53 protein-coding genes and 1 pseudogene (1 of these 54 running past the window's edge) are annotated in these 55,808 nt (G+C 63.0%); 30 read left to right on the forward strand and 24 right to left on the reverse strand.

Features of this window, described 5'->3' with window-relative positions; translation table 11 throughout:
• Positions 1-1,179, reverse strand: the 5' portion of a protein-coding gene (locus KVQ74_RS27395) for an aspartate aminotransferase family protein (protein ID WP_217834500.1). 171 nt of this gene lie to the left of the window's left edge; 1,179 of the gene's 1,350 nt are visible here — the first part of the coding sequence; the start codon lies at positions 1,177-1,179; its stop codon lies beyond the left edge, outside the window.
• A gap of 138 nt (positions 1,180-1,317) precedes the next feature.
• Between KVQ74_RS27395 and KVQ74_RS27400 the strand changes: the two genes are divergently transcribed.
• From KVQ74_RS27400 to KVQ74_RS27415, 4 genes are all read left to right on the forward strand, one after another.
• A complete protein-coding gene (locus tag KVQ74_RS27400; protein ID WP_217834501.1) occupies positions 1,318-2,238 on the forward strand; it encodes a LysR family transcriptional regulator in 921 nt (306 codons plus the stop codon).
• 108 nt (positions 2,239-2,346) lie between these two features.
• Positions 2,347-2,997, forward strand: a complete 651-nt coding sequence (locus KVQ74_RS27405; protein WP_217834502.1) for a TetR/AcrR family transcriptional regulator — start codon at positions 2,347-2,349, stop codon at positions 2,995-2,997.
• 7 nt (positions 2,998-3,004) lie between these two features.
• Entirely contained in the window at positions 3,005-3,586 is a 582-nt protein-coding gene (locus KVQ74_RS27410; RefSeq protein ID WP_217834503.1) for an IMPACT family protein, read from the forward strand.
• Between the two features lie 442 nt (positions 3,587-4,028).
• Positions 4,029-5,120 (forward strand): calcium:proton antiporter, encoded by a 1,092-nt coding sequence (locus KVQ74_RS27415; protein ID WP_217834504.1) that lies wholly within the window; start codon positions 4,029-4,031, stop codon positions 5,118-5,120.
• A gap of 63 nt (positions 5,121-5,183) precedes the next feature.
• Here KVQ74_RS27415 and KVQ74_RS27420 read toward each other — a convergent pair whose 3' ends face one another.
• From KVQ74_RS27420 to KVQ74_RS27430, 3 genes are all read right to left on the reverse strand, one after another.
• Complete coding sequence (locus tag KVQ74_RS27420) at positions 5,184-6,542, reverse strand: 8-oxoguanine deaminase (protein WP_217834505.1); 1,359 nt, start codon at positions 6,540-6,542, stop codon at positions 5,184-5,186.
• A 198-nt stretch (positions 6,543-6,740) separates the two neighbouring features.
• Entirely contained in the window at positions 6,741-7,427 is a 687-nt protein-coding gene (locus KVQ74_RS27425) for an SDR family oxidoreductase (protein WP_217834506.1), read from the reverse strand.
• 24 nt (positions 7,428-7,451) lie between these two features.
• A complete protein-coding gene (locus tag KVQ74_RS27430) occupies positions 7,452-7,802 on the reverse strand; it encodes a MerR family transcriptional regulator (RefSeq protein ID WP_217834507.1) in 351 nt (116 codons plus the stop codon).
• Between the two features lie 85 nt (positions 7,803-7,887).
• Between KVQ74_RS27430 and KVQ74_RS27435 the strand changes: the two genes are divergently transcribed.
• Both KVQ74_RS27435 and KVQ74_RS27440 read left to right on the forward strand, forming a co-directional pair.
• On the forward strand, positions 7,888-8,331 hold the full coding sequence (locus KVQ74_RS27435) for a hypothetical protein (protein ID WP_217834508.1): 444 nt from the start codon (positions 7,888-7,890) through the stop codon (positions 8,329-8,331).
• A 120-nt stretch (positions 8,332-8,451) separates the two neighbouring features.
• Positions 8,452-9,405, forward strand: a complete 954-nt coding sequence (locus tag KVQ74_RS27440; RefSeq protein ID WP_217834509.1) for an adenosine deaminase — start codon at positions 8,452-8,454, stop codon at positions 9,403-9,405.
• A 42-nt stretch (positions 9,406-9,447) separates the two neighbouring features.
• Here the strand turns inward: KVQ74_RS27440 and KVQ74_RS27445 are convergent, their stop codons facing one another.
• From KVQ74_RS27445 to KVQ74_RS27455, 3 genes are all read right to left on the reverse strand, one after another.
• The gene (locus KVQ74_RS27445) at positions 9,448-10,824 is read right to left on the reverse strand and encodes an MFS transporter (protein ID WP_217834510.1); all 1,377 of its coding nucleotides are present in this window, start codon (positions 10,822-10,824) and stop codon (positions 9,448-9,450) included.
• A gap of 128 nt (positions 10,825-10,952) precedes the next feature.
• The gene (locus tag KVQ74_RS27450; RefSeq protein ID WP_217834511.1) at positions 10,953-11,687 is read right to left on the reverse strand and encodes an ArsR/SmtB family transcription factor; all 735 of its coding nucleotides are present in this window, start codon (positions 11,685-11,687) and stop codon (positions 10,953-10,955) included.
• A 316-nt stretch (positions 11,688-12,003) separates the two neighbouring features.
• The gene (locus tag KVQ74_RS27455) at positions 12,004-12,933 is read right to left on the reverse strand and encodes a LysR family transcriptional regulator (RefSeq protein WP_217834512.1); all 930 of its coding nucleotides are present in this window, start codon (positions 12,931-12,933) and stop codon (positions 12,004-12,006) included.
• A gap of 118 nt (positions 12,934-13,051) precedes the next feature.
• Between KVQ74_RS27455 and KVQ74_RS27460 the strand changes: the two genes are divergently transcribed.
• The 3 genes from KVQ74_RS27460 (at position 13,052) to KVQ74_RS27470 (ending at position 14,718) form a co-directional block, all read left to right on the forward strand.
• Complete coding sequence (locus KVQ74_RS27460; RefSeq protein ID WP_217834513.1) at positions 13,052-13,345, forward strand: putative quinol monooxygenase; 294 nt, start codon at positions 13,052-13,054, stop codon at positions 13,343-13,345.
• 32 nt (positions 13,346-13,377) lie between these two features.
• Positions 13,378-14,391: a zinc-binding alcohol dehydrogenase family protein gene (locus KVQ74_RS27465; protein ID WP_217834514.1), complete on the forward strand. Its 1,014-nt coding sequence runs from the start codon at positions 13,378-13,380 to the stop codon at positions 14,389-14,391.
• Positions 14,392-14,544: 153 nt separating this feature from the next.
• Positions 14,545-14,718 (forward strand): hypothetical protein, encoded by a 174-nt coding sequence (locus KVQ74_RS27470; protein ID WP_217834515.1) that lies wholly within the window; start codon positions 14,545-14,547, stop codon positions 14,716-14,718.
• A 10-nt stretch (positions 14,719-14,728) separates the two neighbouring features.
• Here KVQ74_RS27470 and KVQ74_RS27475 read toward each other — a convergent pair whose 3' ends face one another.
• Positions 14,729-15,931 carry a multidrug effflux MFS transporter gene (locus KVQ74_RS27475; protein WP_217834516.1) on the reverse strand — a complete coding sequence of 401 codons (1,203 nt, stop codon included), beginning with the start codon at positions 15,929-15,931 and terminating at the stop codon, positions 14,729-14,731.
• Positions 15,932-16,032: 101 nt separating this feature from the next.
• Positions 16,033-16,230, reverse strand: coding sequence for a heavy-metal-associated domain-containing protein (locus tag KVQ74_RS27480; protein WP_217834517.1), 198 nt, complete (start codon positions 16,228-16,230; stop codon positions 16,033-16,035).
• A 148-nt stretch (positions 16,231-16,378) separates the two neighbouring features.
• On the opposite strand from KVQ74_RS27480, the gene KVQ74_RS27485 reads away from it, so the two are divergent.
• The 3 genes from KVQ74_RS27485 to cueR all read left to right on the forward strand — a co-directional run bounded on the left by KVQ74_RS27485 (position 16,379) and on the right by cueR (position 19,662).
• Positions 16,379-16,762 carry a hypothetical protein gene (locus tag KVQ74_RS27485; RefSeq protein ID WP_217834518.1) on the forward strand — a complete coding sequence of 128 codons (384 nt, stop codon included), beginning with the start codon at positions 16,379-16,381 and terminating at the stop codon, positions 16,760-16,762.
• 96 nt (positions 16,763-16,858) lie between these two features.
• On the forward strand, positions 16,859-19,252 hold the full coding sequence (locus KVQ74_RS27490) for a heavy metal translocating P-type ATPase (RefSeq protein ID WP_217834519.1): 2,394 nt from the start codon (positions 16,859-16,861) through the stop codon (positions 19,250-19,252).
• Positions 19,249-19,662 (forward strand): Cu(I)-responsive transcriptional regulator, encoded by a 414-nt coding sequence (gene cueR, locus KVQ74_RS27495; protein WP_025111722.1) that lies wholly within the window; start codon positions 19,249-19,251, stop codon positions 19,660-19,662. Before KVQ74_RS27490 ends, cueR begins: the two co-directional genes overlap by 4 nt.
• On the opposite strand, the gene KVQ74_RS27500 is transcribed toward cueR, so the two are convergent.
• Positions 19,616-20,830, reverse strand: coding sequence for an MFS transporter (locus tag KVQ74_RS27500; RefSeq protein WP_217834520.1), 1,215 nt, complete (start codon positions 20,828-20,830; stop codon positions 19,616-19,618). The two genes, cueR and KVQ74_RS27500, sit on opposite strands and share 47 nt — an antisense overlap.
• 280 nt (positions 20,831-21,110) lie before the next feature.
• Complete coding sequence (locus tag KVQ74_RS27505) at positions 21,111-22,007, reverse strand: PA4780 family RIO1-like protein kinase (RefSeq protein ID WP_217834521.1); 897 nt, start codon at positions 22,005-22,007, stop codon at positions 21,111-21,113.
• Between the two features lie 590 nt (positions 22,008-22,597).
• On the opposite strand from KVQ74_RS27505, the pseudogene KVQ74_RS29710 reads away from it, so the two are divergent.
• Both KVQ74_RS29710 and KVQ74_RS29715 read left to right on the forward strand, forming a co-directional pair.
• Positions 22,598-23,530, forward strand: a pseudogene (locus tag KVQ74_RS29710) (cache domain-containing protein); the annotation flags it as partial.
• Positions 23,531-23,659: 129 nt separating this feature from the next.
• A complete protein-coding gene (locus KVQ74_RS29715; RefSeq protein ID WP_404822774.1) occupies positions 23,660-24,388 on the forward strand; it encodes a methyl-accepting chemotaxis protein in 729 nt (242 codons plus the stop codon).
• A gap of 80 nt (positions 24,389-24,468) precedes the next feature.
• Here KVQ74_RS29715 and KVQ74_RS27515 read toward each other — a convergent pair whose 3' ends face one another.
• A complete protein-coding gene (locus KVQ74_RS27515; RefSeq protein WP_217834523.1) occupies positions 24,469-25,746 on the reverse strand; it encodes an acetyl-CoA C-acetyltransferase in 1,278 nt (425 codons plus the stop codon).
• Positions 25,747-25,947: 201 nt separating this feature from the next.
• Between KVQ74_RS27515 and KVQ74_RS27520 the strand changes: the two genes are divergently transcribed.
• The 4 genes from KVQ74_RS27520 to KVQ74_RS27535 all read left to right on the forward strand — a co-directional run bounded on the left by KVQ74_RS27520 (position 25,948) and on the right by KVQ74_RS27535 (position 32,041).
• Positions 25,948-27,300, forward strand: a complete 1,353-nt coding sequence (locus KVQ74_RS27520) for a 3-oxoacyl-ACP reductase (protein WP_217834524.1) — start codon at positions 25,948-25,950, stop codon at positions 27,298-27,300.
• 2 nt (positions 27,301-27,302) lie between these two features.
• Positions 27,303-28,157 (forward strand): MaoC family dehydratase, encoded by an 855-nt coding sequence (locus KVQ74_RS27525; protein WP_217834525.1) that lies wholly within the window; start codon positions 27,303-27,305, stop codon positions 28,155-28,157.
• Between the two features lie 324 nt (positions 28,158-28,481).
• Positions 28,482-30,236, forward strand: a complete 1,755-nt coding sequence (locus tag KVQ74_RS27530; protein WP_217834526.1) for a collagen-like triple helix repeat-containing protein — start codon at positions 28,482-28,484, stop codon at positions 30,234-30,236.
• A gap of 134 nt (positions 30,237-30,370) precedes the next feature.
• Positions 30,371-32,041, forward strand: a complete 1,671-nt coding sequence (locus tag KVQ74_RS27535) for a ShlB/FhaC/HecB family hemolysin secretion/activation protein (RefSeq protein ID WP_217834527.1) — start codon at positions 30,371-30,373, stop codon at positions 32,039-32,041.
• A gap of 104 nt (positions 32,042-32,145) precedes the next feature.
• Here the strand turns inward: KVQ74_RS27535 and KVQ74_RS27540 are convergent, their stop codons facing one another.
• The 3 genes from KVQ74_RS27540 to KVQ74_RS27550 form a co-directional block, all read right to left on the reverse strand.
• Positions 32,146-32,508, reverse strand: coding sequence for a DUF6124 family protein (locus KVQ74_RS27540; protein ID WP_217834528.1), 363 nt, complete (start codon positions 32,506-32,508; stop codon positions 32,146-32,148).
• A gap of 864 nt (positions 32,509-33,372) precedes the next feature.
• Complete coding sequence (locus KVQ74_RS27545) at positions 33,373-33,768, reverse strand: response regulator (RefSeq protein ID WP_217834529.1); 396 nt, start codon at positions 33,766-33,768, stop codon at positions 33,373-33,375.
• Between the two features lie 80 nt (positions 33,769-33,848).
• Positions 33,849-34,052, reverse strand: a complete 204-nt coding sequence (locus KVQ74_RS27550; protein ID WP_217834530.1) for a Flp family type IVb pilin — start codon at positions 34,050-34,052, stop codon at positions 33,849-33,851.
• A gap of 340 nt (positions 34,053-34,392) precedes the next feature.
• On the opposite strand from KVQ74_RS27550, the gene cpaB reads away from it, so the two are divergent.
• From cpaB to KVQ74_RS27590, 8 genes are read left to right on the forward strand one after another with little or no spacing between them, the layout of a single operon-like run.
• A complete protein-coding gene (cpaB, locus tag KVQ74_RS27555; RefSeq protein WP_217834531.1) occupies positions 34,393-35,340 on the forward strand; it encodes a Flp pilus assembly protein CpaB in 948 nt (315 codons plus the stop codon).
• Positions 35,341-35,363: 23 nt separating this feature from the next.
• Positions 35,364-36,644, forward strand: coding sequence for a type II and III secretion system protein family protein (locus KVQ74_RS27560; RefSeq protein ID WP_217834532.1), 1,281 nt, complete (start codon positions 35,364-35,366; stop codon positions 36,642-36,644).
• Positions 36,641-37,831, forward strand: coding sequence for a pilus assembly protein (locus tag KVQ74_RS27565; protein WP_217834533.1), 1,191 nt, complete (start codon positions 36,641-36,643; stop codon positions 37,829-37,831). The genes KVQ74_RS27560 and KVQ74_RS27565 overlap by 4 nt, the downstream gene beginning before the upstream one ends.
• Positions 37,828-39,099 carry a CpaF family protein gene (locus KVQ74_RS27570; protein WP_217834534.1) on the forward strand — a complete coding sequence of 424 codons (1,272 nt, stop codon included), beginning with the start codon at positions 37,828-37,830 and terminating at the stop codon, positions 39,097-39,099. Before KVQ74_RS27565 ends, KVQ74_RS27570 begins: the two co-directional genes overlap by 4 nt.
• Before the next feature lie 12 nt (positions 39,100-39,111).
• Positions 39,112-39,996 (forward strand): type II secretion system F family protein, encoded by an 885-nt coding sequence (locus KVQ74_RS27575; RefSeq protein WP_217834535.1) that lies wholly within the window; start codon positions 39,112-39,114, stop codon positions 39,994-39,996.
• Entirely contained in the window at positions 39,993-40,883 is an 891-nt protein-coding gene (locus tag KVQ74_RS27580; protein ID WP_217834536.1) for a type II secretion system F family protein, read from the forward strand. Before KVQ74_RS27575 ends, KVQ74_RS27580 begins: the two co-directional genes overlap by 4 nt.
• A gap of 10 nt (positions 40,884-40,893) precedes the next feature.
• Positions 40,894-41,583, forward strand: coding sequence for a tetratricopeptide repeat protein (locus tag KVQ74_RS27585; RefSeq protein WP_217834537.1), 690 nt, complete (start codon positions 40,894-40,896; stop codon positions 41,581-41,583).
• A gap of 11 nt (positions 41,584-41,594) precedes the next feature.
• Positions 41,595-41,867, forward strand: coding sequence for a DUF3613 domain-containing protein (locus tag KVQ74_RS27590; protein ID WP_217834538.1), 273 nt, complete (start codon positions 41,595-41,597; stop codon positions 41,865-41,867).
• A gap of 629 nt (positions 41,868-42,496) precedes the next feature.
• On the opposite strand, the gene KVQ74_RS27595 is transcribed toward KVQ74_RS27590, so the two are convergent.
• Together KVQ74_RS27595 and KVQ74_RS27600 are read right to left on the reverse strand one after the other, a co-directional pair.
• The gene (locus KVQ74_RS27595; RefSeq protein WP_318837884.1) at positions 42,497-43,273 is read right to left on the reverse strand and encodes a response regulator transcription factor; all 777 of its coding nucleotides are present in this window, start codon (positions 43,271-43,273) and stop codon (positions 42,497-42,499) included.
• Between the two features lie 123 nt (positions 43,274-43,396).
• On the reverse strand, positions 43,397-43,867 hold the full coding sequence (locus KVQ74_RS27600; RefSeq protein ID WP_217834540.1) for an A24 family peptidase: 471 nt from the start codon (positions 43,865-43,867) through the stop codon (positions 43,397-43,399).
• Positions 43,868-43,942: 75 nt separating this feature from the next.
• Here KVQ74_RS27600 and KVQ74_RS27605 point away from each other — a divergent pair, with 75 nt between their 5' ends.
• Entirely contained in the window at positions 43,943-44,383 is a 441-nt protein-coding gene (locus KVQ74_RS27605) for a TadE/TadG family type IV pilus assembly protein (protein WP_217834541.1), read from the forward strand.
• Positions 44,380-47,148, forward strand: coding sequence for a PAS domain-containing sensor histidine kinase (locus KVQ74_RS27610; RefSeq protein ID WP_217834542.1), 2,769 nt, complete (start codon positions 44,380-44,382; stop codon positions 47,146-47,148). Before KVQ74_RS27605 ends, KVQ74_RS27610 begins: the two co-directional genes overlap by 4 nt.
• Here the strand turns inward: KVQ74_RS27610 and KVQ74_RS27615 are convergent.
• The 5 genes from KVQ74_RS27615 to KVQ74_RS27635 form a co-directional block, all read right to left on the reverse strand.
• The gene (locus KVQ74_RS27615) at positions 47,118-49,106 is read right to left on the reverse strand and encodes a pilus assembly protein TadG-related protein (protein ID WP_217834543.1); all 1,989 of its coding nucleotides are present in this window, start codon (positions 49,104-49,106) and stop codon (positions 47,118-47,120) included. The genes KVQ74_RS27610 and KVQ74_RS27615 overlap by 31 nt on opposite strands.
• Before the next feature lie 224 nt (positions 49,107-49,330).
• Positions 49,331-49,888, reverse strand: coding sequence for a DUF4136 domain-containing protein (locus KVQ74_RS27620; protein ID WP_217834544.1), 558 nt, complete (start codon positions 49,886-49,888; stop codon positions 49,331-49,333).
• Between the two features lie 54 nt (positions 49,889-49,942).
• On the reverse strand, positions 49,943-50,554 hold the full coding sequence (locus KVQ74_RS27625; RefSeq protein WP_217834545.1) for a DUF4136 domain-containing protein: 612 nt from the start codon (positions 50,552-50,554) through the stop codon (positions 49,943-49,945).
• Between the two features lie 12 nt (positions 50,555-50,566).
• Positions 50,567-51,316: a methyltransferase domain-containing protein gene (locus tag KVQ74_RS27630; protein ID WP_217834546.1), complete on the reverse strand. Its 750-nt coding sequence runs from the start codon at positions 51,314-51,316 to the stop codon at positions 50,567-50,569.
• Complete coding sequence (locus KVQ74_RS27635) at positions 51,316-51,618, reverse strand: MazG-like family protein (RefSeq protein ID WP_007951009.1); 303 nt, start codon at positions 51,616-51,618, stop codon at positions 51,316-51,318. Before KVQ74_RS27635 ends, KVQ74_RS27630 begins: the two co-directional genes overlap by 1 nt.
• A 176-nt stretch (positions 51,619-51,794) precedes the next feature.
• Between KVQ74_RS27635 and KVQ74_RS27640 the strand changes: the two genes are divergently transcribed.
• Positions 51,795-52,088: a hypothetical protein gene (locus tag KVQ74_RS27640; protein WP_217834547.1), complete on the forward strand. Its 294-nt coding sequence runs from the start codon at positions 51,795-51,797 to the stop codon at positions 52,086-52,088.
• A 172-nt stretch (positions 52,089-52,260) separates the two neighbouring features.
• Positions 52,261-53,610 carry an MATE family efflux transporter gene (locus KVQ74_RS27645; RefSeq protein WP_217834548.1) on the forward strand — a complete coding sequence of 450 codons (1,350 nt, stop codon included), beginning with the start codon at positions 52,261-52,263 and terminating at the stop codon, positions 53,608-53,610.
• A gap of 9 nt (positions 53,611-53,619) precedes the next feature.
• Here the strand turns inward: KVQ74_RS27645 and KVQ74_RS27650 are convergent, their stop codons facing one another.
• Together KVQ74_RS27650 and KVQ74_RS27655 are read right to left on the reverse strand one after the other, a co-directional pair.
• Entirely contained in the window at positions 53,620-54,414 is a 795-nt protein-coding gene (locus KVQ74_RS27650; protein WP_217834549.1) for a DUF4123 domain-containing protein, read from the reverse strand.
• Positions 54,411-55,751, reverse strand: coding sequence for a type VI secretion system Vgr family protein (locus tag KVQ74_RS27655; protein ID WP_217834550.1), 1,341 nt, complete (start codon positions 55,749-55,751; stop codon positions 54,411-54,413). The genes KVQ74_RS27650 and KVQ74_RS27655 overlap by 4 nt, the downstream gene beginning before the upstream one ends.
• Between the last annotated feature and the right edge of the window lie 57 nt (positions 55,752-55,808).

The following is a 55,808-nucleotide window of genomic DNA, read 5'->3' on the forward strand; positions in this document are numbered from 1 at the left end:
GTCACGGCCGGCGATCTGGATTGCACCGGCCAGGCCGTAGTTGCGAATGTCGATGACATTCTTCGAACCTTTCAGGCCGTGCAGCGCGTTTTCGAAATGCGGTGCGACTTCGGCGACGCTCTGTACCAGGTTTTCCTTTTGCAGCAGATCGAGTGCCGCCAGGCCAGCAGCGCAGGCCACCGGGTGCGCCGAGTAGGTGTAACCGTGCGGGAATTCCACGGCGTACTCCGGAGTCGGCTGGTTCATGAAGGTCTGATAGATCTCGGAACTGGCAATCACCGCGCCCATCGGGATCGCGCCGTTGGTGACTTGCTTGGCGATGCACATCAGGTCCGGGGTCACGTCGAACGTGGTGGCGCCGAACATGGTGCCGGTACGGCCGAAACCGGTGATCACTTCGTCGAACACCAGCAGGATGTTGTGCTGGTCGCAGATTTCGCGCAGACGCTTGAGGTAACCCTGCGGCGGAACCAGTACGCCAGCGGAACCGGCCAGCGGCTCAACGAAGACAGCAGCGATGTTCGAAGCGTCGTGCAGCTCGATCAGCTTCAGCAGCTCGTCGGCCAGGGCAATGCCGCCCTGCTCCGGCATGCCACGGGAGAATGCATTGCTCGCCAGCAGGGTGTGCGGCAGATGATCGACATCCATCATGGCCTGACCGAACACCTTGCGGTTGCCGTTGACGCCACCGAGGCTGGTGCCGGCAATGTTCACACCGTGATAGCCACGGGCGCGACCGATCATTTTGGTCTTGGTCGACTGGCCTTTCAGGCGCCAGTAGGCACGCACCATTTTCACCGCCGTGTCGGCACATTCGGAGCCGGAGTCGGTGAAGAACACGTGATTCAGGTTGCCCGGGGTCAGCTCGGTGATTTTCTCCGCCAGCTGGAAAGACAGCGGGTGGCCGTACTGGAAGCCTGGCGAGTAATCGAGGGTGCCCAGTTGTTTGGCGACCGCTTCCTGGATTTCCTTGCGGGTGTGACCGGCGCCGCAGGTCCACAGACCGGACAGCGAGTCGTACACCTTGCGGCCCTTATCGTCGATCAGCCAGCTGCCTTCGGCACCGACGATCAGACGCGGATCGCGCTGGAAGTTGCGGTTGGCGGTGTACGGCATCCAGTGCGCGTCCAGCTTCAGTTGGCTGGCCAGTGGCGACGACGCGTTTTCAGGCATGTTCATCGGGAAAAACCTCGCAGGGCATAAGCAGCAGGGAGATAGAAAGCGTTGTTGCAGCTAAATTGCCACGGCGATAAAGTCGGTGAAATTCAACTCTTCTAACCTTCAGTTAGCCCACTACTAAACTATTGGACATTCCCGATGAGTACTCGCCGCCCCGATCCGCTGGCCCAGGTCAGCGACTTCGATATTCGCCTGCTGAGGATTTTTCGCAGCGTGGTGGAATGCGGCGGCTTCTCGGCGGCGGAAACCGTGCTCGGCATCGGACGCTCGGCGATCAGCCAGCAAATGAGCGACCTGGAACAACGTCTCGGCCTGCGCCTGTGTCAGCGCGGACGCGCCGGTTTTTCCCTGACCGAAGAAGGTCGCGAGGTCTATCAATCGGCGTTGCAGCTGTTGAGTGCCCTGGAAAGTTTCCGCACCGAGGTCAACGGTCTGCACCAGCACTTGCGCGGCGAGCTGATCATTGGCCTGACCGATAATCTGGTCACCCTGCCCCACATGCGCATCACCCACGCTCTCGCCCAGTTGAAGGAGCGCGGGCCGGATGTGCAGATCCAGATCCGCATGATCGCGCCCAACGAAGTCGAACAAGGCGTACTCGACGGACGTCTGCATGTCGGCGTGGTGCCGCAGGCCAGTGCCTTGTCCGGGCTGGAGTACCAGCCGTTGTACAGCGAGCGTTCGTTGCTTTATTGCGCGGTCGGCCATCCGCTGTTTTATGTCGATGACAAGCAACTGGACGACGAACGCCTCAACAGTCAGGACGCCATCGCCCCGACCTTCCGCTTGCCGGCGGAAATCCAGGCGCACTATCAGGCGCTCAATTGCACCGCCAGTGCCTCCGACCGCGAGGGCATGGCCTTTCTGATCCTCACCGGGCGCTATATCGGTTATCTGCCGGATCACTACGCCAGCCTTTGGGTGCAGCAGGGACGCCTGCGTGCGCTGAAATCGACAACGCGGTTCTACGACCTGAGTCTCGCCTCGGTCACCCGCAAGGGCCGACGTCCGCATCTGGTGCTGGAGAGTTTTCTCGAAAGTCTGGCAGCCACTCGCTGAACAAGATCGAACAGGCACAACGATTTTGTCGTGTCAGGACTTGTCGGATGCTGGCAGGTGCGCTATCAACGCAAATGGTTGCACCCACCGACAAACCCGGAAACGCCCATGACCTTTGAAGTCCCTGCCCATGGCGGCAAACCCGCCGGCCGCATTCGTCAGAAAAACGAAGAGACCATCATCAAAGCCGCCGAAGACGAGTTCGCCCGTCACGGGTATCAAGGCACCAGCATGAACACCATCGCCGTGAAGGCCGGGTTGCCCAAGGCGAACCTGCATTACTACTTCACCAATAAGCTCGGTTTGTATGTGGCGGTGCTGAGCAACATCCTCGAATTGTGGGACAGCACCTTCAACACCCTCACCGCCGAAGACGATCCGGCCGAAGCGCTGACCCGTTATATCCGCGCGAAAATGGAGTTTTCCCGACGCCAGCCGCAGGCCTCGCGAATCTTTGCGATGGAAGTGATCAGCGGCGGTGAATGCCTCAGCGAATATTTCAATCAGGATTATCGCGCCTGGTTCCAGAGCCGGGCGGCGGTGTTCCAGGCATGGATCGACGCTGGCAAGATGGATCCGGTGGACCCGGTACACCTGATTTTCCTGCTGTGGGGCAGCACTCAGCACTACGCCGACTTCGCCACGCAGATCTGCCGTGTCACCGGGCGCAGCAAGTTGACCAAGCAAGACATGGAAGATGCCGGCAACAACCTGATCCGCATCATTCTCAAAGGCTGCGGCCTCACTTCTTCTCTATAAGACGTCTATGCCATTCACCCTCAGCGGCTTTTGCGAATACCGCGAAGAGATTCGCAAAAGCCGCTTCATCACCTTCGCCGCCCCGATCAACAGCCCCGCCGAAGCGCAGGCGTTCATCGAGCAGCACAGCGACTTGAACGCCTCGCACAATTGCTGGGCGTGGAAACTCGGCGACCAATACCGCAGCAACGACGACGGCGAACCCGGCGGCACCGCCGGCCGGCCGATCCTGGCCGCCATCGAGGCACAGGACTGCGATCAGGTCGCGGTGCTGGTGATCCGCTGGTACGGCGGCATTCAACTGGGCACCGGCGGGCTGGCCCGGGCCTATGGCGGCGGCGCGAACAAGTGCCTGCAAGCGGCGGCCAAAGTCGAGTTGATCAGCCGCGTACCGTTGCACTGCTCCTGCGGTTTCGCCGAATTGGCACTGGTGAAATTGCGCGTGGCGGACCTCGGTGGCCTGGTGGTGGAGGAACACTTCACGGCCAATGGCGTCGACTTGCAACTGGCGCTGGGTGAAGCGCAGATCGCGCTGCTGCAGAGTCAACTGGCGGATCTGAGTCGAGGGCGGATTTTGCTCCAGCGCTAGACGATCGCTTATTCCATCGAGTTGCCCACATCTGCTGTGTACCCAACTGTGGATAACCTGAGCACATACCGCTGTAACCCTTCTGTAATGCGGCTTTGCGGCATTTGCTCACTTTTCGTTCAATTCTGTCGACGAACTGTAAATTTCAATTAGAAACAATCAGTTAGCTTCGTTTATCACCATTAGAAGAAAGCACCGCAGTGCTTATGCCCGGTCTCGCCGCTTGCGCACAAATACTGTGGAGCAACCTGTGGATAACCCGTTCATGGCTGGCGCAGTCGCAGGTTCCGCATAGCCCCTGAGCTTTTGCCTATTTTTTAACCAGCCCGCAGCGACTACAAACTGAAACGGATGCAACCCAAGGCTGGGCTAAGGTGTAACGAAACGTTAGTGCCGCCCCGCAGTCAGTAGCTCATCCGCCCCCTGCGCAAAAAGGCCCGCCATGCTCTCGATCCTCAAGCAAGAAACCTTTCTGCTGCTGGCCCTGATCGCCGCCATCGTCGCTTATCCACTGGAACACTGGTTGCTGCACAGCGGCCAGGTCGTCGCGCTGGTCGCCGGTCTGGTGCTGATCGCATTCATTGTCGCCGCCTCGATGCGCGTCGCCCATCAGGCCGAACTGCTCGCGGAAAAGGTTGGCGACCCCTACGGCACGATGATCCTGACGCTGGCCGCGGTGCTGGTGGAAGTGGTGATTCTGGCCATCATGATGAGCAACGAAGCCTCGGCGACCCTGGTGCGCGACACGATTTACTCGGCGGTGATGCTCGACATCAACGGCATCCTCGGTCTCGCCGCGCTGATGGGCGGGATCAAGCATGGCGAACAGTCCTACAACGACGATTCGGCGCGCAGTTACAGCGTGATGATTCTTACCGCCATGGGCGTATCGATGGTGGTCCCGGAGTTCATTCCCGAGGCCAACTGGAAGCTCTACTCGGCCTTCACCATTGGCGCGATGGTGGTGCTTTACGCCTTGTTCCTGCGGATGCAGGTCGGCCCGCACAGTTACTTTTTCAGCTACAGCTATCCGGACAAACGCCGCCGGAAAGAACCGGTGGAACAGGAGCCGAAACCGCTCAGCCTGGGTCTGTCGATCGGCATTCTGGTGTTCGGGGTGGTGGTGATCGGCGCATTGGCCGAGGTGATGTCCAAGACCCTCGATCTGGGCCTGGAAGGCAGCGGCGCACCGCCGGTGATCACGGCGATCCTGGTGGCCGCGATCTCGGCCGCGCCGGAAATTCTGACCGCACTGCGCGCTGCCCTGGCCAACCGCATGCAGTCGGTGGTCAACATCGCCATGGGCGCATCGTTGTCGACGGTGATCCTCACGGTGCCGGTGATGGAAGCGATGGCGCTCTACACCGGCCAGCCGTTCCAGATGGCGATGACGCCCGTGCAGACGGTGATGATTTTCCTGACGCTGATCGTCAGCGCGATCAACCTCAACGACGGGGAAACCAATGCCATCGAAGGCATGACGCATTTCGTGCTGTTTGCGACATTCATCATGTTGTCGCTGTTGGGCCTTTGAAAGCACCATGAAACCCCAAAATGTGGGAGCACGCCCGCTCCCACAATTTTTATCGGCGGGGAATCAGGAACCGGCGATCAACTGCCGCGCCGCCTGGCTGTGATCGGCAATCAGGCCTTTGAGATCCAGCCCTTCGACCTGGCCGTCGACCACTCGCCACTGGCCGCCGACCATCACCCGATCCGCCCGATCCGCGCCGCACAGCAGCAGCGCCGAGACTGGATCGTGACTGCCGGAGAAACGCAGTTCATCCAGCTTGAACAAGGCCAGGTCGGCCTGTTTGCCCACCGCCAGCTCACCGATGTCGGTACGCCCCAGCAGGCTCGCCGAGCCTTTGGTCGCCCAGCCCAGCACGCGCTCCGGCGTGATCTTCTCGGCGCCGTAACGCAGGCGCTGGATGTACAGGGCCTGACGTGCTTCGAGGATCATGTTCGAGGCATCGTTGGACGCCGAACCGTCCACGCCCAGGCCAAACAATGCGCCAGCATCCGTCAGTTCGATGCTCGGGCAGATGCCGGACGCCAGGCGCATGTTCGAGCTCGGGCAGTGGCAGATGCCGGTGCCCGCTGCGCCGAGACGAGCGATTTCGTCCGGGTTGAAGTGGATGCCGTGGGCCAGCCAGGTGCGCGGGCCGAGCCAGCCGACGCTGTCCAGATAATCCACGGTACGCAGGCCGAAGCGTTGCAGGCAGAAATCTTCCTCGTCGAGGGTTTCGGCAAGGTGGGTGTGCAGGCGCACATCAAGTTTGTTGGCGAGTTCGGCGCTGGCGGACATGATTTCCGGGGTCACCGAGAACGGCGAGCATGGCGCGAGGGCGATCTGGATCTGCGCGCCGTCACCGCGCTCGTGGTACTCGTGAATCAAGCGCTGACTGTCGTCGAGAATCACCTGGCCTTCCTGCACGGTCTGCTGCGGTGGCAGACCGCCGTCCTTTTCGCCGAGGCTCATAGAACCACGGGTGAGCATGGCGCGCATGCCCAGTTCACGCACGGTTTCGACTTGTACGTCGATGGCGTTTTCCAGACCGTCCGGGAACAGGTAATGGTGATCGGCTGCGGTGGTGCAACCCGACAGCAGCAGCTCGGCCAGTGCGACTTTGCTGGCGAGGGCCAGTTTTTCCGGGGTCAGGCGCGCCCACACCGGGTACAGGGTTTTCAGCCACGGGAACAACGGCTGATTGACCACCGGCGCCCAGGCGCGGGTGAGGGTCTGATAGAAATGATGATGGGTGTTGATCAGGCCCGGCAGGACCACATGTTCACGGGCGTCGAACACTTCGCTGCACGGTGCGGACGGTTGCTGGCCGGCGCCAAGCACTTCGCTGATCACACCGTCTTGCAGCACCAGGCCACCACGGGCATCGAGACCGTTGGCGGTGAAAATGGCGAGGGGATTTTTTAACCAGATACGGGTCGCAGGCATTGTGGCCGGCTCCTCTGAAAGTTGGGTTCAGGGTTGCCAGCTCAGTGTTGCCCTGTCTGCTGATCCAGGGTCGTCGCGAGGACGAGGTGCGGAGTTTCAAACAATTTGTTGCGGCGGGCAAGTCCAACCCGACAGGACAGCACCGGTCCTCTGTGAGAGCGAGCAAGCCCGCGCCCACAGAGGCACGATTTTCACTGCTTACCAGGGAATCGTTTCGCCCTTGTAGTTGATGAAGTAGTGCCCGCCCTTGCCGGTAAACGCATTGACCTGATCGACCAGACCGCGAGTGCTGGTTTCCACGTCGATGTCGGCACCGTCACCGCCCATGTCGGTTTTCACCCAGCCCGGATGCAGCGACAGCACGGTCAGTTTCTGCTCGCCCAATTGCGTGACGAAGCTGTTGGTCATCGAGTTCAGCGCCGCCTTGCTGGCCTTGTACAACGCCAGTTCCGGCGCGTCGGCCACGGTCACGCTGCCCAGCCCCGAACTCATGAACGCCAGCACACCGCTGCCGTCGCGAATCTGCCCGACAAAGCGCTGGGCGAGGTTGATCGGTGCCACGGCGTTGGTGAAAAACAACTGGCCGACCTCCGCCAGCGTCGCGCCACCCGGCGTCTGCACTTCCGGCCCCTTGACCCCGGCATTGACGAACAGCAGGTCGAACATTTCACCCTTGAGCTGCTGGCTCAGGGCGATGACCGCTTGCTGGTCGTCCATGTCGAGCTTCTCGATGCGCACCGGCCCCAGCGCTTGCAGGGCTTGGGCGTTCTGCGGGTTGCGCACGGTGGCGGTGACTTGCCAGCCGTCGGCCAGCAGCGTCTTCACCAGCCCGAGGCCCAGGCCACGGGAGGCGCCGATGATCAGTGCGTTTTTTGCCTTGGACATGTGGGTTTCCTTGATTGAAGGGGATCACGGATTCAATGGACAGCGTTGACCGAGCCGTTGCTGCAACTCGTGGCGCAAGGCGCCGAGTTCGCTCATGCGGGTTTCGATCAGTTGCAATTTGTCGCGCAGCAATTGGCTCACGGCATTGTCGGGATCGGGCGCATTCCATAACGCGGCAACGCTGTTGCCGATCTCGCCGAGGGTAAAGCCCAGTCGCTGCGCAGTCTTGATGTAGAGCACCAGTTGCACCATTTCCGGTGGGTAGTCGCGATAACCGTTGGCACTGCGCTGCGCCGCGATCAGCCCGCGCTGCTCGTAAAAGCGCAGGGTGTCACGGCTGACGGCGCTGGCCTGGGCTAACTCACCGATGCGCATGGCGGATGTCTCGAATGGGCTATTGACCCTGGAGCATACTCCAGGCTTTACCGTGGATGCTCCCTGAATTTCTGGAGCATGGATGATGTGGACTTCGACGCAGTATCGACAACTGGTGCGCGGCAGTGCCTGGTATGACCTGATTGTCACGGCCGCATTTGCCACACCGTGGACCTTTGCCGCACTGCATGGGGTTTTGACCACGCTCAGCCGGACGCTGGAGTTGCCCGGCGAACTGCCGGTCTTCGAGCCTGTGCATATGTTGATGGCGAATCTGCTGGGATCGGTGGTGTGCGTGTGGGCGGTGCTGCGGATTCGCGATCCGCAAATCATTTATGGGCGCTATGACGCGGTGGCGCGGTTCTTGTTCGCGGCCTGGCAGCTTTACGCGCTGTTGCATGGCGCCAGTTCGTTACTGGTGGGTTTCCTGTTCTTTGAATTGGCGTGGGGGGTTATTCAGGTGTTGCCGGTGCGGGCCTCTTCGCGGGCAAGCCCGCTCCCGCAGGGAATTCGCGTGAGCCCGGACTGATGTTCACCGCCTCGGCACCCGCCCGTCACTTGCCCCGACGGATCGACTGGTCAGGTTTTGCCAATTGTTTCGACGCGCACCTGTAGAATGGCGGCGATCTGCACCTGATGAGAAAAGAATATGTACGACTGGCTGAACGCCTTGCCCAAGGCCGAACTGCACCTGCACCTCGAAGGCTCGCTGGAGCCCGAGCTGCTGTTCACTCTGGCCGAACGCAACAAGATCGCCCTGCCGTGGAGCGACGTCGAAACCCTACGCAAGGCCTATGCCTTCAACAATCTGCAGGAATTCCTCGACCTGTATTACCAGGGCGCCGATGTGCTGCGCACCTCCCAGGATTTCTACGACCTGACCTGGGCGTACCTGCTGCGCTGCAAAGAACAGAACGTGATCCACACCGAACCGTTCTTCGATCCGCAGACCCACACCGATCGGGGCATTCCCTTCGAAGTGGTGCTCAACGGCATCGCCGCCGCGCTGAAGGATGGCGAGCAGCAACTGGGCATCACCAGCGGCTTGATCCTGAGCTTCCTGCGTCACCTGAGCGAAGAAGAAGCACAGAAAACCCTCGACCAGGCGCTGCCGTTCCGTGATGCGTTCGTCGCCGTGGGTCTGGACAGCTCCGAGATGGGTCACCCGCCGAGCAAGTTCCAGCGTGTGTTCGATCGCGCCCGCGCCGAAGGTTTCCTGACCGTCGCCCACGCCGGCGAGGAAGGCCCGCCGGAGTACATCTGGGAAGCCATCGACCTGCTGAAAATCCAGCGCATCGACCATGGCGTGCGCGCCATCGAAGACGAGCGCCTGATGCAGCGGATCATCGACGAGCAGATCCCGCTGACCGTGTGCCCGTTGTCGAACACCAAGCTCTGCGTGTTCGATCACATGTCGCAGCACAACATCCTCGACATGCTCGAGCGCGGTGTGAAGGTCACGGTGAACTCCGATGACCCGGCGTATTTCGGCGGCTACGTCACCGAAAACTTCCACGCCCTGCACACCCACCTGGGCATGACCCAGGATCAGGCCAAGCGCCTGGCGCAGAACAGCCTGGATGCCCGGTTGGTGAAACCGTAATCCGGTGTGGGAGTGGGCTTGCCCACTCCCACAGGTTTCAGTTCAACCGCTGACCTCAGTCAACTCCTCCAGTGTCTTCCCTCGCGTTTCCATCCCGAACAGCCACACCACCCCCGCCGCAATCGCAAAACACAACGCGCCCAACGCAAACACCCCGCCCTGCCCGGTGACCGGAAACACCAGCCCGGTGACCAGTGGCCCGAGCAGCGAACCGACACGGCCGATCGCCGAGGCGAAGCCCGAGCCCGTCGCCCGCGCGGATGTCGGGTACAACTCCGGCGTGTAGGTGTAGAGCACCGCCCACATGCCGAACAGGAAAAACTGCATCAGCAAGCCCGAGCCGACCAGCAGCGCCACATTGCCGCCGAACACCGCGCTCTGACCGTAGAGAAACGCCATCACCCCGCCGCCGAGCAAGGTGACGATGCACACCGGCTTGCGCCCCCAGCGCTCCACCAGCCACGCCGCCATGAGAAATCCGGGAATTCCGCCGAGGGAAATCAGCACGGTGTAGTAGACCGACTGAGTCACGGCGAACCCCGATTGTTGCAACAGCGCACTGAGCCAGGAGGTCAGGCCATAGAAACCCAGCAAGGCGAAGAACCACAGGCTCCAGATCATCGTCGTGCGCTGGCGATACAGCGGTGACCAGATCTGCCTGAGCGCCGAAAAGAAATTGCCCGGTGGCGTCACGATTCTCGGCAACCGCACCGGCTCCGGCAATGACGCGCCACCGAGGGATGAGCGCACCCGGTCTTCTATTGCGTTCAACACTTTGTCCGCTGCCGCATGACGTCCGGCCTGTTCCAGCCAGCGCGGCGACTCGGGAATGAAAAAGCGGATCGCCAGGACAAACACTGCCGGCACCGCCAACACCAGAAAGATGTCGCGCCAGCCAATCACCGGCAGGAGGAAATACGACAACACCCCGGCAGCGACGAAGCCCAGCGGCCAGAAACCGTCCATCAAGGCAATGTAGCGCCCGCGACGACTGGCCGGGATCAGCTCGGACAGCATCGATTGGGCAATCGGAAACTCCATGCCCATGCCGATCCCCAGCAGGATACGGAACAGAGTCAGCGTTTCGACGGTTTGCGCCGTGGAACACAGGTAGCTGGCCACGCCCCACAACACGATGCTCCACTGGAACACCGGTTTGCGCCCGAAGCGGTCGGCTAGCATGCCCGACAATGACGCCCCCAGGACCATGCCGAAAAAGCTCGAACTGGCGAGCAACCCGGCCTGGGCACTGCTCAGGCCGAACTCGGTTTTGATCGAGCCGAGCAGGAAAGTCATCATCGCCAGGTCCATGGAGTCGAAGAAAAACGCCAGGGCAATGATGATGAAAATGATCCGGTGATAACCGCTGAGCGGCAGCCGTTCCAGTCGTTCCGCCGCACTGAAGCCTTGTTTGTCCATGCCACATCCCCCCATCCGGAAAATCCCCGGATCGAGTGTGCGCGATAGGCCCGACGGCTCAGTGCTGGATGCGACCTGTTCGCAGTCGTGGACGACGCCGGCACTGACACCATGTTTGCGAAAGCGCTCTACAACGCCATTTCCAGTTCGGTTTCCTGGGCGAAGCGATGAATCTCCCGCTGCCCGGCCGCCGTGAGTTGCAGGGCGCGGGAATCATTGGGCAGGGTCAGCCAGCCAGACTGCATGAACAATTGCAGCAACGCTGCGCCGAGGGTGCCGCCCATGTGCGGACGACGCTCGCTCCAGTCCGGACAGGCACAGGCCACCTGCACGTTGCGATGGGCCAGGGCCTGGATGAACACGCCGCGCCGGGCCAATTGGGTCGAGCCCTTGTGCGTGACCACCACCCGATGTTCGATCTGTTCGATCCAGCCGGCATCGAGCAGACGCTGATAAAGATCGGCCGCCAGCGTACCGCCCAGATGGTCGTCGCAGAACCGCGCGCGCAACAGCGACGACGGCGCCGCCTGTGAGCGGGCGATGGGAGTGCTGCGTTTGAACGCTTCGGGAATGGGCTGCGGGGCACTGGCAATCGTGGCACTGGCCAGGGCTTCGATGGCGGCGCCGATTTCCGGAGCGGCCAGACGGAAATAGCGCTTGCGTCCACGGGACTCGACTTTCAACAGACCGCCAGCGGACAAACGCCCCAGGTGCGCACTGGCCGAGGATGGCGACAGCCCCGCCAGCAACGCCAGCTCCTCGGTCTGCCGGGCCGAGCCATCCATCAACGCCCACATCATCGCGCTGCGTTTGGGATCGGCCAGCAACGTGGCGATCTGGCTGATGCAAGGTGCATGTTCCATGTATTCACTCCCTGTTGAATCGTATCGTCTGCTGCTCACGGACATCTTGACCAGTAATGAGTCGTCGGCCAAGACGCGAAAATCGCCCTGAACCGGGGCAAGGCAGACCGCTGGCGCAGCAGGCTGCGGCGAAAACCCGCGCCCCTTGCGCGACCGCAGTCCGCGCCCGGGCGACTCAATGTAATCGTGCCCGGTCCGGCATGCCGGTACAGGCATGCGGCGGGCGCTAGTATAAGCCGGTTGCTCGCCGCTTCCTGCGTCGGAGCCGGCGCGGTTGGTGATTGTTCCTGACAGAAATTTCGCTATTTACCTGCGACTAATGAGCAGCCTTGGAGAAAGCGGGAAATCGGCTACTCAATTCGGTGCATCGGCTGGCGAGCATTTCCCTCAGCAGGTTCACTGGCTTACTCAATTGAGCGCGATGGGCGCACAGCAGATTCAGCGGTGCGCGTTCACACAACAGCTCCGGAAGCAGGACTTTCAGACGCCCGGCGAGCACATCGGCGGCCACGTCGAGCCACGACTTGTAGGCGATGCCGGCCCCCGCCAGCGCCCACAGGCGCACCACATCGGCATCGTCGCTGAAGCGGTCACCGCTGACCGTCAGGCCGACCTCTCGCTTGCCGTCATGGAAACTCCAGTAGTCATGCACCCGGCTGCCGAGCATGTACAACAGGCAATTGTGCTGCGCCAGTTGTTCGAGCTGTTGCGGTTCGCCGTGCCGTGCCAGATAACCCGGCGCGGCACAGAGTACCCGGCGGTTGTGCGGGGCGATGGGCAGCGCCACCAGACTGGAGTCTTCCGGCTCGCCATAGCGCAGGGCGATGTCCACCGGCTGGCGAAACAGATCGGCGATCCGGTCCCCCAGCAGCAGGCGCACGGTAAGTTTCGGGTGTTCGCGCTGAAACTCGTCGAGCCACGGCAACAGCAGGTTGCGGCCAAAATCCGAGGGCGCCGACAGCTGCAAGATTCCGCTGACCTGATCCTGCCCGCTCGCCAGCAGCCGTCGGCCTTCCTCAAGATTGCCCAGCGCCGCCCGGGCATACTCGAGAAACCCCTCGCCTTCCGCCGTCAGGCGCAGACTGCGGGTGGAGCGCGCCAACAGCCTCGCGCCCAGTTGCTGTTCGATACGTTTGAGGGCCGCGCTGGCAACCGCCGCCGACATGTCCATGACCCGCGCGGCAGCCGACAGACTGCCCAGGTCCGCCGCCCGGACAAACAACTGCAAGTCGTCGAAACGCAACATCTTCAGCCCCGATTATCAAAAAAATATTGAAAGAGACTGCTCTTTTAACGGGTTTTATCTTGCGGAGAAATGGCCAATCATCTGGTCCATCGTATTCATCCCGTTTCCGGAGCCGAGCATGTCCCAAGCATTCACCGCCATCGCCACCCTGATCGCCAGACCCGGCCAGCAAGACAGCCTCGAACACGCCTTGCGCGCACTGATCGAACCGACCCGCGCCGAGGCCGGTTGCAGCCAGTATGACCTGCATCAGGACCTGGCCAACCCGCTCGCCTTCTACATGATCGAACACTGGGCCAGTGAAGAAGCCCTGCAGGCCCACGATGCCAGCGCACATATCCAGAACTTCCGGGCCAGGGCTGGCGAGTTTCTCGAGCATTTCGAACTCAAGCGCCTGCGCGCCCTCGCCTGAATCCTTCTTCTATTACTGTTACGGAGCAAGCCATGAAAGCCATCGCCTATTACGCGTCGCTGCCGATCAGCGACGAAAAATCCCTGCAGGACATCGAGCTGCCGGAGCCGGTCGCCGGCCCGCGCGATCTGCTGGTGGAAGTCAAAGCCATCTCGGTCAACCCGGTGGATACCAAGGTGCGGCAGAACGTTGCGCCTGAAGGCGGCGCAGTGAAAGTGCTGGGTTGGGACGTGGCCGGGGTGGTCAAGGCTGTCGGCAGTGAGGTGACGCTGTTCAAGGCTGGCGACAAGGTGTTCTACGCCGGCTCGATCGCCCGTGCCGGCGGCAACAGCGAGCGGCATGTGGTCGATGAGCGCATCGTCGGTCATATGCCGAAAACCCTGGGTTTCGCCGACGCCGCCGCCCTGCCGCTGACCGCCATTACCGCTTGGGAACTGTTGTTCGAACGCCTGCAGATCCGCGAAGGCAAGACCGACGAAGGCCAGAGCCTGTTGATCGTTGGCGCCGCCGGAGGCGTGGGTTCGATCCTGACCCAACTGGCCCGTCAGTTGACCGGCCTCAAGGTGATCGGCACCGCTTCCCGTCCGCAGACCCGTGACTGGGTGACCGAGCTGGGTGCCGACCTGGTGATCGACCACAGCCAGCCGCTGAGTGAAGAACTGAAACGCGCCGGGGTCGCGAACGTCAGCCACGTCGCCAGCCTGACCCAGACCGATCATCACCTGGACCAACTGGTCGAGGCCCTGGCACCGCAAGGCAAACTGGCGCTGATCGACGATCCGAAGACCCTGGACGTGACCAGGCTCAAGCGCAAGAGCCTGTCGCTGCACTGGGAGTTCATGTACACCCGTTCGCTGTTTGAAACAGCCGACATGATCGAGCAGCACAAGCTGCTCAACCGGGTGGCCGCGTTGATTGATGCGGGGACGTTGAAGACCACGGTCGGTGAGCACTTCGGCAGCATCAACGCCGCCAACCTGCGCCGCGCCCATGAATTGCTCGAAAGCGGCAAGGCCAAGGGGAAAATTGTTTTAGAAGGTTTCTGAAACAGCGAAACACCGCCGTCCCCGCCAGTTGCAACGGGGATGGCGGTGTTTTTTGCCGTCAGTCCGACAATTGACCGTTGTCACAATTGCGATCGTATTCAGGACTACAATCGAAGCCTCTGCGGTACATCTTTTACGCACGGGAGGTCAGCAATGAAGATCCTGATAAAAGAAGTGGCAAAGTCCCAGTGGCAAGTCCGGCTCGATCAGCATGCCGTGACGTTCCGCAGTGAGGCCGAAGCTCGGGCCTTCACTCGCACCCTCGAAGCGCGCCTGTACGCGCCCCATCAGATTCCCGACCTGAGCCAGCACCGCGCTGCCGGCTGAGGCCAGTCGCTCACGCTCCGGCCTGGGCTTGCGCCAGTGCCCGGGCATTCTGCAAACGCCGGGTGAGCATCGCGACGCTCACTACCAGCACTCCGCACAGGCTGATGACCATGGCCATCGGCACGGCTGTGCCATCGTGCAAAACACCGACCAGCGCCGCCGCGCCGGACGCGACACTGAATTGCAGAAAACCGAGCAGCGCCGAGGCGCTGCCGGCCCGCGCCCCCTGGCCGTTCATTGCACAGGCCGAGGCATTGGGCAGGATGCAGCCGAGACTGGCGATGCACACAAACAACGGAATCAGCAGCGGCCATAGCGACGCGGTGTGCAAGGAGCTGACGGCCAGCAACGCCAGGCCCGCGCCCAGATAGACCCACACCGCCCGTGCCAGCAGAAACGCCGGACCACGTTTGGCCAGCAGCCGCGCATTGATCTGCGCCACGAGAATGAATCCCGCCGCGTTGGTGCCGAACAGCCAGCCGAAATGCTCGGCCGGGACACCGTAGAGTTTGATGAACACGAATGGCGAACCGGCGATGTAGGAAAACATCCCGGCAATGGCGATGCCGCCCGTCAGGGCATGGCCGAGGTACACCGGATCCTTGATCAGCCGACCATACTGGCGCAGCGCACCGGACAACGGCTGGCGCGGTACATGGGCCGGCAGACTTTCCGGCAGCCCGAGAGCCACGGCCAATCCGGCCAGGGCACTGAAACCGGTCAGTACGAGGAAGATCGACTGCCAGCCCGACGTATTGACCAGCAGCCCGCCCAGCATCGGCGCGAGAATCGGTGCCAGGCCCATCACCAGCATCAGTTGCGAGAAGACTTTCGCCGCTCCCACCGCATCGCATTTATCGCTGACCACCGCCCGGGAAATCACCATCCCCGCACAACCGCCCAGGGCCTGAACGAAGCGCGCGCCGATCAGCCATTCCAGATTCGGCGCATAGGCACAGGCCAGCGAGGCAAGGGTAAACAACCCGACGCCGCCCAGCAAAGGAACGCGCCGGCCAAAGCGGTCGGCCACCGGGCCATACAACAGCTGGCCGATCGACAGACCGAGGAAATACGCCGCCAGCGTCAGCTGGACATGTTTCTCATCGGTGCCGAACGCAAGCGCCATGGTCGGGAACGCCGGCAGGTAGAAGTCGATCGCCAACGGGCCGAAGGCGCTCAAGGCACCGAGAATCAAAATGATACGGAAGTTCATCAGGCGTCCTGGGTCAGACAATTGGGTGCAGGTATGCGACCCGACAGTCTAGCCCCGAGAGAACGCCTTGAACATTCCGGTAGCTCGCTAACTATTAAAATTCACACGAGCTTGATGCCATAACCTTCCTCGCTGATCGCGGCGATCACCTGTTCGGCGCTCAATGTGCTTTCCACGCCGACCTCCCTGGCTGCCAGATCGACCCGCACGCTGGCGCCAGGATCCTTGGTCTGCACGGCGTTGGTGATGGCTTTGACGCAATGACCGCAGGACATGCCTTCAACACTGAACACTTGCATGGAATGACTCCTTTTCGTGAGATTGCCGGCAGTTTCGAGCTTGCCATCATGGCAAGGTCAAGTTCTGCAAAAAACTGCCGGGCTGGCAATCGGCGCCGCGCTCGGCCAAGCTGCGTGCATCAATGATTCGAATTCAGGAGATTCAGCCATGCGCTGGTCAGCTTTCAGCCTGTTTGGCCTACTCAGCCTCTTTGCCGCAGTCCCTTCGGTGCAAGCCGCCGGGGAGGATTACGGGGTGCTGATCATTTCCCGCGAACGCCTGGAAGTGGCGACGTCCTGCGAGATCGGTGTGTACATCCAGGATCAACTGTCGGCACGGCTGTTCCAGGAACAGAGCACCTCGTTCAACCTGCCGGCGGGCAATGTCTCGCTGCGGCTGAAACTGCTGCCGGGGCAAATGCCGGGCTGCAATCCGGGAATGCTCGCGCCGGGCTCCCAGGAAATCAGACTGCATGCCGGGGATATCCTGAAGTTCCGGATCGCAATGAACGCCGAAGGCATGTACCTCAAGCCGGCGACCCTCGGCTACTGAGTGACCTGCCCTGAGCGGGGTCTGAAGATTGGCGCTTGACCTTGCCCGCATGGCAAGGTTGATCCTTGTAGACATCCACTACAGGGAGTACGACCGATGTCCGATTCCACCACCTTCGATCTGCCGATTGCCGGCATGACCTGCGCCAGCTGCGCCGGGCGTGTCGAGCGGGCGTTGAGCAAGGTCAGCGGCGCCAGCGCCGTGAGTGTCAACCTCGCCACCGAACAGGCCCGCGTGCAAGCGCCCGGCAACAGCCTGCCGGCGTTGATGGAGGCGGTGCAGCGTGCCGGTTACAGCGTGCCGCAGCAGACCCTGGAACTGAATATCGACGGCATGACCTGCGCGTCCTGCGTCGGTCGCGTCGAGCGTGCGCTGAATAAAGTGCCGGGGGTGAAAAGCGTCAGCGTCAACCTCGCCAACGAACGCGCGCACCTGGAATTGCTCGGCGCGGTCGATCCACAGAGCCTGATCAGCGTCGTCGGCAAGGCCGGTTATTCGGCCAGCGTGTTTGAACCCGAACAACCCCAAACCGACAACCGCGAACAACGCCTTCACCATGAACGCTGGGCGCTGATCTGCGCCATCGCCCTCGCCTTGCCGCTGGTGCTGCCGATGGTGCTGCAACCGTTCGGCATTCACTGGATGCTCCCGGCCTGGGTGCAATTCGTCCTCGCCACGCCGGTGCAATTCATCTTCGGCGCACGGTTTTACGTGGCGGCGTGGAAGGCTGTGCGCGCCGGGGCGGGCAACATGGACCTGCTGGTCGCCCTCGGCACCAGCGCCGGTTACGGCCTGAGTCTCTACGAATGGGCGACCTCGACCGACGGTATGCCGCACTTGTATTTCGAAGCGTCGGCGGTGGTCATCGCCCTGGTGCTGCTCGGCAAATACCTGGAGAGCCGCGCCAAGCGTCAGACCGCCAGCGCCATCCGGGCACTGGAAGCCCTGCGCCCGGAGCGAGCGCTGCAAGTCATCGATGGCCGCGAACAGGATGTCGCCATCAGCGCCCTGCGCCTCAATGACGTGGTGCTGGTCAAACCCGGCGAACGTTTCCCGGTGGACGGCGAAGTGCTGGAAGGCCAGAGCCACGCCGACGAAGCACTCATCAGCGGCGAGAGCCTGCCGGTGCCCAAGCAACCGGGAGACAACGTCACCGGCGGTGCGATCAACGGCGAAGGTCGCTTGCTGGTGCGCACCACGGCCCTCGGCGCGGAAAGCGTACTGGCGCGGATCATCCGTTTGGTCGAGGACGCCCAGGCGGCGAAAGCGCCGATTCAAAAGCTTGTGGATAAAGTCAGCCAGGTGTTCGTGCCGACCGTGCTGCTGCTGGCCCTGGCGACGCTGATCGGCTGGTGGCTGTACGGTGCGCCGCTGGAAACCGCGCTGATCAATGCGGTCGCGGTATTGGTGATCGCCTGCCCGTGTGCCCTCGGTCTGGCGACACCTACGGCGATCATGGCCGGCACCGGCGTGGCGGCGCGTCACGGGATTCTGATCAAGGATGCCGAAGCCCTGGAGCGCGCCCACGAAGTCAGCGCCGTGGTGTTCGACAAGACCGGTACGCTGACTTCCGGCACTCCGCGCATCGCGCATTTCAGTGCGCTCGACGGTGATGAAAATACCCTGCTGACACTGGCCGGCGCGTTGCAACGGGGCAGCGAACACCCGCTCGCCAAAGCGGTGCTGGACGCCTGCGCCGAACGCGATCTGAACGTGCCCGACGTCAGCGACAGCCAGTCCCTGACCGGTCGCGGCATCGCCGGTCATCTCGGCGGTCGGCGCCTGGCGCTGGGCAACCGTCGCCTGCTGGAAGAAAGCGGCCTGAATGCCGGCGCCCTGGCCGAATCCGCCAACGCCTGGGAAGCCGAAGGCCGGACATTGTCATGGCTGCTCGAACAAAGCCCCGAGCCGCGCGTCCTCGGCCTGTTCGCCTTCGGTGACACCTTGAAGCCCGGCGCCCTGCATGCCGTGCAACAACTGGCAACGCGAGATATCCACAGCCATCTGCTGACCGGTGACAACCGTGGCAGCGCCAGAGTGGTCGCCGAGGCGCTGGGCATCGCCAGTGTCCACGCCGAAGTACTGCCGGCGGATAAGGCCGCGACCGTTGCCGAGTTGAAAAAAACCGCAGTCGTGGCGATGGTCGGCGACGGCATCAACGACGCCCCGGCGCTGGCGGCGGCGGACATCGGCATCGCCATGGGCGGCGGCACCGATGTTGCCATGCACGCGGCCGGCATCACCCTGATGCGCGGCGATCCGCGCCTGGTGCCGGCGGCGCTGGAGATCAGTCGCAAGACCTACGCGAAGATCCGTCAGAACCTGTTCTGGGCCTTCGTCTACAACCTGATCGGCATTCCGCTGGCGGCGTTCGGTTTTCTCAACCCGGTGCTGGCGGGGGCGGCAATGGCGCTGTCGAGCGTCAGCGTGGTGAGCAATGCGCTACTGTTGAAAACCTGGAAACCCGAAGATCTGGAGGACAACCGATGAACATCGGCCAAGCGGCCCGCCACAGTGGCCTGAGTGCGAAGATGATTCGCTATTACGAGTCCATTGGCCTGCTCAAGGCGGCGCACCGCACCGACAGCGGCTATCGGGTCTACGGTGACGACGACCTGCATACCCTGGCGTTCATCAAGCGCTCGCGCGATCTCGGTTTCTCATTGGAAGAAGTCGGCAAGCTGCTGACCCTCTGGCAGGATCGCCAGCGGGCCAGCGCCGATGTGAAGGCCCTGGCCCGTCAGCACATCGACGAGTTGAACCAGAAGATCCGCGAACTCGGCGAGCTGCGCGACACCCTGCAGGATCTGGTCGAGCACTGCAACGGCGACCATCGCCCGGACTGCCCGATCCTCAAGGAACTGGCGTCGGGCTGCTGCGCGCAACCCGCCCGCGCCTGAGCGCCAGCCCTTTCACCGTCAGCAACGTGCCGAGGGGAATGCCGTGGAACAGCAGCACCACGGCCCCCGGCGTCCACCAGCCGTAAAACGGCGCGGCGATGAGCATGCCGATGCCGAATCCGGTCATCTGCAACAGGGTCAGGAAACTGAAGATCGGCAGGCGCAGATGATCGGGTTCGCGTTGCAGCCGGGACATCAGGCTGACCTCCGAGAAACCGTCGCCCAGCCCGGCGGGCAGAGAAAACAGCAGTAATCCGTAAAGGCTGTGCTGCTGGAACATCAGGATGAAACCGCAGGACATCAGCAACACCCCACCGAAGTATCGCCGCTCCAGATTGATGTTCTCCGAGCCTTTGAGTCGGCTGGCGATCCGCGCGCCCAGCAGTTTGCCGCACGCCCACACCGCCAGCATCAGCCCCAGTGTGGTGCTGGCCGAGTCCGGCGTGAGCAGCCTGGAAATGATCGGGAAGCCGACGTTGTGCGCGGCGCTGCCGAGGGTATCGGCCATGGTCACCGCCAGCATCGCCGCGACCACTGGAGCGCGGCGCAGGCCCTGTCGCAGCGCCGACCATTCGTTGCGCCCGGCGACTGATTCGGTGGCAGACTCGGGCGCCGTGAATCGCAGCGGCACGATCAACAGCGCCGCCAGCAAGTACGTTACGGCGTTCAGTGCGAACACCGTTTCGAAGCCGAATCCGGCCACCAGCAACCCGGACACCAGGCTACCGCTGACCATCGCGATGGACGAAGCCGAGGTGATCCAGGCGTTGGTCTTGAGCAGTTGAGAAGGTTCGATCAGGTGCGGCAACTGACTGTTGAGGCCAATGGCAAACATCGAGTTGCCGAATCCCAGGCCAAAGGCAATCAGCGGCAACAGCAACGCTTGCTGACTGACCGGAACGATCAGCAACAGCCCGAGTACGGCAGCACGCAGCAGATCGAACGCGATCAATGGCAGGCGTCCGCTGAATCGCCGATAGAACGCGGTGCCGATCAGACTGGCGAAGATCCCGCCACCGACGCGGCTGGCCAGAAAGATCCCGACGCTCATGGCGCTGTTGCTCAGCAGATAAACGTATGTCGCCAGCGCGACCATGTTGAGGAACGCGCCAAAGTCGGAGATCAGACGCGCGGTGATAATCAGGTAGGCATTGCGCGGGGTGGTCACATTCAATCCTTGAGTGTGGGTGGGGCGGTGGATAGCCCCTCACCCAGGGGGAGAGGGGACTGATCGGGGGATATGGCAGAGATACGCCGACCTGAGCGTTCTTCACCGAATCCACAATCGACTCGGTCATTCGGGTCAACGGATAACGACAGCCCCCCCCGGTCGGCGCCCTCTCCCTCCGGGAGAGGGCTGGGGTCAGGGCAGCGATTCGACTGGCAGACTGCGCCTGAGCCAGCACCCACAGAAACCCGGCGAAAAAGCCGGGTTTCTGTTCAGGCAATCACTGCATCCACGGTGGCGGAGGCGGTTCGTCGGACTTGCCTTTCGGCTCGTCGTCCGCCGCGCGGATCGCTTGCTTGCGCTCTTCGTCCAGCCGCGCCGCTTCGATTTCCCGCAGCACGCCGCCGACATCCGCCAGCTCCTCGGGATCGTCGAATTCACCGGTGAGCACACTGCCGGGGTGCAAGGTGCCGGCTTCGTACAACGCCCACATTTCCTTCGCGTAGCGGGTCTTCTTCAACTCCGGGGCAAACCGGCCGAAGTACGACGCCATGTTGCCCACGTCACGTTCGAGCATGCTGAACGCGTGGTTGTTGCCCGCCGCGTCCACCGCTTGCGGCAGGTCGATGATGACCGGTCCGTTCGGGGTCAACAGCACGTTGAACTCCGACAGGTCGCCATGCACCAGACCGGTACACAGCATCAGCACGATCTGCGTAATCAGGAAGGCGTGGTACTCGCGGGCCTGATCCGGCTCCAGCACCACGTCGTTCAGACGCGGCGCAGCATCGCCGTATTCGTCGGCCACCAGTTCCATCAGCAATACGCCTTCAAGGAAGTCGTACGGCTTGGGCACTCGCACACCGGCGTTGGCCAATCGGAACAGCGCCGCGACTTCAGCGTTCTGCCAGGCGTCCTCGGCCTCTTTGCGACCGAACTTGGAGCCCTTGGCCATCGCCCGGGCCTGCCGGCTGTTGCGAACCTTGCGACCTTCCTGATACTCGGCCGCCTGGCGGAAACTGCGTTTGTTCGCCTCCTTGTAGACTTTCGCGCAACGTAACTGATTACCGCAGCGCACCACATAAACAGCTGCTTCTTTGCCACTCATCAGTGGGCGCAGCACTTCGTCGACCAGACCGTCCTCGATCAGGGGTTCAATGCGTTTTGGAGTCTTCATCAGCTTTTATTGTGGGTCCTTTATTACCAAACACGCGAATGACAGTCGTTATACGGCAATCCTCGCACCACGGGGAGGGGTTGCCGACCTGTGAACCTGTGGATGCACACAGCATGCCGGATCCGTCGGCACAATCCGTCCTCATTTCGACCGCTGCGAATCATAGCCGAGCCTGCACAAGTTGTTGGCCACAGGACTTGAGGGCATTTGCGACAGAATCTGACATCCCGGTTTTCCTCGCCCGCAAGATTTTTCGCGGCAGGCCTCAATTTCCCTCAAGGGCAGCCGATTTCCTCAGTGACAGAGGGATTTGTCCGACAATCGTTCAAAAAATTGCCGCTCTCAAGGATTCGGGGGACGCATAACGTTTTCGGCTGCCAATAAACCGCGGGTCATCTGCACTTCGTGGGTCTACAAGAAAATCTGGAGCGCGGATGAACATCAAACAGAAGTTGACCTGGGCGTTTGCAATCATCGCCTGCTTGCCGGTGGTGCTGGTCGCCACACTGGTGGTACTGAACCTGCGCAGCGATGCCCGGGATGATTTTGTCGACGGCAGCGGACGCGAGATCCGCCAGGTCAGCAATGCCATGCAGCTGTTTTTTGACGGCATCAGCCAGAACGTCGATTACCTGGCGGCGCAACCGCTGGTGAAAAGCGCCGACGGCACCGTCAGAAGCCGCATGAGTGCGAACGCGTCCGACACCTCCGATGGCGAACTCGACAAGCAACTGTTCGCCCTGTTCGAAGGCCTGGCGAAGTCGCACCCGGCCTACTCCTACGTGTCCTACGGCTTGAGCAGCGGTGGCTATGCCTTCTGGCCGGGCGATCCGAAGATGTCCAACTACGATCCGCGCTCCCGTCCCTGGTACAAGACGGCCATGGCCAATCCGGGCAAGACCCTGCGCACCGAGGCCTATTACTGGGCCGGCGATGACGCCGTGCTGGTCAGCACCGTGCGGGCCGTCGCCAACCAGTTGGGCGCCCAGGGCGGCGTGATCAACATCGACGTCTCGCTCAAGCAACTCACCGAGATCGTCAAGCAGATCAAACTCGGCGACACCGGTTACCTGATGCTGCTGGAAAACACCGGCACGGTGCTGGTCGATCCGAAGCAGCCGGAACACAACTTCAAACGCCTCGACAGCCTCGGCGACGGCTACGCGCAACTGGCGAAAGCCGGCAAGGGCCTGGTCGAAGTCGAACTCAACGGCGAGCGCTACATGGCCAACGTCTGGCCGTCGGAGCAACTGGGCTGGACCTTCATCGGCCTGATCAAGCAAAACGAAGTGATGAGCTCGGCCACCCAACTGACCTGGCTGATCGCGATCATCGCCGCAGTGCTGGCAGTGTTGTTCGCCGTGGTCGGCGCCAGCTTCGCCAGTCTCATCGTGCGGCCGATCCGCAGCGTCGCCAGCGGTCTGGAAGGCATCGCCCAGGGCGAAGGTGACCTGACCAAGAATCTCGATATCCGGGGCAGCGACGAAACCGCGCAACTGGCCAACTGGTTCAACCAGTTCCTCACCGCGATCCGCAGCCTGATCCAGCACATCGGTGGCGCAGCGGGGAAAATTCTCGCCACGTCGCAGAGTTCGACCCGAGTCTCCGGCGACATGGCCGAAGCCGCCGGGCGCCAGCGTGAAGCGGTGGACATGGTATCGACCGCGTTCCACGAAATGGTCGCCACCGCCAACGAAGTCGCGCGTTCGTGCAGCCAGGCCGCCGAGTCGGCCGACAGCGGCCAGCGCCAGGCACGCCAGGGCCAGCAGCAGATCGATGCGGCGGTGAACAGCGTCGATCAACTGAGCCAGGAACTGGAGCAGTCGGCGCAGTCGATGCAGCAACTGGAACGCGACAGCAACGACATCCAGTCGATTCTCGGCACCATTCGCTCCATCGCCGAACAGACCAACCTGCTGGCGCTCAACGCCGCGATTGAAGCGGCGCGGGCCGGCGAGCAGGGCCGCGGTTTTGCGGTGGTGGCGGACGAGGTTCGCGCACTGGCCAAACGCACGGCGGATTCGACGGCGGAAATCGACGGGCTGCTGGGCAACCTCGCCAAGCGCACCAGCGCGGTGACGCAGCAGATGCGCGCCAGCCTCGATGTCTCGCAACAGTCGGTGGCACGCATTGGTGAGGCGCGGGAAAGTTTCGGGCAGATCCGCGAATCGGTGGACGTGATCCGCGACATGAACACCCAGATCGCCACGGCCGCCGAAGAGCAGCATCAGGTGGCTGAAGACATCAACCGGCACATCAGCCAGATCCATGGCGATGCGCAGTTGGTGGCGGAACTGGCGAACTCGGCGCGGCTGGACTCGCAGAGCCTGGCCGGGTTGTCGAATGAACTGGACGGGTTGGTGCGTCGGTTCAAGACTTGAGATCAAGGGGCTGAAAAGCCCCTCATCGGAACGCCCCCCTGACCCTCTCGCTCCGTGAGAGGGTCAGGGTGAGGGGGCTTTCAGCGCTCAACGATAGCCGTCACCCCCTGCCCGCCCGCCGCACAAATCGAAATCAACCCACGCCCCTGCCCCGCCGCATCCAGCAGCTTCGCCAGGTTGGCAACGATCCGCCCGCCCGTTGCCGCAAACGGATGCCCCGCCGCCAGCGAGCTGCCTTTCACATTCAGACGACTGCGATCAATCGAACCCAACGGCGCCTCAAGTCCCAGCCGGGTTCGGCAATATTCCGCATCCTCCCAGGCCTTCAAGGTACACAACACCTGCGCCGCGAATGCTTCGTGAATCTCGTAGTAATCGAAGTCCTGCAAGGTCAGGCCGTTGCGCGCCAGCAAGCGTGGCACCGCGTACACCGGCGCCATCAGCAAGCCTTCGGCGCCGTTGACGAAATCCACCGCCGCCGCTTCGCCATCGCGCAGGTACGCGAGAATCGGCAGCCCTCGCTCCTTCGCCCATTCCTCGCTGCCCAGCAGCACCACCGATGCACCGTCGGTGAGCGGTGTGGAGTTGCCGGCGGTCAGCGTGCCCCTGGCGCTTTTTTCGAAGGCCGGTTTGAGGCTCGCGAGTTTTTCCAGGGTCACGTCCGGGCGCAGATTGTTGTCGCGGGTCAGACCGGAGAACGGCGTCATCAGATCGTTGTGCCAGCCCTCGCTGTAGGACGCGGCCAGTTTCTGGTGGCTTTCCAGCGCCAATTGATCCTGCGCCTCGCGAGGGATATTCCAGGTCTGCGCCATCAGCTCGCAATGCTGCCCCATCGACAGCCCGGTGCGCGGCTCGCCGTTGCGCGGAAACTCCGGGATCAGGTGCCTGGGCCGCAGTTGCAGAAATGTCTTGAGTTTGTCGCCGGTGGTCTTGGCGCGGTTGGCTTGCAGGAGGATTTTGCGCAGGCCTTCACTGACGCTGATCGGCGCGTCGGACGTGGTGTCGACCCCGCCGGCAATCGCGCAATCGATCTGGCCGAGGGCGATTTTGTTTGCCACCAGCAACGCCGCTTCCAGACCGGTGCCGCAGGCTTGCTGGATGTCATAGGCGGGCGTGGTGGGTGAAAGGCGCGAGCCGAGCACGCATTCGCGGGTCAGGTTCATATCCCGAGACAGCTTCAGCACCGCCCCCGCCACCACCTCGCCGATGCGCTGACCGTGCAGGTTGTAGCGTTCGATCAATCCTTCCAGGGCGGCGGTGAGCATCGCCTGATTGCTCGCGGTGGCGTAGGGGCCGTTGGAGCGGGCAAAAGGGATGCGGTTGCCACCGATGATCGCGACGCGGCGCAGCTGGGTCATGAAAAGCTCCTTTTCAAAAAATATCGAATTCACCGCTGGCCCGCTCTCGCCGGGCCAGTCACTTCTTGAAATCCAATCCGCCCACAAAACCACCGGGGGCAAACTACTCTGCTGTTCTAGCGTAGGCCTTATTGCGTGGATCGAACGATTGATTGCCCGATGCAGTCCACACTTTGAACCCCATCTTCTGGAGAGCGTTCCATGTCTGACCGCTATATCGACTTCGCCAACTCGTCCATCGGCCACCGCCTGGTCGGGGCCTTGGGCCTGCCGTCGCCGGTGCGCCTGGAACGCTGGCAGGCCGGGCGCCTGCGGCCGGTGGACGGGCCGCTGCTGATCGGTGGCGGGCCGCTGGCCGAGCACGTCAGCGCTTTCGCCAATCGCCTGACCGACGCGATCTACCGTTACGGCGAGCAACCCACGGGCGCCACCCAATGGATTCCCGGCCATGGCCCGAAACTCAAGGCCGTGGTGTTCGACGCCAGCGACTTGCAGCACACCGACCAGCTCAAGCAACTGCGCGAATTCTTTCAACCGCTGATGAAAAACCTCGCCGGCAGCGCGCATCTGGTGATCCTCGGTCGCGCGCCGGAAACCCTGCGCGAGCCGTTTGCCGCCAGTGCGCAACGGGCACTCGAAGGTTTCTCCCGCTCGCTGGCCAAAGAGCTGCGCAACGGCGGCACGCTGCAACTGATCTATGTCGGTGACGGCGCCGAGGAACAACTTGAAGGGCCGCTGCGGTTTTTCCTGTCGCCGAAAAGCGCTTTCGTCTCCGGCCAGGTGATTCGCCTGAACGCCTGCGCCACCCAAGTCAGCGACTGGACGCGACCACTGGCCGGACGCAAGGCGCTGGTCACCGGGGCTGCGCGGGGCATTGGCGCGTCGATCGCCGAAACCCTGGCGCGCGATGGCGCCGAAGTGATCCTGCTTGACGTGCCACCGGCCAAAAACGATCTTGAAGCCCTGGCCGCGCGTCTCGGCGGACGCGCCATTACCCTCGACATCTGCGCCGAAGACGCCGCCGCGCAGTTGACCGAACAGTTGCCGGACGGCCTCGATATCCTCGTCCACAACGCCGGCATCACCCGCGACAAGACCCTTGCCAACATGACCCCGGAATTCTGGGATGCGGTGCTGGCGGTCAACCTCAATGCGCCGCAAGTGCTGACCAAGGCCCTGCTCTACAACGGCACCCTGCGCGACAACGCACGGGTGGTTTTGCTGGCTTCGATCAGCGGCATCGCCGGCAACCGTGGGCAGACCAACTACGCGGCGAGCAAGGCCGGGCTGATCGGCCTGGCCCAAGCCTGGGCACCGAGCCTGCTCGAACGTGGCATCAGCATCAACGCCGTGGCGCCCGGTTTCATCGAAACCCAGATGACCGCGCACATTCCGTTCGGCTTGCGCGAGGCCGGGCGGCGCATGAGTTCGCTGGGCCAGGGCGGCTTGCCCCAGGACGTCGCCGAAGCCGTGGCATGGCTGGCGCAACCGGGTACGGGCGCATTCACCGGACAGGCGTTGCGGGTCTGTGGACAAAGTGTTCTGGGGGCTTAGGCATGAGCATCGAATGGCAAGACCTGCCGCGCGAACCGAGCCTGCCAGGCCTCTACGCGCGGGCGGCGACGCGCCGCAAAATCACCGGCACCCACCTGCCCGACAGCGGTTTGCGCTGTTGGACCGACGTCGATGGCAAACGCCTGGCGGCCTATCGCAAGGTCTGCGGCTTTGTCGATGACGGTCTGCTGCCGCCGACTTATCCACACATCCTCGCGTTCGCCCTGCAAATGCAATTGCTCACCGCCAAAGACTTTCCGTTCCCGCTGCTGGGGCTGATTCACCTGAGCAACCGGATTCGCGTGCTGCGCCCGATGGGCGGGATCAGCCGGGCGCAGATCAGCGTCCGCGTGCATAACCTGCAAGCACACCCGAAAGGCGCGACGTTCGATCTGCTCACCACCCTCGACGATCAACTCGGGCCGCTGTGGGAAGCGGAAAGCCAGATGCTGTGTCGCGGCGTGAAACTGGAGGGGGAAGCCATCGAGCGCACCTGGGAGCCGACGCTGCCCCTGGTGCAAGTGGCGCAATGGCCGGCACCGGCGGACATCGGTCGCCAGTACGCCAGGGTGTCCGGGGACTACAACCCGATCCACCTTAGCGCCGTCAGCGCCCGGCTGTTCGGCTTCCCCACTGCAATCGCCCATGGCCTGTGGAACAAGGCCCGTACCCTGGCGGCGCTGGCCGATCACTTGCCCAGGGCCAATCTGGAAATTGCCGTGCATTTCCGCAAACCGGTTCGCCTGCCCAGCGAAGTGACCCTGCTGGCGAGCGCGGCCGGTTCCAGTGGCGAACTGCGGCTGATCGGAGCCGGGGATCTGGAACACATGGTCGGCAACTGGCAGCCGATTGCCTGAGTATCTTCGTGACAAAGGGGCCCGAGCGCCGGAGAGCATGTCAATTGTGTGTATATAACTTAAGTGTTTCCGGCGCTTGTGCGCGCTGACGAAAATCTTCCGGCCTTGATTCTCAAGGCTTTTTTTTGCCCGCCTATATCTTGTGGATTAGTCCTTGGGAAGTACCCTCGGCGCTGTATATAAAGGCGTTAATACCAACTTGAGAATGGCGTGGATCCAACCCCGGGATTGAGATGGGCACAACGGACGAAGGCATTGCCGGCAACAGAAACGGCGAGCCATCGAAGGCAACGAACGTTGTGACAGGTGCAAGGACTCTCAATCATGAAAACTCAAGTCTGGTACAAATCGGCAACAGCTTTGGCATTGATCCTCTCCCTCGGCCTCACCGGTTGCAGCAGCGGCGGTGGCGGTCATCACAGCAGCTCCGGCAGTTCATCGCCGGACAGCGCGGCAGCAGGCAGTGGCGGCACGGGTGGCAGCGGTGATTCGGCGGGTACAGGCGGTACGGGTGGCACTGGTGGCACTGGCGGAACCGATGGTACGACGGGCACGGGTGGAACCGGCGGTACGGGCGGTACGGGCACAGGAGGTACTGGCGGCACCGGCGGCACAGCGGGCACGGGAGGCACCGGCGGGACTGGTGGCACGGGCGGAACAGGAGGCACCGGCGGTACTGGCGGCACCGACCCGACCAACCCAACCAACCCTACCGATCCAACCAACCCGACTAACCCGACCACGCCTGCGCTGGTCACCACCACACTGGTTCAGGATGTCGGCAACACCGTCAGCGGCGTTGGCGATAGCGTCGGTCAGGTCGGGGATGCACTCAGCGGTGCTCCCTTGGTCGGCGGTGTGGTGCAGAGCGCAGCCAGAACCGCAGGCAATGTCGTCACCACGCTGGGCGACGGCGTGTCCAACGGCATCGGCAAACTGGCCAGCACGCCCAACGGTGTGGGCGTGACCGCCTCGTCGGTCGGTGGCGTGGTGCAGGATGTTGGCGACGGAGTCACCGATGTCAGCGGCAAACTGGCCACCGCCACCGGCAGTATTCCGGTCGTCGGTGGCGTGGTCACCCGGGTGGCGCCGGTACTCGGCGGCGTTGGCGAGCGAGTCACCATGCTCGGCGACACCCTCAGCACCGCCACGACCACAGGTCCTCTCGGCGGCCTCACCACTCAGGTCAGCCAGAAACTGGTGCCGGTGATCGCCATGGTTGAAAGCACCACCGACAAGATCGGCAGCACCACCGGCCTGGGCAGTCCGCTCAATGGCGTGATCCAGAAAGTCGGCGGCACCGTCGATGGCCTGGGCGACAAGGTCGCCGGAGCCGGCAATGGCAACGTACTGACCAACAGCGTCGGCGGCGCCCTGAACAACGTCGGCACCACCGTCGCCAAGTCTGGCGGGCTGACGTCCAACGGCACCGGAGGCGACACTGGCGGCCTCGGCGGCACCGGTCTGCTGCAAACCGTTGGCGGCGCAGTGGCCAACGTCGGCAGCGGTCTGAGCACCGGCAATGGCGCCCTGACACCGGCCGGCAACGTCCTCGCCTCGACCGGCGGCACCGTGGCCTCGCTCAACACCGCGCTGGGTGGCCCGGGCACCACCATCACACCGCCAACCACACCACTGGCGACCGCCACCAACAGCATTGGTGCGGGCCTGGCTCCAGTCACCACCGCCGTCACCAACCTGACCCAGAACGTCGGTGCCAGTACCGGCCTCGGCAGTCCGGTCTCGACCCTCACCGCACAAGTGGGCGGGGCCGTCAGCAACCTGGGAGGCACCCTCGCGGGCAGCACCAGCAACCCGATCGTCAACGCCGTGGGTGGCACCGTCGGGACTGTCGGCACGACCGTCACCGCTGTCGGCGGGGCGCTCAATGGAGGCACCGGCACAGGCGCCACTATTCCGGTGGTCAGCCCGGTCACCACGGTGGTCAGCAACACTGTCAACACCGTCACCAACACCGTCGGCGGAGTGCTCAACACCGGCGCCAGCGGCACAACCGGCGGTGGTCTGGGCGGTGTGCTCGGCGGCCTGACCGGCACCCTGGGCGGCAACAAACGCTGAATTGCACCTGGCCGATTCGACGGCCTTACCTACAGCGCCTACGCTTGGTTGGAGGCGGAAGATTCCCCCGAATCTTCCGCCTTTTTCTTGGAAGAAAACCCGCCAGGTGCTGCGGTTTGAACATGGAGTGTCCTATGCGCGTAATGGCATCCCTGCTGTTCCTCAGTCTCAGTTCTGCTGCCCTCGCCGACACGCTGCCCAGCTTTCTCAACAGCAACGAAACGATCCGCAACCTGCCGGTGCCCAACCTCCCGGCCGATGCCTTCCGTCCGGGCGCCACGCCCCTGCAAGTGCCGGAACCCGGCGCCGCAGCGGCGGAACCGTTGATGATGGGCACCCGGATAAACCTCAGAACGGTGCAGATCGAGGGCGGCACGATCTATCCGCTCAACGAACTGGCCGAGGTCTACAAACCCCTGATTGGCAAACAGAGCAGCCTCGCCGACCTGATCGAAGCCACCCGCACCATCACCCGCCGTTACCAGCAGGACGGCTATCTTTTGTCCTACGCCTTCCTGCCGCAGCAAACCTTCGACGACGGCGTGGCGCGAGTGGTGCTGGTGGAAGGCTACGTCAAGGATTACCAGTTGCAGGGCGACATCGGCCGGGTCAAGGGCCTGCTCGACAAACTGGTGGCGAAACTCCAGGCCGAACGCCCGCTGACGCGCAAGACCTTCGAGCGCTACACCACGCTCATGAGCCGCATCCCCGGCGTGACGATCCAGGCCCAGGTGCCACCGCCCGGCACCACCGACGGCGCCACGTCGCTGATCGCCCAGGCTAGCCGCAAACCGGTCACCACCAGCCTCAACATGACCGAAGACAACCGCAACGGCACCCAGGCCCTGTTCGGCATCACCAGCAACTCGCAGACCTCGATGGGCGAGCAACTGTCGCTCAGCGGCCTGTTCCCGCCGGGGGACGATCACGAACATTACTATCGCCTGGACTACAACCAGTTCATCGACGACGAAGGCACCCAACTGGCCCTCTCCGCCTCGCGCTACCGCGCCGACCCCAGCACCAATGTGTTGCTCGACAACGGCCTGCAACTCAAGCCCCACCGCGAAAACGACCGCTACTCACTCGGCTTCAGCCTGCCCCTGATCGCCGCCCCCAACGAACTGCTGACCGCCGGCTCACGCCTGTACGCGGTCAACGACAAGACCCGCTACAAAGTGATCGGCTATCCGCTGAGCGCCGAAGTGCGCACCGACATCCGCGCCCTCGCCTTCGAAAGCGACTGGCGAGTGGCCGACGCCCGCCAACTGCGCATCCTCAGCGGCGGCGTTTACCAGGGCTTCGACAGCATGGGCGCACACACCAACAACAGCGCCATCGACCTGGACTTCTTCCGGCTGCGACTGTCGGGGGTGCAGAGCGACAAGTTCTTCGACAACTGGCAAGGCGTGATCTCCGCCGCGCTGTACTGGAGCGCCGACACCCTGCCCGACAGCGAGCGCGCCGTCTTCGGCGGGCAGAACTTCGGTCGCGGCTACCCCGACGACCAGGCCTCCGGCGACAAGGGCTGGGGCGTGGCCTACGAGATCAACTACAGCTTCAACCGCGACGGCAACTGGGTGCGCATCCTGCAACCGTACTTCGTGCTCGACCGCTCGAAATCCTGGTTCAACCGACTGGCCGTCCAGGACAACGACCTGTCCTCGGCCGCCATCGGCCTGCGCTTCGGCGACGCCAAGTACTACAACATCGCCCTGGAAGCGGCAAAGCCGATGTCGGATGAAGCACTGGATACGTTCAACCGACGGGCGCGGTACAGCATCAGCTTCAGTTATCAGTTGTAGAGCGTTGTTTGTTGGAAACGGGTTGACTGAGACGCCGCCTTCGCGGGCATGCCCGCTCCCACAGAGGATTGCTCGCGAAGGACAATGACCCGTCTCCCGGAGAATCAGGTTCGCGGATCAACCCGATCCAGCGCCCGGTTCACCGCCAACTGCGCCAGCATCACAATCTGCTGAATCGCCAGCGCCGTACTGCGCTGCTCACCGCCCAGCTCATTGGCAAAGTTGCTCGACATGACATTGGCCGACGCCAGGGACTCACAAGCATGGGCCAGCAGACTTTCGGTATCGATGTTGGGACAGACCATGAACATCAGACTCGGCTTACTGGGCTTGCGGGAATCCGGAACGAGGTAAAAATCGAGGGCACGCTTGATGGCTTCGCGGTTACGGGCGAGCTCCTCTTCGCGCATGGCGTCGGCGAGGGGGGTTGATTCTTCGAGGGGTGGGTCGGGAATTAGTTTGTCCATTAAAACAATCCTCACATGTCTTGGAGTGCCATGTTTGCCGTTCTCACACGGCAAAAAGGTGGCAGCTATGTACGGGGTGAGAAACCGGTTATGGACACCCGGCCAGACCAAAGCCTGCCCGCACACAGCCGCCATTACGCATTTACAGACAGCGGATTTGCTGGCGGCGATTATGCGGGGACAGACTCTGTATGACCATAAGTAGCCGGGTTCTCACACCCGATCGCTGAGTGTTCAGCGACAGCAAAAAGACTAGAGAGCCGGCTTCCGACGGACAACCTGAAAACCTTGTGGGAAGGATCTGTGGATTCAGACAGTTCTTTAAACAGATCCAGAATCGCAGCCCTCACCCTAGCCCTCCCGAAACGTCGGACCGCCCGGAGGGAGAGAGAACTGATCGAGGTGGCAGAAAAAAAATATACACCCGCCAAAACCAGGTCGGCTCGAAGGCCGCCTTCGTGGGCAAGCCCACTCCCACAAAAAGCAAAGGCCATCCGCCTCTGCTTCTCACCACTCAACACAATGAGCGTTAGCTCGAGTACCGCTTTTGACGTGCCGGCCCCTTCGGCAGGCTGAGTGGAGGGATTTATCCGGGGGTGGGAGCGCAGCGACCGTTCGACGAAGTCGAACACATCGAGAGGAGGTGCAGCGAAGCAAACCGTAGGCGATGCCCCCGGATGAATTCCGTAACGAAGGAACCCCGAGCCTAAGCGAGGGGCCGTACGCCGGGGCACAGACTTTTGGTTACTTTGGGGCGTTTGCCAAAGTGACTCGCCGTCAGGGCGAAACCATAGGAAGCCGTTACCGCAGCAACGGATATGTACACCAAACACCCAAAGCCTGGTCGGCCCAGAGGCCGCCAAGTCACCGAAGCCGGGGAAACAGATTATCGAGCGTCTCGAGCAGACGAACATGATAGATAGGCTTGCGAAACAGATCCAAAACCTGCAACCGCAACATATCACTCACATCCTCCATATCCGCATGCCCCGACGTCACAATCACCGGCAAATGCTCCCGCGAAGTATGCTCACGCAAGCGCCGGATCAACGACATGCCACTCTCCTCCGGCATCCGCAGATCAGTAATCACCAGCGCAATATCCGGATGCCGGGTCAAATGGTGCAGCGCCAGCTTCACCGACGTCGCGGTATGACAGACAAACCCCTCCCCCTCCAGCAACTCCGCCAACTCCAGCAACGCGTCCTCCTCGTCATCGACCAGGAGCAATTGTTGGCGGGAGTTGGCGGTGGAGTTCATGGGCAATACCTGCAATGGACCGAGCCCTGACGTTAGAACCCCTTGGGCGCATTCGCAAGTTGCCGGCGCTGACCCATCGGTTATTGAAGTGCGGTAGAGATACGAGTGAACAAGTTGGTGATATCCGTTCCGATACCGGCACTAAGTCCTGCAATCACCAACGCCACCATGGCGGCGACAATCGCGTATTCGATACCCGAGGCACCTTCGGTGTCCTTGGCCAGCCCCTTATAAAACGCAATTTCGGATTGGATTTTCAGCAGCGCTTTTTTTGCAAAGGACATGACGACTTCTCCTTGAAAGGCACGGGCGTTGCGCGTTCGCAACATGATTCCCCTGTGCCAGCATCAGCATTGTCGGCATTCCCCGGCCCTACAACTGTAAGAACGAATTAACCCAAAAGTAGTAGTTCGCCAAATAACTGCAAAAAACCATGTTTGGCGCTTTAGCCCCCTACTTTTGCTCGATATTTCCGCCTCGGTAATGGCGTTTTGTTCACCCTGCGCTACCGTCAAATAGCGAAATAGTTACTTGTTCATAGCTGCCTGATTGCGAAGTTGTCTCGTCGGGATTCACGGGTCATTGCAAGAGACATAAAAGCGCAGCGGGAAAGGGAGAGCCGTCATGAACAGTCGCGTCACTCTGGGCCTGGCCAGCTTGTTATTGCTGGGTGCCATTCTCGCCGGTTACTGGGGCCTCACATTGAGCCGCCAGGCACCGGCCGCCGAACCCGTTGCCGCTGCTCCCGTCGACGTGACGCCGACGTCTGTCGCCCCTTCACCGGCAGACGATCCGACGCGCAAACCGGTGGTGGTACTGCTGCGCGACATTGCCCCATTCGTGAAAATCACTGCCGCCGATGTGGCCGTGGAGAAACTGCGGACCGCCCCCGTCGGCAGCTTCGGCGGTGTCGATCAAGTGATCGGCCGTACCCCCTGGCGTGCCCTGACCGCCGGCAGTTGGTTGAATGAAGAAAGCTTCGCGCCGGGCAGTCCGCTGGCGCGGATGATTCGCCCCGGTGAACGGGCGCTGGCGGTGTCGGTGGACGAGGTGGTCAACGCCGGAGGGCAACTGGCGCCCGGTGACTACGTGGATGTGCTGTTGTTTCTGCGCAAGGACGAGAGCAACCCGCAGCCCTCCGCGCAACTGGTGGTGCCGGCGGTGCGCGTGCTGAGTGTCGGCAGTCAGATGGGCCTGACCAACGACGGCCAGCCCGCCAGCCCGGCCCACACTGAAGAGGAAAAACTCAAGCAGGAACAGTTGCGCGCCGTCGCCCGCAGCGTGGTGCTGGCCGTGCCCGAAGCGCTGAGCAACCGCTTGATGCTCGCCTCCAGCGCCGGGGTGTTGCGGCTGGCCGTGCGCAGTGCCGACGAACAGCAACTGGCGAAGTACTGGGCCGGCGACGATGCGATTGCCGCCGCGCTCGACACCCCGCGCCGCGAGCTGATCGAGTTCAGCCAACTGTCGCAGGTGGCGCCGCCCAAACCCTTTGCAGTCGCCAGCCAACCGGCCCCGCGCAAACCCGCCGTGGAGGTCATCCGTGGCACCGAATCCGTCCAACCCACTCCCTGAAATCCGAGCAAGGACGCACTTACATGCGCAGACGCTTCACGCCCCTGTTCCACGGTTTGCTCCGGGTTTCGCTGCTGAGTGCCGCTTCGATCGGCAGCGCCGCTGCGGCGACGGGCACCGGCAGTTGCTCCGCGCTCGGACCGTTGCCGGCGGTGCTGGAAGTCGGTGAAGGCTTGCAGCAGGCATTGCAATCGCCGGTGGCTATCACTCGGGTCGCCGTCGGCGATCCGAAAATCGCCGATGTGCGCGTGACCGGTGACCGGGCCGTGCTGCTCACCGGCGTCGGTCCCGGTGCGACCACGCTGATGATCTGGAGCGCCTGCGCCAGTGCGCCACGCCAGAGCATGGTATTCGTCCAGGGCAAGGCCAGCGCGGCGATGACTGCGGTAACGTTGCCCGCTGGCGAAGACCCGACGCTGCCATCGCAAGTGCAGACCGACATCCGCTTCGTCGAAGTCAGCCGCACCAAACTGAAAGAAGCCAGCACCTCGATCTACGGCAAGGGCTCGAACAACTTCCTGTTCGGCGCACCGGGCACCGTGCCAAACACCTCCGTCACCCCCGGCGTGGTGCCGCTGCGCAACCTGCCCGACCCGCGCATCGCGGTGCCGAGCATTCCGCTCGCCAATGACATGTTCAACATCGTCTGGGGCGGCGGCAGCAGTAAATTCCTCGGCATCGTCAATGCGCTGGAAGGCAGCGGGTTCGCCTACACCCTGGCGCGGCCGAGCCTGGTGGCGTTGAGCGGACAGAGTGCGAGTTTCCTGGCCGGCGGCGAAATCCCGATCCCGGTGCCCAGCGCCAACAGCAACAGCTACTCGATCGAGTACAAGGAATTCGGCATCCGCCTGACCCTGACCCCGACCGTGGTCAGTCACGAGCGCATCGCCCTCAAGGTCGCCCCGGAAGTCAGCGAACTCGACTACAACAACGGCGTGACCATCGGCGGCACCACAGTGCCGGCGTTCACCATCCGCCGTACCGACACCAGCATCTCCCTGGCCGATGGCGAGAGCTTCGTCATCAGCGGTCTGATCAGCACCCACAACGCCTCCCAGGTCAACAAGTTCCCGGGGCTGGGCGACATCCCGGTGATCGGCGCGTTCTTCCGCGACACCTCGCTCAATCGCGAAGAACGCGAACTGCTGATGATCGTCACCCCGCATCTGGTGCAACCGCTGGCAGCCAACGCGCCATTGCCGGCGCTGCCCGGCGAGAAACTGCGCAACTACGATCCGAACTGGTATCGCCTGTACTTCCTGGAAAACGGCAACTTCGATAAACGCAGCGGGTTATCGCAATGAGCCAGAACCTGAGCCAGACCTTCCTCGCCATCACCCGTAACAACACTGATCTTGAGTGGCTGCAAGGTGCGCTCGCGCCGCTGGGCCAGGTGGTCAGCGCCGGGGGTGGCAGCCTCGACGAGTTGCTGGCGCTGGTCGACGTGACCTTTGCCAGCCTGGTGTTTGTCGGCCTCGATCGCGAACATCTGGTGGCCCAGAGCGCGCTGATCGAAGGGGTGCTGGAGGCCAAGCCGATGCTGGCGATCGTGGCCCTCGGCGATGGCATGGACAATCAGCTCGTGCTCAACGCGATGCGCGCCGGGGCGCGGGATTTCGTCGCCTACGGTTCGCGCTCCAGCGAAGTCGCCGGGCTGGTGCGCCGCCTGAGCAAACGCCTGCCCGCCGTGGCGCCGAGCACCCAGCTCGGCGGCTTGACCGTGCTGTACAGCCCACAGACCAACGCCGATGGCGCGCTGCTCGCCAACCACATGGCGCTGGTGGTGCAGAAAAGCGGTCAGCAGACGCTGCTGCTCGATCTCGGCCAGTCCCGGGGTGACAGTCTGGCGCTGCTCGGCCTGGAGAGTTCGTTTCATTTCGGCGACGCCCTGCGCCACTTGCGCCGGCTCGACACCACGCTGATCGACAGCGCCTTCACCAGCACCGAAGCGGGTCTGCGCATCCTCGCCTACGCCCCCGGCGACGAGCCGCTGGAACGTACCAGCGCCGCCGAGCTGTACATGTTGCTCAGCGCCCTGCGCCAACACTTCCAGCACATCGTCGTGAACCTCACCGGACAGTCCGACAGCGAGGCGCTGCGCACCTTCGTCAGCCATTGCGACAAGCTGCTGTGGTACACCGACCAGAACGTCCTCGACTGCCGACGCAATCTCGCCGTGCTCAATCTGTGGCGGGAAAAAGGCATGAAGCTCGATCACGGCCGGTTGCTGGTGGATCGCTACCTGCGCAACGTCGCCCCGGACTCGGACACCCTCGGCCGCACCTTCGGCCTGGACGTCATCGCCGTGCTCGCCTACAGCCCCGAGGTGCGACTGAACGCCAAGAACCAGGGCGTGAGCCTGTTCGAACTGGCCCCGCGCGAAAGCCTCAGCCAAAGCCTGCGCACCCTCGGCGAACGCCTGGCCAAACGCTCCGAAGGCCTGGCCAAACCCAAGTCCACCTGGTTCGAACGCTTGCGAGGTAGCTCATGAGCAGCGAACAACTCTTCGGCGGGCCGCAGCGCCCACCCGTCGGCAACGCCGATCACGACGGCCTGAAGCGGGTGCTGCACCGCTACATCATCGACGCCATCGAGGAGTCGGGGAAAAACCTGCTGGAAGGCTCACGACAGGTGCTGGCGCAATTCGTGATCGACAAGGTCGCCGAATACATTGCCCGTCTGCACCTGGCGATTTCCCGCTACGAGATGGAACGCCTGGCCGAAGAAATCGTCGATGAGCTGACCGGTTTCGGCCCTTTGGAAGTGCTGCTGCGCGACAGCGCGGTGACCGAAATCCTGGTCAACGGCCCGCATCGGGTGTTCATCGAACGCGAAGGCGTGCTGCACCTCAGCGACCTGCGTTTCATCGACGCGCATCACGTCGAACGGGTCATGCAACGCATCCTCGCCCCGCTCGGCCGGCGCCTCGACGAGTCGTCACCAATGGTTGACGCACGCCTGCCCGACGGCAGCCGGGTCAACGCGATCATCCCGCCGATTGCCCTCGACGGCCCGTGCCTGTCGATTCGAAAATTCCGCAAGGACATGCTCAAGAGCACCGACCTGATGGCGATGCAGACCATCGATCAGGCAATCTTCGACTTCATCGAAGAGGCGGTCGGCAAGCGCTGCAACGTCCTCATCAGCGGCGGCACCGGCACCGGCAAAACCACCCTGCTGAACATCCTCAGCCAGTTGATCAACCCGCACGAGCGTCTCGTCACCATCGAAGACGTCGCCGAACTGCAACTCGGCCATCCGCATGTGGTACGCCTGGAAACCCGTCCGCCGAACGCCGAGGGCCACGGCGAAGTGAAGGCCAGCGACCTGATCCGCAACGCCCTGCGGATGCGTCCGGACCGGATCATCCTCGGCGAGATTCGCGGGGTCGAAGTGCTCGACGTGCTCACCGCGATGAACACCGGCCATGACGGTTCGATGAGCACCGTCCACGCCAACAACGCCCAGGACGCGCTGTTGCGCCTGGAAACCCTGGTCGGCCTGACCGGCCGCAGCATCGCCGAACGTACCCTGCGGCAGATGATCTGCGCGGCGCTCGACGTGATCATCCAGTTGACGCGCATGCCCGACGGCCGTCGCTGCGTCAGCGAAGTGGTGGAAGTGGTCGGCATCCGCGACGACGTGTACGTGACCAACACCCTGTTCCGCCTCGACCGACGCGGCGGTTTCGGCTTCCTGCGCGAAGCGGTCAACCCGGCGGGCGACAAGCTGCGCCGCGACGCAGTGCTGGCGCACTGAGGGAGCCCGCCCATGCTCAAGCCGCTGCTGTTGATCCTCGTCTGCCTGACCTTGCTCGGCCTGTCGCTGCGCCTGTTCTACAACGGCTGGCGGCAGAACGGCACCGAGCGCGTGCTGCAACGCCTGAATCAGGGGCAACCGCAACTGAGCAGCGAAGCACCGCGCTGGGCCAGACTGGAACGGGCCTTCCTGCGGGCCGGCCTCGGTCGCCCAACCGAGCGTCTCGGCGTGTGGCTGTTGCTGTGGGCATTCGGCGTTTTGCTTGGGTTCGTCCTCGGCAAGTGGCTCGGGTTGCTGTTGTTCATGGTCTTGCCGCCGCTGGCACTGCGGCTGTATGTCAGTTGGCGTTACCAGCGACGGCTACGGCGGATGATCGAACAACTGCCGTCATTGCTCGACCATACCGTGCGCAGCCTGAAATCCGGTCGCACCCTCGCCGACGCGGTGCTCGGCGCCATCGAGGCCAGCGAAGATCCTCTGAAAAACGCCATGGGCCGGGTGCAGCGCAACGTGCAACTGGGGGTCAGCCTGGCGGATGCCGTGTCGGACCTGGCCGAACTCTATGAGAGGGACGAACTGCGCCTGTTCGCCCTTGGTCTACGGGTCAACCATCGTTATGGCGGCAACGCCAGCGAGCTGCTGGAGAACCTGATCAAGATGATTCGCGAACGCGACCAGGCTTCGCGCCAGTTGCGCGCCATGACCGGCGAAACCCGCGTCACGGCCTGGGTCCTCGGCGTGCTGCCGGTGAGCCTCGCCGGCTACTTTCTGATCTCCAATCCCAAATACCTGATCGCCATGTGGAACGACCACTCCGGCCAACTGATGCTCGCCACGGCGTTCGGCTTGCAGGTGTTCGGCTGTCTGTTGCTCTGGCGGATGTTGCGCAGCCTATGAACGCCCCCCTGATGCTTGGCGCCCTGCTGTTGCTGACAGCGGCGGTGTTGCTGCTCGGCCACCTTCTGGAGCAACGCCGACGCGCCCGCCAGATCAACCGCCGACTGGCAGGCACGCTGACCCGCGACAACCGCTTCGGTACGCTTTTGCAGGTGCTCGGCGAGAGCAGGGTCGGCCAGCACAGCGTCAGGCTCGACAACGAAACCCAGACCCTGCTCAACCGCCTCGGCTGGCGCAGCGCCCGGCAGCGTTCGCTGTTCGCCGCCAGCCAGATCGGCTCACCGTTGTTGCTGCTGGTCATGGTCGCACTGATCCAGGGCGTGCTTTTCCCACAGGTGGAGAAGCACTGGATCGCCCCGCTGTTTGCCATGGGTCTGGGTTACCTGTTGCCCAAACGCTTGCTCGCCATGGCGGCCAACCGCCGGCAAAAGCAACTGTCGACGGAGATTTCCACCTTCATCCCGCTGCTGCGCATCCTCTTCGAATCCGGCATGGCCGTGGAACAGGCCCTACGGGTGTTGAGCCATGAAGCGCGGGCGCTGCTGCCGATACTCACCCACGAATTGCGCCTGGTGCTGGCCCGGGTCGACTCCGGTCTGGAACTGGGCGAAGAACTGAACAAAGCCACGCGCCTGATGGCGGTGGACGAATTCACCGACACCTGCGTGATCCTCCAGCAGTTGCTGCACCAGGGTGGCGGCGCGATGAAATCGCTGCTCGCACTCAAGCAACTGCTTGACGACCGGCGCCTGACGCGCCTGCAGGAATACATCTCGAAAATGTCCGCAAAAATGTCCGTCGTGATGATGCTGTTTCTCTTCCCGGCGCTGTTGATCGTCCTGGCCGGCCCGGGCTTCACCGCCCTGGCACGGGCACTGGGTTCTTAGAGGGATCGTGATGAAAGCAATGATTGCCGGTATGACGCTGCTGATGCTCGGCGGCTGCGCGAACACCGGGCAGACCCCATGGGATGCCCTGACCAACCAGGCCAGTTGCGGCAAGCTGAGTTCGGAGCAGCAACTGTCGCTGAACCTGGCCGACGACATGGCCAACGACGGCAAACTCCACGCCAGCCTGGCCAACCTGCAAAGCCTGCCGGACAACCTCGCCGACGTGCGCCTGCGCAAGGCCAAGGTCTATCGCCTGCTCGGCCGTAGCGAGGCCGAACCGCTCTATCGCGGCCTGCTCGGCAGTTGTCTGGCCGCCGAAGCCGAACACGGCCTGGGCCAACTCGCCGCCGCCCGCGCCGACTACGGCCAGGCCCAGGCCCACCTGCAACGCGCCGCCCGCCTGGCCCCGACCGACGAAAAAATCCGCAACGACCTGGGCGTGGTGTACCTCAACCAACTGCGCCTGGAAGACGCCCGCTTCGAATTCCTCACCGCGATGGAGCTCAAGCAGAGCGATCAACTGGCCGCCCTGAACCTGGTCACGCTGCTGCTCTACCAGGACGACTGGACCCGCGCCGCCGAACTGGTCAGCCGCCTGAAACTGAGCCCGGAACAATTCAGCGAGGCCCAGGCCCGCGCCGAAAAACTCAAACTCCCCGCCCCCGCCAACCGCCTCGCCGCCGCGACGCTCCCGTAAGGAGGCCTGCCATGAAATCCACCCTGCTGTGCCTGACCCTGCTGACCCTGCCCCTCACCACCCACGCCATCGACGCCGGCCCCGCCTCGCCCCAACAACAGGAAACCGAAGGCTGGCTCCTGCTGCAAAGCCGCAACAAAGTCGCCTCGCCCACACCACAGACCAGCACGCCGACGGAACGCGAACTGAGCATGCAGCGCTGGCTGAAGAGCTACCAGCATGAGATTCCGGAGTTCTTCGATCAGGATCAGGGAGGGAAGGTTGATAGCGGGAACGGGAGTTGATTGCGTGGGATTTGCCAATTTGGAATGCCCGGATGAATTCGAACTTCAAAACCAAGATCAAAAGCCCCTCGCCCTAGCCCTCTCCCGGAGGGAGAGGGGACTGACCGGGATGGCAGTGACGAAGGCGTACACCCACCAGAACCAGGTCGGCTCGTAGGCCGCCTTCGTGGGCAAGCCCACTCCCACAAAAGCAAAGGCAAAGGCAAAGGCAAAGGCAAAGGCAAAAGAAGTCCACTTCCGCCCTTCACCACTCAACACAATGAGCGTTAGCTCGAGTACCGCTTTTGACGTGCCAGCCCCTTCGGCAGGCTGAGTGGAGGGATTTATCCGGGGGTGGGAGCGCAGCGACCGTTTGGCGAAGCCAAACACATCGAGAGGAGGTGCAGCGAAGCAAACCGTAGGCGATGCCCCCGGATGAATCCCGCAACGAAGGAACTCCGAGCCTCAGCGAGGAGCCGAACGCCGGGGCCAAGCCTTTTGGGTTACCTTTTTGGCGTCTGAAAAAGGTGACTCGCCGTAAGGGCGAAACCATAAGAAGCCGTTACCGCAGCAACGGATATGTACACCAAACACCCAAAACCTGGTCGGCCCAAAGGCCGCCAAGGACAAGACCAAGACCAAGACCAAGCTCAGTGCGCCGTAACCCGCTGCCGAACCGCAGAAGAACCCGGCGAAAGCGCCAACGCCAACTGCGTCCGATTATGCATATGCGTCAACCGCAAAACCTGCGAAACATAAAGCTTCACCGTGTTCTCGGTAATCCCCAACTCACAGGCAATCTGATAATTGGTCTGCCCCTTGCCCACCAGCCGTGCCACGTCCAGTTGCCGGGGCGACAACTGATTGAAAATCGCCGGCATCTCCAGACTGTCCGCCTCACCGCTCGGCTCATCGCTCACCGGCGCAGGCCCGCGCCGCACCTTGTCCAGATCCTGATAAAGATCATCGATCGACTCGGAAAGGAACTGCAGCTTCTGATTCAGGTGCCCCAGTTGCAGCGTCTTCTGCCGCTCCTGCAATGCCACTTCCTGGCGCTGCAACCCCTCGAGCAACTCATCCAGCTCGATCGGCTTCTGGTAGTAATCGGCAATCCCCGCGCGCAACGCCTTGATCACATCCTGCTTGTCGGCGCGACCGGTGAGCATGATGGCTTCAAACACCCGATGCTTGCCCGACAGACGCTGCAGCTCCTGCACCAGTTCAATACCGTTCATGTCCGGCATTTGCAGGTCACACAGCACCAGGCCGATATCCTGATCATCGATGAACTGCTCGATCGCCTGCTGGCTCGAATCGCATGGCACACACCGGTAACCACTGCTCTCGAGGAATTCGCACAGCTCTTCAACAATCAGCGGTTGATCGTCGACCACCAGCACTTTCACAGCAGACATAAGCTTGTTCACTTGCAACTCCATGCTCGATCAAGGCTGACAATTCCTGTACAGACAGCTTGTGAATGTAAAACCCATGAATTGAAAGTAGACGCACTTTCCGACTATGTACATAGCAGTAGTGGCATCTGGCGACTAATGGATCCAGAGCAAGGTAGCCAGCAGGCCAACCAGCACGAACGGTGCAAATGGCAGCTTTTTTGACGCTTCAGGCCGGAAAAGCTGCAAACGATCTCTAAGCCATTGACTCATATGCATCCAAATTCCCGGCGCCAGCAACGTCCAGAGGACCGTGGCAAATCCGGCGCCGATAAAGGTGCCGAGCAGGTGTGTGCCGTCCGTCGCAAGGGCCAAGGCTGTCATTAGTTTCACATCGCCGCCGCCCAGTCGGCGCAGTGCATAACCGGGCAACGTGAAGGCCAGTGCCAGCAGCACCGCCCAGGCGCCCTGTGCCGCGTCGGCACCGAGCCAGGTGCGGCCGGTTCCCAGCAGCCAGACCAGCGCGAGGCCGCCGACGCCCAGGGTCAGGCCATTGCCGATATGCCGCTGTCGGGCATCCTGCGCCGCACACAGCGTCAGCCAGATGAGTAGGACAAAGCTGTGCATCCGGTAAAAAACGTCCGTTTTGGCTGAATGATTCTATGCTGATATTACGTAGTGATTGTCAGGGTAGACGCACTCATGAAAACCGCCCTCCCCCGCAAACAAAAAGGTGCCGTCGCGATCGAGTTCGCGTTGGTGTTCGTGATTTTCTTCGCGGTGTTCTACGGGCTGGTCAGCTACAGCCTGCCGCTGTTGCTGATGCAGGCGTTCACCCAGTCCACCGCCGAAGCCGTGCGACGCAGCGTTGCCCTCGACCCGTCGACGGCCAATTACGCCACCGTCATCCAGAGCGTCGCCCGCAACGAATTGGCCCTGCGCCTGGCCTGGCTGCCCGCGGCCCTCAACTTCAACGCGACCACCGACACGACCATCACCTACGTCGGCGGACTCTTGACCGTGCGCATCAACTACCCCACCAGCAAACTCAATCAGGCCCTGCCGTTTCTGGTGTTGCCGGGCATCGGGACGGTGCCGAACCTGCCTGCCAACCTCACCGCCAGTTCGAGCCTGCAATTTTGAGTTCCGGGGACAAGCTGTTCGGTCGCCTGCTCAACCGCCCATCGTCCGCGCCGTCCGACAGTGTGGACAGCCCGAGCGCGCTGAGCGTCGGCCTGCAGTTGTACCTGGATGACGGCGGCCACGTTAATCACCTCACCGGGCCGTTGCGCCATCTGCTGGCGCAACAACAGTCAGGCAACCGCACGCCGCACCTGCTGGCCTACCTGTTGCCCCACAGCATCCTCGCAGTGGAAGGCAAACCGGCGGACTGGCAAGGGCAACTGCTCGATCTGGATTTTTTCAGCCTGGCCGGGCCGCCGCTGCATTTGCGTGGCTGGGTGCAGCCGCAGGGCGATGGCTGGCTCCTGCAATTGCTGGACATCGGCGATCTGCTGGCCGAACGGCGCCTGACCCGCAGCCGCGAACAAAGCCAATTGCTCGCCGCGCAGATCCGCGATCAATTGCGCCTGTGCGGTCTGGCGCGCCTGACGCCTGTGCTTGGCGAACAGCTTGAGCGCCTGAGCCAGCGTTTCAGCATTCCGTGCCTGGCGGTTGCCCTGCTCGATGAACACGAGCAGGCCTGGCTGATTCATCAGCACTACGCGGCGCACGACGCACCAGAGTTGTGGCATAACGGCCAGTCGCTGGGCACCGGTCTCGACAGCCTGAACGGTGCCGCACCGCAACGTTTGCTGGCGAACGAACAACCGCGCCTGACCGGAGTGTTCGGTCCGAGCGAAGGATTTGCCGTGCCTTACCGCGATGCCCAGGGCGTGGCCGCGTGGCTGCTGTGCGGTTGCTACCCAGTGCAGCAGCACGCAGCGGATCTCAGCGAGCATGACTGGCTGCAACTCGCCGCGGCCGTCGCCGCGCCGCTGCTCGAACGTTTGCGCGAGCATCGTCACCACCTGCAACTGGAGCGCCTGGAAACCCTGCAAGCCTTGCTCGGCAGCGGCTGGTGGGAGGTCCTCGGCGACAGCGCCGAGGTGTTGCTGGCGCCGCGACTGGCAGAAAATCTGGGCCTTGATCGCGCCCGGCTGCCGCTGACGGACTGGTTCAACCGGGTGCATCCCGCCGATCGCGAAGAACTGCGCGGTCGTCTGCAAGCCTTGCAGGATGAGGGTCAGCCGCTGGAGTTGTGCGTGCGCCTGCAGCCTGCCGGGCATTCGCCGCTGCCGCAGTGGTATCGCTTGCAGGGCCAGTCGCTGGGCATCGGCGCCGAGCGGCGGCTGGTGGGTTTCATGCTCGATATCAGCGACATCAAGGAGCAGCAGCAACAGGCCGCCGCTGCCCACGCGCGCCTGGACAATCTGATCGCCCGTTCGCCGGCGGTGATCTACGTACAGCGCTATGACGAGGGTGCGCTGCAGCCGGTATTTTTCAGCGCCAGCCTGCAATCGCTGCTGGGCTGGAGCCTGGCCGATTGCGTCGATAACGGACTGGTCAGGCATGTGCATCCGCAGGATCAGGCGCTCTATTTCGAACGCAGCCGCCAGTTGCTGCGCGAAGGCTCGGTGAGTACCCGCTACCGCGTACTCGACGCGCAAGGCAACGCCCACTGGATGCTGGATGAAGCCAGGCTGCTGCGCGATGACCTCGGACTGCCGGTGGAAGCCGTGGGCCTGTGGCTGGACGTGACCGAGGCGACCCTGGCCGCCGAACGAGTCAGGGCCAGCGAAGAGCGCTACCGGATTCTAGTGGAAGACTCGCCGGCGATGATCTGCCGCTATCGCCCCGACCTGACGCTGACCTTCGGCAACCGGCCGCTGGCGAACTACCTCGAATGCACCCCGGAACAACTGCCGGGGGTCAATCTCGGTGGCTGGATGTCGGAAGAACAGCTCGAGGCGTTCGTCCAGCGCCTCGCGCAACTGACCCCGGAACAACCGGTCAGCACCGCCGAAATCAATCTGCGCCTTCCGGGTCGCGAGCATGCGTGGTGGATCTGGTCGGATCGCGGGGTGTTCGACGAACACGGCCGCTTGCTCGAAGTGCAGGCCGTGGGCCGCGACAACACCGAAGTGCGCCGCTCGCAGCAGCAACTGACCCAGAGCGCAAAAATGGCCACCCTCGGCGAAATGGCCACTGGTCTGGCCCACGAGATCAACCAGCCGCTGAACGTGATGCGCATGGCCATCGTCAATGTGCTCAAACGCCTGGGCAACGGCGATGTGCAGGTCGACTACCTGACCGACAAGCTCAACCGCATCGACGCCCAGGTCCAGCGCGCCGCGCGAGTGGTGGATCATATGCGGGTGTTCGGGCGGCGTTCGGAGATCGAGCAGCATCCGTTCGATCCGCTGAAAGCAATCGAGGGCACCCTGTCGCTGCTCGCCGAAGGCTTGCGCGGCAAGGGCGTCGAGTTGCGAATCAGAGAAGCGACGTTCCAGCTACAGGTGCGCGGCTACGTCGATCAACTGGAACAGGTGCTGATCAACCTGATGGTCAACGCCCGGGATGCGCTGCTGAGCAAACGCGAGGCCGACCGCGACTTCCAGCCGTGGATTTCGGTGTACGCCGAACACGATGAACATGTGGTCCGGCTGTGGGTCGAGGACAACGGCGGCGGGATCGATCCGCGCTTGCTGGAGCGGATCTTCGAACCGTTCTTCACCACCAAACCGGTGGGGATCGGCACCGGTCTGGGGCTGTCGGTGAGCTACGGCATCGTCGAAAACATGGGCGGACGCCTGAGCGTGCGCAACGGCGATGAAGGCGCGCGGTTCTGCATCGAGCTGCCGATTGCCGAGGATGATCAGATCACCAGCGTCGCCCGCCCCGACTGACAACTGAGGTTGGCGCCGACATCGACCTGATTGAGGTTGATCCCCAGCGCGGCCAGCAGGGTGTTGACCAGCGTGTCGAGCAGCGGGCTGAGCACCGTATTGATTGCGGTGACCAGCAGGCCTTTCACCGTGCCCAGGCTCGCCCCCAGCGCACTCACCAGCGAACCCGACGGGCCGTACATGTTGAGATTGATGTTGGTCAGGGTGTCACTCAGGCTGCTGACGATATTGGTGGTGCTGTAGGTGTAGTAGAACGGCGGCTGGTTGATCTCCGGCAGGCTGCTGGCCGCCGGCGCCGAATAGACGTGAGACAGGTTGGCGTTCTGGCCGATGGTGGTGTCGGCGGAAATACTGATACCACCCCCGACTCCGGCGGTACGCGGGGTACAGTTGAACGGCAGGACGAGCAGCACGCGCGAGCAGGTTTTCACGCCGATGTCGATCAGCTTCAACGGTGTCACGACGGCAGTGGGAGGCGTGACGTTATTGCCGAACGCCGTGGCGGCATCGATGGTGCCCATTTTCAGGTTCACCACGGATGTCGTGGTATTGGTGGTCAGGGTTTTGTTGGTCGGCGTCAGGCAACTGTAGGCGGTGACGTAACTGTTGGCGCTGGCGGCATCGACCAGCACATCCAGACGAAAAGACCCCGGCAGCAATTGCACATCCGGGGTCTGGCAAGGAATACCCAGGGCACAGGTCAGCGAATCCAGCACTCCCTTGATATCCAGATGCAGCAGCGAACTGAGGATGCTGCCCAGCGGTGCCGCAAGATCGGCGACTCCGCTGACCAGCGACGCGATACCGTCGAGGATCGGCAGTTGCACCGACAGCAACGTGCGCACCTGGGCCGTCTTCACATAGATCCGGTTCGCGCCCAAGGGGTTGTTCGGCGCCATGATCTTGCGCGGGTCGCCGATGGCCGACAGCTGTGGCGGTTCCAGCACTTGCACCCGAGCGATGACCTGCGCCACGCCCAGATTGATCGTCTGGCTGGTGACCAGGCCGTTCTGCTTGTTGGCCAGTTGCAGGAACCCCTGGATCAGGTCGAACGCCCGCAGATTCGCGGCCAGTGCCGTGGCCTGGGTGCCGGCCTGCACATTCAGCAGATTGCCCAGCACCACCTGCGTAGCACCGACCGCCGTCTTGATCGCTTGCAGGCCGACGATGGTGGCAGTGGCGCCGAGGGTGCCGTTGGGGTCGAGGACGTTGATTGCGGTCTGTACCAATTGACTGACGGCGATGCTGTTGCCGAGGACTTGTTCGTAGCCGCCCGCGCTGAGGCCGATATCCACCTTCAAGCGATCCAGGTAGCCCAGCAGGCTGATGTTGCTGTTGACCAGGCCGTTCCAGCTGGCTGCGCTCAGGTTGAGATTGCCGCCCACCAGACCACCGTACAGCGCATTGAGAACGGCCGACCGGGAGGAATCGATCGTCACCGCGCTGCTGCGAATGGTCAGCGAAGCCAAAGGAGGCGGCAGCGCAGCAACAGCGGTGGCCGTGAGCGTGACGGTCGCGCCTTGGCCGGCCCCGCCGAACAAGGCCCCGACACCGCCGGCGACACTCTGGGTCACCGACTGGCTGACCACGACCCGGATCGCTTCGCTGCTGGCGGCATTGACGGTGAACACCCGCAGGTTGTTGGCATCCACGGTCAGCCCGCCACAGGCGACCGCCAGGGTGCGGCCGGCGCTGGGGATCGGGAAATCATTGCGCGCCACGCTGGCGCGGGCGTAGGCATCGGCGGTTGCCCCGGCGCCACAAGTGCCGCCCCGGGACGCGGCTTCGAGGGCGGCCATGTCGGCCACCCGTTGCAGATCGCGTTTTTCCAGGTATAAACGACCGCTGTCGACCACCAGCAGAATCAACACCAGCGCCAGCCCCAGGGTCAATGCCGCGATCAACCCGATGGCCCCGCGCTGTCGAGCCGGGCCGTTGAACGGCGAACGGGGAGACATGGCGCACTCCTTTGCCGGCGCACCGCCGGGCGCAACCTCCATTGGTGAATATCAGTGTAGACACGACCTGACGAGACTGCTGGCAACCCGCCAGCTCCCCCACAGAAACTGAGCCCCAAAAACCTGTGGAAGCGGACTTGCTCGCGAAGGCGGTCTGTCGGGCACATCCCAGTCGACTGTGCCGTCGTCTTCGCGGGCAAGCCCGCTCCCACAATGGGATAGCGTTAACGCGGTGGGTAGTTGGCCAGGATCCGCGTCACGGTTTCGCGGATGGCATTGCTGCGATCCGCCGGGTTCGGCGTGCTGCTGAGCATCTGCTCATCGCTGCCGCGCCACACCAGTTTGCCGTCCTTGCCGTCGAGCAGATCGACCTGGATCGTCGCGACCTTGTAGGTGATGTTGCGGGTTTCGTTGTACATCGGGGCGCCCCAATAGCCGTTCCACGGGTTGCCCCAACCGCCGCCGTAGTTGGTGGTCACCTGCTGCTGGCGATCCTCGACGATCAGGTAGGTCTGCACATTCAAATCACCCCGGCTGCCGCCCGCGGCCGGGCGCAGGCCGCGTTGATCGAGCTGATCGGCGACGGCCTGGCGGATGCGTTGTTCGGTCAGGTCGCTCTTGATCCGGGGATCGTCGGGACGGTATTGCAGGGCGGGTTCTTTCCAGCTCCAGCTGCGATAAGCGGCAAAGTCACGGCTGGCATCGAAGTCATGATTGACCTGATTGGCGGCGCAAGCACTGAGCAGCGCGGCCACAGCCAGTAGAGCGAGACGGCGGAACATGATTTTTCTCCGGTTGAAGACATGAACCTGTGAGAGCTTCTCATTTGCAGGAAGCTAACTGGGAGGATACGCCGACATTGCCTTTTCGACAGCCTCCCTGATCGCATCGCTGCGATCGCTCTGGTTGCCCTGGGTGCCGGTTTCGGCGCTGGCGCTCCAGACCGGCTGACCACTGCCGGCGTCGAACAGATCCACCCGCACCACCACGACCTGTTCCTGATAGGTGCGCACGATCGGCACCGTGTTGTACATGCCGTAGCCCCGGCCATAACGGTCGTAACCGCCATAGCCGCCGTAGTAACCGTAATCGTCCTGCACCTGGCGCAGGCGGGTTTCCAGGCTCAAATGGGCGCTGACGAAAAGATCCGCCGGACGATTGTCATGCAACGGGCGCAACCCGCGTTGATCCAGGGCATTGCTGACCGCTTCGGCCACTTGCGCCGAATCCGCCCAGGCCGTGCCCGGCGGCAGTTGCCCGTTGAGCCACGCCCAGCTGCGGTAGCGCCCATAGTCCCGAGGCGGCGCCGGGTAGGCGCTGCGGTCGAAGGTGGTGGCCGCTTGCGGCGGGGCCGGCGGCAATGGCCGCGACTGCGCCACATAAGGGTTGCTGCCCTGGCACGCGGCCAACCCGAGACAGATCAGCAGTAACCCTGAATGACCCTTCATTTCATGCTCCGATCAGATCGGCCGGCAGATCCAGTGCAGGTAACGCCCAAGCCCGGCGAAGCTTGGGTGACGACGGTGGGCGAGCTCCATCTCGAGTAAATCCAGCAACTCGGCGCGGGACTGGAATTCCACCGGCATGTAGTCGTGGAAAACCCTGACCCCGCTCTGGGTTTCGACCTGCCACAAGCCTTCGAGTTGCGTGGCCAGCTCTCGCGGATCGAGAGGTTGCTGCGGGGTCAGGCTCTGTTTTTCGCCGGCCATGTCGTTCTTGCGCATCTTCTTGAAATGGCCCTTGAGCAGGTTCCGGTAGATCAGCGCATCACGGTTGTAGAACGCCAGCGACAGCCAGCCACCGGGTTGGGTCAGCTGATGCAACACCGGCAGGATCGCATGGGGTTCGGCCAGCCATTCCAGCACGGCGTGGCACAGCACCAGATCATAGGGCTCGGTAAGCTGGCCGAGCAGATCCTGCCACGGCGCCTGAATGAACGTGGCCTGCTGGCCGGCCTCGGCGAAGCGCTGGCGGGCGCCTTCGAGCATCGGTTCGGCCGGCTCGGCCAGTGTCACCTGATGCCCGCGCTCGGCCAGCCACAACGACATGTGGCCCAGGCCCGCGCCGATGTCCAGCACCCGCAGCGGACGATCCGGAAGCGCTTCGGCGAGGTCGGCCTGCAACACCGCGAGGCGGATCGCGCCTTTGGCGCCACCGTAGATTTTTTCGGCGAAACGGGTCGCCAACTGATCGAAATGACGGTCGCTCATCAGCTGAACCGCCGTTCGCTGTCGGCGAGCTTGCTGCGCACCACTTCATTCATGTCCAGTCCCAGTTCGCTGCACAGCAGCAACAGATACAGGACGATATCGCCGACTTCCTGCCCGGCGTGGGCCAGCTTGTCCGCCGGCAGCTGGCGCGACTGGTCTTCAGTCAACCACTGGAAGATCTCCACCAGTTCGGACATTTCCACGCTGGCGGCCATCGCCAGGTTTTTCGGGCTGTGAAATTGCCGCCAGTCATTGCGGTCGCGAATGGCGTGCAGGCGTTCGGTCAGTTCAACAAGGTTCATCGGGTTCTCCTGAAGGCGTATAGCTTCGGGGGGATGCCGGGGGAAGGCAAGGGGCTGCCGGTCGCTTTTGTGGGCAAGCGCGCTTGCACGGCTTCAGCGCAAACCCTCTATGCTTGCAGGGAACTACGCCGACCTCGTCGCGGCCCAAGGCTCAGCTCTTTCATCAGGATGCACACATGCAGGTAGAAAGCTTTTTCGAATGGCTCGGCCAGGTGCTCGGCTCGATCATCCGCTTCATCGTCGACGGTCTCAGCGGTCTGTTCAATGTGCTGGGCAATGCCGGCGGCAACTTTATCGACGGACTCGCCAAGACCCTGGGAATGGACACGTCGATCATCAGCATCATTGCGCTGATCGTCGGGCTGATGCTGTTGTGGTCGGCGATTCGTGCGTTCATGAATGCGTCGATCGTTGCCGGGATCATCTGGTTGTTGCTGGGGTTGTGGTTGTTGAGCTGGATTATTCACTAGCGCTTTGCCGAATCCGTAATCGCCAAGATCTTTCAGGTCGATGGAGAACGCAAGATACCTCGGCAGGCCCCCTCTCCCTCTGGGAGAGGGCTGGGGTGAGGGGCGTCGGCAATCACAGCCACAGCAAATCCCGAATGAATCGCTACAATGCCAGCTCCCCCAAGGAGCCCGCATGTCCAAGCTGATCACCGACTGGCGCGACCGCGCGACCCACCGCAAGGTCTGGGCGCTCGCCGCTCCCATGATTCTCTCGAACATTTCCGTGCCGCTGGTGGCGCTGGTCGACAGCACCGTCATTGGCCATCTGCCCCACGCCCATCAACTGGGTGCCGTGGCGGTCGGCGCCAGCCTGTACACCTTCCTCGCCTGGGCCATGGGTTTTCTGCGCATGGGCACCACCGGTTTCGCGGCCCAAGCGGCCGGGCGCAGTGATGGCGCGGCGTTGCGGCAGATTCTGTTGCAGGGGTTGCTGCTGGCGATGGGGCTGGCGTTGCTGCTCGGCCTGTTGGGCGTACCGCTGAGCGGCATCGCATTGCACTTCATGCAACCCTCGGCGGAACTCGATCAACTGACCCGCGACTTCTTCCACACCCGCCTGTTCGGACTGCCGGCGGCGCTGGCCAGCTATGCGCTGGTCGGCTGGTTCCTCGGCACCCAGAACGCCCGGGCGCCGCTGGCGATTCTGTTGAGCACCAACCTGATCAACATCGCCCTCAACCTGTGGTTCGTGATCGGCCTGGACTGGGGCGTGGTCGGTTCGGCCCGGGCCTCGGTGATCGCCGAATGGAGCGGTGCCCTGCTCGGTCTGTGGATGACCCGCAAGGCTTTGCACGCCTATCCCGGGCACATCGTCTGGGCCGCGCTGAGGGTCTGGCAGAGCTGGCGGGCGCTGCTGGCGGTCAACCGCGACATTTTCATCCGCAGCCTGGCCCTGCAATCGGTGTTTTTCCTGATCACCGTGCAGGGTGCACGTCTCGGTGACGCCACGGTCGCGGCCAACGCGCTGCTGCTCAACGGCCTGTTGCTGACCGCCCACGCCCTCGACGGTCTAGCCCACGCCGTGGAAGCCCTGTGCGGACACGCAATCGGCGCCCGCGACCGGCTGGCCCTGCGCCGTTCGCTGGTGGTGGCCGGCGGCTGGTCGCTGCTGGCGAGTGTCGGTTTCGCCCTGCTGTTTCTGTGCGCCGGACATCTGTTCATCGAGATGCAGACCGACATCCAGAGCGTGCGCGACACCGCGTTCGTTTACCTGCCCTACCTCGCCATGCTGCCGCTGATCGCGGTCTGGAGCTACCTGCTCGACGGCCTGTTCATCGGCGCTACCCGTGCCCGGGAAATGCGCAACGGCATGCTGCTCACGGTGCTGCTGATGCTGCCGGTCGCCTGGGTGCTGCAGGGATTGGGCAACCATGGCCTGTGGATTTCGTTCCTGTTGTTCATGGTCTTGCGCAGCCTGACCCTCGGCACCCTGGCCCTGTGGCTGCGACGCAATGACGGCTGGTTCAGCGGCACCGCACACTGAAGCGACGTCTCAGGGTTGATCGCCCTGCCATTGCCGGCGCAGGTGTTCGAGCCGTTCCTGTGGCGTCAGCCCCGCCGGGGGCGGCGCCCATGTGGCGCGCGGATACTGCAGGCGCAGCCACAGCCAGCCATCGAGCATCGCCCGTTCGCCGAAACCCAGCGCCAGCCCCTGTTGGACATGGGCGGCGAGCACCGGAAAATCCGCCCCCACCGCCTGACACCAGCGCCAGATGTGCTGATCGAGCAGACAGGCTTGCAGGCGTTCACGCTGGCGTGACGTCAGGCTCTCATCGACCCGCAACGGCTCCACCGCCAGCCGTGGATTGCGCAGTTGCTGCCAGCCCTGGCTGCCCATTGCCAGATCGGCCCAGGTGCCACCGAACCAGCGCAGCTGCTGGATCGGCCCGAGCCAGCGGCTCAGTTCACCGGCATCGCAGGCATCGAAGAAATAGCTGGCCGTCTGGCGGTTGTACCAGGTGAGCAAGGCCCGGTGCTGCAAGCCGAACGACACCGTGAGCATGCGCCGCAGGTGTTCGAGCAAGACCGGCGCCGCAGACTCGCTGCCCAGCAACAAACCGCTCCAGGTCTGGGGATCACGCTGACACAACGCCGCCAGCGCCGCGTTGCCTTGCAGTTCAATCAGCAACGGCCCTTGCTCGCGCACCGGCTGAAACTCGGTGCCCTCGAACAGCCAGAAACGGCGCACGCCGGCAAAGCCCCGGTGGAGGGTCATCAGCGCCTGGGGTGCCTGTGGCACATCCAGCAACAGCCACTGCGCGACCGGCTCCGGAGTCGCGGCGCTCATCGTCCGGGGCCCGGGTCGACGGCCGCGAGCAACCGGCAACTGCAGGTCGCTGGTGGGCAATGACTGAAACTGCCGCCACCGGGGATCAGGCACAGCAACAGCAATGGCCCGGCCGATTGCAGGAACACCGGCATCCCTTCGCTGCTCAGCGTCTGCGGCATCGGAACCGGATCATCGTCGTCGACATCCTCCACCGGCACCGGCGTGCGCAAAACACCGCTGATCATCGGCTGGTCAGGATCGCCCTCAAGGAAACTCACGACCACCTCGACCCCGTCGCCCAGCGCGGACAGCGGTACGTCGGCCAGTGCCGGTGCCAGCGGCAGCCAGCAATGACTGGGCGCTGCGCCCTCGCCCTGATACAGCCAGTCGAATTGCACCGCCACCGGCCGCGAACGATCGGGCAAGGGTTCGTCCACCTCGACCACCCAGGCCCGTTGCAGGCTGTGCATCCGAGGACGGACGAGGGGCACGAACGGCACGTCGCCCTGCGTCCCGTCGACCCGGTTGGCGTAGACCGGCTCACGGCTGTGATCGCCCAGATGCTCGACCCGGGTCACCAGCCAGCCGCGATTGCACTCGCTGAGCGGGTGGCCGGTCAACGGCAGCCAATGACCGCTGCGCAGGGCCGGCAGATCGGTATCGCCCTCGGCGGTTTGCAGCACCCGCGAAGGTTCGCCCCGCAGACTGCTGCGCACTTCGCCCTGCACCTGCCAGCGACGTACACCCAGGGCCTCGCCGGCCTCAGCGAACCACACTTCGCCCGACCGAGGCAGACTGGCCGGGTCATCGCCGAACACCAGGCAATGGCCGGTACGCCCGTGTTCGAAGCGGTAGTGAATGCGCTCCTGCCCGCACAAGCGCTGGACGAATTGCAGGTCCGACTCGCGGTACTGGGTACAGAACGTCCGGGCGGGATAGTCGGCCAACAGCTCGAAGCGCAACTGCGGGCCGCTGATTCCGTGTTCTTTCAGCACCTGGGCGAGGATTTGCGGCACCGAGCGCCCACTGAACATCCGCTGGCTGAAGCGCAGGTCGAGGCAGCTCAGCCTCGGCCCCAGCCGCACCCGGCACAACCGGAAACACTGGCCATGTTCCTGCTGCACAAGACTCTGCAATTGCCCATGCACGCCGTTGCCCGGTGGTCCGAAGCGCAGAAATCCCGCGCGGTGCAACAGCCCGGCGAGGTCCAGGTGCGGGTCGTCGATCAATACATCGATCTCGAACGCAAAGGGTTCGTTGAGGGCTTCGCTACCGGTAAAGGCCAGGACTTCGAAGGGGGCGGACAGACCCGCTACATCGAGACTGAACGACGGCTCGTCGGCTGGTTCGAACATGGGCGTTTCTCTACAGGAGGGGCGGTCGGGGATTCTCGCCGAGAGCCATGGCCGAGT

This window comes from Pseudomonas botevensis, assembly GCF_019145475.1.
Taxonomy (GTDB): domain Bacteria; phylum Pseudomonadota; class Gammaproteobacteria; order Pseudomonadales; family Pseudomonadaceae; genus Aquipseudomonas; species Aquipseudomonas botevensis.

Bases quoted from the DNA above. Each gene is read 5' to 3' on its own strand.
- KVQ74_RS27585 (WP_217834537.1), top strand. From the start codon at position 40,894: ATGAAAGCAATGATTGCCGGTATGACGCTGCTGATGCTCGGCGGCTGC.
- KVQ74_RS27615 (WP_217834543.1), bottom strand. From the start codon at position 49,106: ATGTCTCCCCGTTCGCCGTTCAACGGCCCGGCTCGACAGCGCGGGGCC.
- KVQ74_RS27425 (WP_217834506.1), bottom strand. From the start codon at position 7,427: ATGTCCAAGGCAAAAAACGCACTGATCATCGGCGCCTCCCGTGGCCTG.
- KVQ74_RS27505 (WP_217834521.1), bottom strand. From the start codon at position 22,007: ATGAAGACTCCAAAACGCATTGAACCCCTGATCGAGGACGGTCTGGTC.
- KVQ74_RS27430 (WP_217834507.1), bottom strand. From the start codon at position 7,802: ATGCGCATCGGTGAGTTAGCCCAGGCCAGCGCCGTCAGCCGTGACACC.
- KVQ74_RS27450 (WP_217834511.1), bottom strand. From the start codon at position 11,687: ATGGAACATGCACCTTGCATCAGCCAGATCGCCACGTTGCTGGCCGAT.
- KVQ74_RS27565 (WP_217834533.1), top strand. From the start codon at position 36,641: ATGAGCCAGAACCTGAGCCAGACCTTCCTCGCCATCACCCGTAACAAC.
- KVQ74_RS27570 (WP_217834534.1), top strand. From the start codon at position 37,828: ATGAGCAGCGAACAACTCTTCGGCGGGCCGCAGCGCCCACCCGTCGGC.
- KVQ74_RS27480 (WP_217834517.1), bottom strand. From the start codon at position 16,230: ATGCAAGTGTTCAGTGTTGAAGGCATGTCCTGCGGTCATTGCGTCAAA.
- KVQ74_RS27525 (WP_217834525.1), top strand. From the start codon at position 27,303: ATGAGCATCGAATGGCAAGACCTGCCGCGCGAACCGAGCCTGCCAGGC.
- KVQ74_RS27440 (WP_217834509.1), top strand. From the start codon at position 8,452: ATGTACGACTGGCTGAACGCCTTGCCCAAGGCCGAACTGCACCTGCAC.
- KVQ74_RS27470 (WP_217834515.1), top strand. From the start codon at position 14,545: ATGAAGATCCTGATAAAAGAAGTGGCAAAGTCCCAGTGGCAAGTCCGG.
- KVQ74_RS27640 (WP_217834547.1), top strand. From the start codon at position 51,795: ATGCAGGTAGAAAGCTTTTTCGAATGGCTCGGCCAGGTGCTCGGCTCG.
- KVQ74_RS27400 (WP_217834501.1), top strand. From the start codon at position 1,318: ATGAGTACTCGCCGCCCCGATCCGCTGGCCCAGGTCAGCGACTTCGAT.
- KVQ74_RS27535 (WP_217834527.1), top strand. From the start codon at position 30,371: ATGCGCGTAATGGCATCCCTGCTGTTCCTCAGTCTCAGTTCTGCTGCC.
- cueR (WP_025111722.1), top strand. From the start codon at position 19,249: ATGAACATCGGCCAAGCGGCCCGCCACAGTGGCCTGAGTGCGAAGATG.
- KVQ74_RS27420 (WP_217834505.1), bottom strand. From the start codon at position 6,542: ATGCCTGCGACCCGTATCTGGTTAAAAAATCCCCTCGCCATTTTCACC.
- KVQ74_RS27600 (WP_217834540.1), bottom strand. From the start codon at position 43,867: ATGCACAGCTTTGTCCTACTCATCTGGCTGACGCTGTGTGCGGCGCAG.
- KVQ74_RS27580 (WP_217834536.1), top strand. From the start codon at position 39,993: ATGAACGCCCCCCTGATGCTTGGCGCCCTGCTGTTGCTGACAGCGGCG.
- cpaB (WP_217834531.1), top strand. From the start codon at position 34,393: ATGAACAGTCGCGTCACTCTGGGCCTGGCCAGCTTGTTATTGCTGGGT.
- KVQ74_RS27515 (WP_217834523.1), bottom strand. From the start codon at position 25,746: ATGACCCAGCTGCGCCGCGTCGCGATCATCGGTGGCAACCGCATCCCT.
- KVQ74_RS27455 (WP_217834512.1), bottom strand. From the start codon at position 12,933: ATGTTGCGTTTCGACGACTTGCAGTTGTTTGTCCGGGCGGCGGACCTG.
- KVQ74_RS29715 (WP_404822774.1), top strand. From the start codon at position 23,660: ATGGTATCGACCGCGTTCCACGAAATGGTCGCCACCGCCAACGAAGTC.
- KVQ74_RS27465 (WP_217834514.1), top strand. From the start codon at position 13,378: ATGAAAGCCATCGCCTATTACGCGTCGCTGCCGATCAGCGACGAAAAA.
- KVQ74_RS27445 (WP_217834510.1), bottom strand. From the start codon at position 10,824: ATGGACAAACAAGGCTTCAGTGCGGCGGAACGACTGGAACGGCTGCCG.
- KVQ74_RS27435 (WP_217834508.1), top strand. From the start codon at position 7,888: ATGTGGACTTCGACGCAGTATCGACAACTGGTGCGCGGCAGTGCCTGG.
- KVQ74_RS27655 (WP_217834550.1), bottom strand. From the start codon at position 55,751: ATGTTCGAACCAGCCGACGAGCCGTCGTTCAGTCTCGATGTAGCGGGT.
- KVQ74_RS27530 (WP_217834526.1), top strand. From the start codon at position 28,482: ATGAAAACTCAAGTCTGGTACAAATCGGCAACAGCTTTGGCATTGATC.
- KVQ74_RS27625 (WP_217834545.1), bottom strand. From the start codon at position 50,554: ATGAAGGGTCATTCAGGGTTACTGCTGATCTGTCTCGGGTTGGCCGCG.
- KVQ74_RS27520 (WP_217834524.1), top strand. From the start codon at position 25,948: ATGTCTGACCGCTATATCGACTTCGCCAACTCGTCCATCGGCCACCGC.
- KVQ74_RS27560 (WP_217834532.1), top strand. From the start codon at position 35,364: ATGCGCAGACGCTTCACGCCCCTGTTCCACGGTTTGCTCCGGGTTTCG.
- KVQ74_RS27490 (WP_217834519.1), top strand. From the start codon at position 16,859: ATGTCCGATTCCACCACCTTCGATCTGCCGATTGCCGGCATGACCTGC.
- KVQ74_RS27410 (WP_217834503.1), top strand. From the start codon at position 3,005: ATGCCATTCACCCTCAGCGGCTTTTGCGAATACCGCGAAGAGATTCGC.
- KVQ74_RS27620 (WP_217834544.1), bottom strand. From the start codon at position 49,888: ATGTTCCGCCGTCTCGCTCTACTGGCTGTGGCCGCGCTGCTCAGTGCT.
- KVQ74_RS27540 (WP_217834528.1), bottom strand. From the start codon at position 32,508: ATGGACAAACTAATTCCCGACCCACCCCTCGAAGAATCAACCCCCCTC.
- KVQ74_RS27645 (WP_217834548.1), top strand. From the start codon at position 52,261: ATGTCCAAGCTGATCACCGACTGGCGCGACCGCGCGACCCACCGCAAG.
- KVQ74_RS27635 (WP_007951009.1), bottom strand. From the start codon at position 51,618: ATGAACCTTGTTGAACTGACCGAACGCCTGCACGCCATTCGCGACCGC.
- KVQ74_RS27590 (WP_217834538.1), top strand. From the start codon at position 41,595: ATGAAATCCACCCTGCTGTGCCTGACCCTGCTGACCCTGCCCCTCACC.
- KVQ74_RS27485 (WP_217834518.1), top strand. From the start codon at position 16,379: ATGCGCTGGTCAGCTTTCAGCCTGTTTGGCCTACTCAGCCTCTTTGCC.
- KVQ74_RS27545 (WP_217834529.1), bottom strand. From the start codon at position 33,768: ATGAACTCCACCGCCAACTCCCGCCAACAATTGCTCCTGGTCGATGAC.
- KVQ74_RS27630 (WP_217834546.1), bottom strand. From the start codon at position 51,316: ATGAGCGACCGTCATTTCGATCAGTTGGCGACCCGTTTCGCCGAAAAA.
- KVQ74_RS27605 (WP_217834541.1), top strand. From the start codon at position 43,943: ATGAAAACCGCCCTCCCCCGCAAACAAAAAGGTGCCGTCGCGATCGAG.
- KVQ74_RS27550 (WP_217834530.1), bottom strand. From the start codon at position 34,052: ATGTCCTTTGCAAAAAAAGCGCTGCTGAAAATCCAATCCGAAATTGCG.
- KVQ74_RS27475 (WP_217834516.1), bottom strand. From the start codon at position 15,931: ATGAACTTCCGTATCATTTTGATTCTCGGTGCCTTGAGCGCCTTCGGC.
- KVQ74_RS27415 (WP_217834504.1), top strand. From the start codon at position 4,029: ATGCTCTCGATCCTCAAGCAAGAAACCTTTCTGCTGCTGGCCCTGATC.
- KVQ74_RS27650 (WP_217834549.1), bottom strand. From the start codon at position 54,414: ATGAGCGCCGCGACTCCGGAGCCGGTCGCGCAGTGGCTGTTGCTGGAT.
- KVQ74_RS27405 (WP_217834502.1), top strand. From the start codon at position 2,347: ATGACCTTTGAAGTCCCTGCCCATGGCGGCAAACCCGCCGGCCGCATT.
- KVQ74_RS27575 (WP_217834535.1), top strand. From the start codon at position 39,112: ATGCTCAAGCCGCTGCTGTTGATCCTCGTCTGCCTGACCTTGCTCGGC.
- KVQ74_RS27460 (WP_217834513.1), top strand. From the start codon at position 13,052: ATGTCCCAAGCATTCACCGCCATCGCCACCCTGATCGCCAGACCCGGC.